Below are 57671 nucleotides of genomic sequence, written 5' to 3' on the forward strand. Positions count from 1 at the left end.
AGGGGTGCCAGGCGCAGCCCCAGCTCCCGGCGCATGGCGTCGCTCTGGGCGTGGTTGACCGCGCCCTTGCGCACCGCCTCGAAGGTTGCACTATTGACTATGATTTTGGCATCGAACAGCAGCGCCGTCTGCAGTCCACCCAGCCCCATCAGCAACAGTGCCGGCAGTGAGACCAGCAACTCTGTCATCGCCGCCCCGCACTGCCCTTTGAACAGTCGGATCAAGTTCCTTTTGATCTGCATCCGGTTCTCCTAATTCAACCGTCGCGCTTTGACCACCACTTCTTTTATCGGTGATATATCCCTTCTTTATCGCTTTATGCTCATAATCAACCGCTGGATCCGTTTTGATTACCCACCCACTATGATCCCGGAAATTTCCAACAGATTCTCAGTTAATAATAATAATTGAGTTTAAGGTACTCTCGACAGCTTCCTCTGCAGCCGCTTCAAGGGTCTGCTGCATCTGATCCGTTATCTGATCCACTACCTCATCTTCAAACTGATCGACTATCTCTTCTCCCCCTTGCTCGGCATACTCTTGCAACATATGTTCGTACTGGCCGACCTGAATTTGGGCCGCTTCACTGACACCCTGAGCCATCTCTTGCTGCAGGCCATCGGTCAGCATCAGGGCATTACCACTGGTTGATTCCAGGTGTGTTATCTGTGAGCCGACAGCAACAAGCTCTGTTTCCAACTCTGCACGACGGGTAACGTCTATTGTATCGTTCAACTGATCCTGAAGTGACTGTTCCAAGCCGCGCAGTCGAGCCAGTTCCTCCTCCCGTTCATGGATATAGTGCTCAACACCGGATGAAATACCTGATGCGCCTTCAGTCAACAGGTTTTCATCCCGCAAGGTCCAGGCCATGAAACGACGTTCCAGAGGCGTATCGGTCAGTCGCACCTCCCAATAGGGACTGAAAAGACTGGCGATTTCATACCGGCCTCTCCTTCTGGCAGGAACATAGTCATCGGGAGGATGAAAGAAGAGTTCGCCACTGGCGATTATTGCCATGCCTTCTCCCGCCATCTGATCCTCAGTGCCAAACATGCCTTCGCCCATGCCGCTCCTCAGCTCATCTTCAGGCACGGAATCAGACCCCAGGCCATCGATCTTCGATGCGGTTCTGACATCACTTTGCGGCAGTTCCACCTCCAAGCGCAATGCAAGGCGGGGATCTCCATTCTGCCGGCTTAAGTTCCTCAAGTCATTGTAGGCACGTATGCCGTTGTACTCAGCGTCCAGCGCTTCCTGACTAAGGTTGGCGATCATTTCCGCCCGTCTGTTCTGCTGCGTATAACGCGGGCAGCCATCATCCGAATATCGCCAAGACCACCATCGGCTACGATCTTGGCCCTCTTCACATTCGAAATCGCCGTTTACATGACGCGAACCCCAGCCCAGGGGTAATTCCCCATGAACCCATCTTGGACCTCTACGTGTAAACTCCAGGTCCTCTCTATGCAGGGAAAACGTATCTTTACCCTTCCACTCCCATTGCATTGAGCCGTCTTGAGCATCTGAAACAAGGTTTGTTCTACCTTCCTTTCTCAGCCATAGTCGAGTTATACCAAGATTCAATACATCCGGTGCATTAGGTATTAGTTGACTAGTCCCAAGATTTCTTGCATTGGTGAATTCATCTTTTGACCGATTGACCACATCCGCTTTACGCAGCAGTCCATCCTCATCGTCATAGCGTCTCACCAAATTTTGCCAGCCTAGCGCATTTTCGCCCAAACCTATCACTGCATAGGCCGTGTTAGTGTTGTAACGCTCATCATTTTCCTCGACCACCTCCCTGACAATGGCCGGGGTTGCTGCAAAACTCGCCACATAGACTGCTTGCTGTGTCCTGCTCAACATTCCATTTATACTGTCTATGATAGGGATGAAGGTCTCAGCGATATTAACTGCAACATCGTCGATCGTCTCCGTTATTATCTCCGCAGCCTCGATAGAGAGTTCATCAATCGGAAAATAATCAAGAATGGAATCGATGTTTCGAGCGAGGATATAAGCGTATTGCGTCCAGGATGTCAGACTCACCAACTGACCGATAGAAACCTGGTTGGCAACCATCGCCCGATTCGTATAGGCCTGGAAATTGAGCGCGCGCGCCTGCCAGACAAGACCACTGTAGACTGCAGCATCTGCTGTATTGATAAGACGTGATCGTTCGGAAGCCGTCTGACCTGTATTGAAAAGCACCAGACCCAATAGGATTGTAGACATAAGAAAGGCTATACCAAGTGGCAGCGCCTGTCCTGACTCCCTGTTAATGGTTTTACTGTTCATCCTGATAACCTTTTATCCTCAGCATCGTTTAATATAGGCAGTTGACACTTCGGACTGATGCGATGACTGAAGAAATAATGCCTGCTCAAGTTATACCTAGCGCAAACTGCGAACTGTTGGATATTTCCTGAACTATGCCATCTATGTCAGATACATACCGAACAGAACACCGGATACGGCGGATAGGGCGAGATCCTCGTTGATGACAGTTTGGGTTTTACTGCCCGTGTAACTGTGCGCAGTATATTCGGCAGTATGGTCTTTGTTGAATTGGTCACCAATATCCGGTGGGTTACCAGAAGAACTGCCATTGTCACCGCATCCTTGAAGTGACAGTGCAAGGATAAATAGCACCGAGTATGCAATGATCGTCGATCTTTTCATGTCCCTGTTACCTTTTTGCTGCTTCCCTTCCTTGGGTGACAAAAGAGTAACGATAATTAGTCTGGTAATGAAACAGGCGATCGATAACTGCCAGCTTTTTTCAGAAAAGGATTACATAAGAGTGTGGCATACATCACATGTTTAACACCGTTATATAATTTACCTAAAGGGCTGTTCCTGAAGAGTGGGTCCGGGTTATGATCTTTCTATCCTCGTCCTTTACAGTGAATGGAGGTGTCTATGTCCGGGATCGTGATTTTCCAGATGGACCTTTGGCCACGGGTCAAGGAGCAGTTCAGGCCCAAGATGTTGACTATCGACAAGATTTTGGTCGAAGTAACCTTCCCCAACAATCCCAAGCTTCAGACGGCCTTCAAACAGGATCCGCTTTTGTACCAGAAGCTGCAGGACAAAATCCGCGCCTATATGACCGGAAACGTTGTCAGGAACCTTGGCAACGTGGTGAATAAATTCGACCCTCAGGCCGTGGCTGCGGCCAAGATCGACGACATGGAGGAGATGCTCAAGATCCTGGATAAGTTTCAGGAGACCGCCAAAGGATACACCCATTCCGCCTCAACCATGGCAGCCCGGCAGGCGGAAAAAGTGTGGATGGAATTGACCCGGACCAAAGCCGAGTACCGAAAATATAAGATCGTTGCAGGCGCAAAGCTCACCGCCGGAACGGCCGGGTTAGCGACCGGTGTCGGCATGACCGTCGGCTCGACGGTGGCAACTGTCGCCTCGGGAGGCGCGGCTGCTGTAGGGACTTGGGCCAGCCTGACTCTAGGCATCATCGGTATCCTGAAATCGTCGGTCGGTCTGGGCAAGGACATTTACAACCTGGCTATTTCGGCCGACACGGTGCAGAAAAAAATCATCAAGTCGCTGGAGAAACTCCAGGCACGCTATCTGGATATTATAAAGGGCAAAAAGGTTGGCCCCGGCAGGTCGAAGGCGACGGTCATGGCGACTGAATTGAACTACGAAGCCGTAAGGACGGTTTTCGGCACAAGCCAGACGACCATTTCAGAGTGCGACCGGATGACCGGACAGTTTCACGACAAGCTCAACGGCATCGATCTCAAGTCTCATGAGCTGTCCAAGAAGCTGGAAAAGGTCTTGACCGAAACAGAAAAGCTCAAAAAGCTGAAACCGAAACGGATAGGAGAGATCGAGAAGCTCGAAAAGACAGTCCACAAGATCATCGAGAAGACCATAGAACTCGCATCGAAGGTCAAAGACGGTCGGAAGGCCCACAAGACTTATACCGCGGCACTCGCCGAATTGAAGGCGCGCAAACCCAATACGGGGTGGCTGGAAAAAGGTTTCGGTTACGGTTGGGAACTTCTGCTGTCAGCGTCGGACCCTAAAGACATCATCGTAGCCGCTGTCGGTATCGCCACCGATCTCTCCATCGATGCGTCCGACAAGGTTGCCAGCAGAGTCATCAAGCAAAAGTATAAAGTGGGCAAGCGCTAGAAAACCGGCCGCTTGCAGCCAGTACTCTGAAAAGGTCGCTCTCCCTGGCGAACGGGTGACTATGCTGATCTGCGATCTGTAGCAGGACGCCCCGGGCATCCTGACCTGTCATTTCGAAAAGACCCCCCACCATATATTTGGTACTTCACGCTCGTTGATGATAGTAATCAGAATACTTAATGGAATACCCGCAATATCGGCATTGTGGTCAGCGACGCTCCGCGAAGGGACCCTAAAGGGGTAAAAAAAAGCGCATGGATCGGCAGTGGGTTGGTCGGTAATACTCAACTTTCTGGTTCGCTCAATAGTTATGAAAATCTGTCAATGATATGCAATTCAATCTAAACACAGCTATTAGTCTTTGGGCAGAAGTGCTTTGTGCTTATGATCAGAATCACTCCGGCCAGTGTTCCCGCAAGATGGGCGGGGGGGAAGGGTGGCCAGGATAGTTGGGTAAGCAGTGAGGTTCCAGACAAGAGTTCAATCATCAATTTGCTCATGCAGACCAGCGCTGCGACGATGACCCAAGCTGATCGGGTTTCCCGCCAATAGTGAAAGAGCGCAACCGCCAGCAGTGTATTGAGTGCACCCGAAAGCCCACAATATCGGGTGATCTGGGACCAATCGGACAAGAGCAAGAGATTGACACTGATCATGCCTGCCAGCATACCCTGAAACCACAGGTATTTTGACTGTTGCTCCAGATAGCTCCCGAGAACCGCAAGTGCTGCGGCATTCCAGAACCAGTGCTCCCAATCTGAATGGATCAGATGACCGGTCAGCAGCCGCCACCACTCTCCTGACATGACAGGTGACAGATCAAAATAGAAGTGTCCATGGTGTTGAGGCATGGCCATCAGAACTGCGGTAATCAGTACTGCACCAACCGTTAGCTTGGGAAATATCATCTTACACTCCCATACCCGGCCAGGCATCAGCCTGGCCGGAGATTGTGACGGTTGTCACTTGGCGTTACGGCGACGTTGGTTGGCTTTCCACAACGGAAACAGGAGTAGCAACAACCACGGCCCGAAGGCTCCACCGCCACTGCTTCCAGAGGAGGGATAGGCGCGAGGCGTGCTGTACATGGGCTGCTGTTTATCCACTCTGTTGTCGACGACGGGTGCTGTGCTTCGTTGTTGCCGGGCTGCTTGTTCTTTCGCAACCCTCACCTGATTGCGGCGCTCGACGCCATAGTGTTGGAACTGTTCTTCGCGTAACACCACCATCGAAGTATAGTCAGTGACCAAGCTGAATTCTTTGGCCACATCGATGATTGCCTGACGACTGTCGGCGTCTTCCCCAAGGTAGTCGATCTGGTTTTGCAGGTCTTCTATCGTGGCGAATGCCCAGAGACGCTCAATTTCCGGATTGCGTGTGCTATGGCCGGGAAATTCAAACCTGGATGAATACTCCGCAGGTTGGCCGGAAACCTTGCCGCTGATGGTGACATCGGCGACACCGTCACCCCAATAGTGACCGAACAGGATCAGTTGCCTGCCTCGATACAGGGAACCGATTCGTGATGGGGTTAGATCCTTGACCTTCACGCCCCGTATCTTCACATCGATATCATGCAGCGCTTCATGAGTGAGTTTGTCTGTGGCCAGCAACAACTGGCCGACGATGTCGTCGCTATTCGAGACACTAATGGAAAAACCGTTGGAGATTTTGGTCATCCCTTCCAGCAGCGGACGGTTGGCGCTGTTGCCCATGACGAAACTGAAGAGTCTCACGTCATAACGTTCTAGAAGTTTGAGGAAATCCTTTTTCTCCGTGATACCCACATTGGCGACCCCGTCGGTGACCAGAATGATGGCGCTTGAACGATCTGAGTCGAGCCCCTTGATACCACGTTCCAAACCGGCATAGAGATTGGTGCTGCCCGATGGGCCGGTGTTTTCAAGCTTGTTTAAAAAACGCCGGGCGTTGTCCGCAGTTGCCTGTACATAACCGGAAGTGAGTTCCCGGGCGTGATTTTTGAACAGCACGATTTTGAAACGATCCCGATCGGAGAGATTTGCCAGCCCCTTGCGGACCCCTTCCACCAGACTTTGGTATTTGCCTTTCATGGAGCCGGAGAGATCAAGGACGAAAACCCAGTCGCGACCTTCGTTGATTGAGGTTAAGTCATCACCCGGGGTTACCGTGAGCATAAAGGTGCCGCGCTCTTTACCAGGCTCTTTATGGGTTACCATGTCGACACTGCCGGGCAGACCCTGTTGGTGACGCCAGTAGACCACGATATCCCTATCCAGTTTTTGGACAACAGCAGATGGGGCTTGTGTCGATTCCTGCTCCGAGCCGGCCTGACCGTTGTGCAGAGAAACAGACCACTCTTGAGGGGATAGAGAACTCGCCGTTGCCTGTGGATGTTGAGGCAGCCGCATCTCATCGATGGGGTAGGATGAACGCAACTTCAGATCGAAACTGAACGCTTCAGTGACAACATCGTTATAGCTCCAGAAGGCGAGACGTTGCTCATCCACACCGCCCTCTTCCAGGGGGTAGACATAGCGTCCAATGCCACTGTCCAGGTGCGCGGGCTGGATGTAGACAAGTCGAATTCTGACATCCTGCTGAGGCTTGACCGGGTAGACGTAACTGTCGAACGTACGGTAACTGTCTTGCTCTGTCAGGGCAGCTTCCCTGCCTTGATCGCGTTCCTGTTGATAGACTTCCTTCGCCCGTTGTTTCTCCAACACCTCTCCTGTAACCGGTTTGCCCTCGATCCAGTAGGTGAACTCTCCTACAGAAGCTTTCTCCGGTACGGGAAAAGAGTAAATCGCCTCGAGTTCAGCGTCGTTGGGATTGTAGAAAACCTGTTCGACAGAGGTCACAGCGTAACCATCCTCGATGGTGACCTCAACATGGTGCTGCCTGATTTCCAATTGAGGGAGATTTCCGGATTTAGGGGTCATCAGGCCTGCCGCAAATGCGCTTTGGGCGGCTAGCAGCGAGATACCTACAACCAAGTATTTAACCTGTTTTATTAGAGTGAACATGACAAAGCTCCATTAATCTAATGTGTTTCTCTCCGTGACGGAGATAAGACAACAGTAGCGATGAGGCTTAGATATTTAAACTGCGTTATGAAAAGCTCTATTTTGATGGTCTATTAGTAGCGTATTTTGATACTTTTTTAGCAGATTCATTTATGAGCTAGGTTGCCGTGTTGTTTAAAACCTTTTCGTATCGCACCCGAGTTCCTGTGTGGAATGTATTTTGATAAGCCAAAGGAGTAGACCGAGATACGGATTCCCACAGAGGACTGTAGGAACTATATAGAACTTGTCCGACAACAGTGCCTTGTTAGCATTGATTGTGGTGGATGACAAAAAAGCATAGAGAGTTGGATGAACGATGCATTCTTAGCATCAGGCTCATTATAGTGTTGCTGTGTTATTTCAGACTTGATCAAGCAATGAGTGTCAGATTAGGGCCCGCTGTACGACCATAGCGGACATCTTGTGCAGAAAGGGGGTCAAAGGCAATTCTAATCAAAGCAGACATTTCCATTCATCCAAGGTATATCTGAAAACTATCAGGAGCAGTCATCTTATTACTAGGTGGAGAAGCTGTTTAGCTATTAGTAGTCGTTTCCTGTACTAACGTGTCGGCTCCCGTATTTTGATTCAGTTATAAAATTAGGCTACTTCATATTGCAATCGGTGTAATTTTTCCGTGTCTACTGATTTACGGGCTTTCCATAAATCATAGTGGTCCTGCAAGGCAAGCCAGCTTTCAGCAGTACGCCCCAGGACAGCCGATAGGCGCACTGCTATTTCAGGAGAAATGTCGGCCTTGCAGTTCACCAAGCGATTAAAGGTACTCTTGTCCACGCCAAGCTCCCTGGCCACACTGGCTATAGAGACACCATCGAAGGGGTCAATGTAGGTTCGCTGAATCAGCTCTCCCGGATGTGGTGGATTGTATGGTCGAATCGTCATCAGTGGTAATCCTCGTAATTGACTACATAAGCGTCACCATCTTCGAATCTGAAAACAATGCGCCAGTTCCGGTTAACGTCTATAGCCCAATGACCCTCAAGCTTCCCAGTAAGAGGGTGCAGGCGGAATCCTGGGATATCCATGTCTTCTATACAAGTGGCAGGGTAAAACTAAAACAAGCCCCACCGCCTTCACTGTTGGAAGCGGTTATGTGACCACCTTGTAGTTCAACCATGCGCTGTGCGATGGCCAGCCCTAATCCGGCATGACCACCCTCTTTGCCTGTCCCGCGTTTTTTGTAGAAGGGATCGAAAATATGAGGTAAATCATCCTCGCTGATACCACTGCCGCTATCGGTGACATTCACCACTGCCTGTCGGTCCTGTTCGGTGATCTGCAGGGTGACCCTACCGCCCTCCTCCACATGATCCGGGGCATTGGCGATGAGGTTGTCGAGGACCCGTTCTGTGAGGGCGAAATCGGCATTCACGAAGGGTGAGGTTTCAGGGATCTGCCAGTCCAGGGTGACCCCCGCCTGCCGGGCGCGGAGTTGAAATTTCTGAATCACATCCTGCACCAGTTCCGCCAGCGGCATCGGTTCGCAGACCGGCTTGGTGTCCCGGGCTTCGAGCTGGGCTAATTCGAACAGCTCCTCCACCATGCGCTTCAGCCGTTCGCTCTGGTTGAGGGCGATGCCCAGGTATTCGTCCCTGCGCGCTTCGTTGAGATCCTCGCCCTTCATGTTGACCGTCTCCAGGTAGCCGTGCAGCGCGGCGAGGGGGGTGCGCAGATCGTGGGAGACCTGGGCCACCAGCTCCCGGCGCAGCCGGTCCTGCTCTTTGAGCTGGCCCCACTGATCGATAATTCGGCTTGCCATTTCATCGAAGGCGGCCCCCAGTCGATCCACTTCGTCACCGCCGGGGCCTGTATCAGTCTTCGTGAACTGTTCGTGCCGGGTGAAGTCGCTTTGCTGAAACGACGACATCACCTGTGAGAGGCGCTGTACGCGCCGGGTGAGCCAGAAAAACAGCAGCAGACCGGAGAGGAGCCCGAATCCCAGACTGACCGCCACGGCACTGGCACTGTAGCGCAGGGCATAGCTCTCCTGCACCGCCTGCTCCGCGTTGTCGTACTCCTCTCCACGCAACACCACATAGAGGTAGCCCGCAGGCATGTCACCGGCAGGCACCGGGGTCACCGAAAAGGCCTTGCGGCGGTCGTGGGAGCGCGGGTCGTCGCCAAGGAGAGGAAAGCCCTCCCCGCGCATGAAGGCCTGGATCGGTTGCAGATCCACCCGCTTACGCTTCACCTTGCCGGGATCGGCGGAAAACGCAAGGATCTTGCCCACCTTGTCGAGCAGGTAGATCTCGATGCTGGGATTGATGTCCATGAAGACGCTGAAGGTCTTTTTCAGCGCCTTGTCATCCATTTCACCATCGATCACCAATCCCCGGTCAGCCACGATTCTCGCGGCAAGGTCGCGGTTGAAGTGCTGGGTGATCTCCTGCAGGTAGCGTTCGGTGGTCGCGGCCGTTATCAAGGCATAGAGCAGCCCGGTCACCAGGAAGAGACCGATCAACGCAAGGGATAGCCGGGAGTATAGAGTTCGAAACATTTAATCGTTATCTGTTGAGTTATGCGTTCATTGAGTGGGTATGCCGGACAACACTCACTCCTGTTCCTCGCTGAATTTGTACCCTACTCCCCATACTGTGAGTACATATCGCGGCGCCGCTGGGTCTGTCTCGATCTTTGAGCGCAATCTGTTGATATGGGAGTTGACGGTATGCTCATATCCGTCGTGATTGTATCCCCACACCTTATCCAGCAGCTGAATCCGGCTGAAGACGCGTCCCGGATTGCGCGCGAAATAGAGCAGCAGATCAAACTCCTTTGCCGTCAGTTCCACCAGTTTGCCGTCGATCTTCACGCTACGTTTGTCCACATCCAGCGACAGGCCGCCCCGCTCTATGATCTCCTGTTTACCGCTTGTCGTACCGCCACTCGGCAGTGCCTCCATGCGGCGAAACAGTGCCTTGATCCGCGCCAGCAATTCCGGAACGCTGAAGGGTTTGGTGAGATAATCGTCCGCCCCCATTTCGAGCCCCACCACCCGGTCGAGCTCGGTGGATTTTGCGGTGAGCATCAGAATCGCCACATAGTCACCCGCAGCACGCATGTTGCGGCACAGGGTGAGGCCATCCGTGTCGGGCAACATCAGGTCGAGCACCACCAGATGATAACCGCCCTTGTTGAACAGATTCATCGCCGCGGCGCCATTGCCGGCGATGTCGGCATCGCAGCCAATATCGTTCAGGTGCGTCTGTACCAGATGAGCGATATCGGGCTCGTCTTCAACGATAAGTACTTTACGGCGCATGAGATCAGCCTTCCCCCCAGCAGTTACTCCAGATTCCATCATACACTGTTGGCGCATTGTTCACGGAATTCTCACAAATGGATCACGATCGATGGAGATCGTCTTTCCAGGCCCGGATTGCGGGAATCAAAAACCCACATCGGGACGTTCATCCGTCAGCCAATAGAACTGGAACGGCGGCACGACCAATTGGTCCTTGAACAGCCTGGGCGATTCACCCGAATAGATGTCTTTCAGGTTGCCATACTCGAACATGCCCCTGTTACCCAATGCGGAGAGTTCCATGTATTGAGGCGAATCGTCGAAGTTGCACACCACCAATACCGATCCCAGCGGGACAAAGGGATCGGTGCGCCAGAACACGAACAGATGGGGATTTTCCACATCGATCAACTCCCGATTGTTGAAGTCGGCAAAGGCGGGGATTCCTTTGCGTGCGGCGATCATCTTCTTCAGGCCATTGAAGATCCGCTGCTCCGGAGTGCCGTGTTGATGACGGCGCTCCGCCCTCTCCCAATCGATCTTCGGCCGTTGCAGCCAGCGATTGTCACCGGCCTTGTTCTCATCGTTGAGGAAACTGCGATCATTGAGCGTACCGATCTCGTCACCGTAATAGAGCAGGGGTATGCCGCCAAAGGAGCAGATCATGCTATGCATGAGCAGGATAACCTTCACCGAGCGCTCGATAGCGATATCGTCATTACTCTCAATTGCGCTTTCCAATCCCACCAGCGAGGCCAGCGAGCCGGATATTCTCGCATCCCCGGTCTTGTGATTGACTCCGAACGGCTGGCCCCGGGCAGGTGAATCGTTATATCGTCCGGTGTAGTAGTCGACCAGGAACTGACGATGGGCGGCCGGCTGATAACCGGCGCGAACGATGTCGGCATCGTCGAAGCCAAGTCCGATGTCGTCATGACAGCGCAGATAGTTGAGCCAGGTGGCGCGGTCCAGTTTGGTCGGCAGGCTTTGAATACCCTGCCGGAGCAGTTGCGTATTCTTGGTGGCAACGGCATCCCACAACAGGGCCATATAGGTGGCGTTATAGGCGATCTCGCACTCTTTGGCGATAACCGCGTCCTCGCCGAAATACTTTGTGATCTCCACCGGCGCGACAATCGCCTCGGCGATGAACAGCACACCCGGCGCGGTAACCTGACAACAATCCTTCATCAACTGAAGTATCAAATGGGCCTCACGCTCATTCTGACAGGTGGTGCCTATCTTCTTCCATAAAAAGGCCACCGCATCCAGGCGCAGGACATCCGCCCCCTGGTTGGCCCAAAACAGATTGTTATCGAGCATTTCGATAAACACCGCAGGATTACTGTAGTTGAGATCCCACTGGTAGTGATTGAAGACGGTCATCACCCACTTCTGCATTGTTTCATCCCAGGTGAAATTTCCCGGTGAGGTTTCGGGAAAGATCTCCGGCATGGTCTCTTCGAACATATCCGGCACATCACGGTTATCGAAGATATAGAAATAGTCCTGATACTTCTTTTCCCCGGCCCGCGCGCGCTGCACCCACTCATGCTCATCCGATGTATGGTTCAGCACCATATCCAGAATCAACAGCATGCCGCGCTTGCGCGCGGATGAGGAGAGGATATTGATGGCATCCAGGTTACCGACTCGTGGATCCACATTTCGAAAATCGCTCACCGCGTAGCCGCCGTCACTGGCCCCCTCCGGACATACCATGACCGGCATGACATGCAGCATGTTGATACCCAGCTCCTGCAGATAGGGCAGCTTTTTCTCGACACCCTGCAGATCATCGGCAAAACCGTCTGCGTAGAGCGCCATGCCGACCCACTCCTGGCTGAGGAACCAGTTATGGTCTCTCTCCCTTTCACTATCGAGCTGCTTGAGTGAGATGTGGCGCTGGATATAACGTGTCGCCATCACCTCCACCAGGTGGATCATCTGCTTCTTGAAGTCTTCCCGCTTGCCGTAGAGATAGTGAAACAGCTGATGTATGACATAGAAATTGGCGCCCAGACGAGTGTAGAAATGGCGCAGGTCACGCTCCCGTATCTCGGGCTTTATCTCGTCGAGTATCTGATTCAACAGAGAATGGGATACCTGTTCATACATGATTGTGAACCTGAAAAATGGACTACACGCTATATCGGCTGCCTGCTGTAGGAGTTTACACCGTTGAGCGAGAGAAGGTAGACATGTGATGGACAAAGATTAGAGAAGAGCGTTACTGCCCTGCTAACTCCCTCTCCCACAGTGAGGGTATAGATAAATCCTGCACAAAATCACACACCGATAGATGCACCTGAAGACTGTTACCTGTTCCTGAACCAGGTCCTATTTCCATAAATTTTTTGTGCTTCAGCCGCAGGCGGCAAATCAATCAAAATATTTCAAATAATGAGATAGAAACCGTTGAGGTCAATATTGATTATATTCAATACTTACAAAAGGTTAGATGTAAAATATGGTGCCGCACAGGTTTTAAATTTGCCATACATCTGCAGCTTACTGGCAATAACTGAAGTAGGTAATTTTCCTGATGACATTGAAAATCAACAAAAGAGATACTGTACTATATCTCTCATGTCTACTCACAAATCACAAACCTTGGTACAAAAGAGCACGACCAACATGACAATCGCATTTAATAGGCCATAGCTTCCAGGCGGTCAAACCAAAATTATTACGCAAGGAAATCGATAGTATGCGAACACGTCGCATCGGACACCTCTCCGCCAGTTTCATTATCGTCATTTCAATCTCGCTTGGGATTGTCGGCTACCTGGTAATGACTGTTGAACAAATGGTGAGCAGGCACACGCCTCAGATCGATGCAGCGATGGAGATCAAGGTCAATGCCACACTCGCTCACCTGAGGTTCGAAGAAATTATCTCCGGAGACAGATACGAGCAGATCGATGATGTCTGGTCATATCTGGATGAATCTGATTGGTATGCCCGAGCCCTGTTGGAAGGAGGCAAGAACGATGAGGGAACGTTTGTACCGCTAAATTCTATAAATATGCGACGACAAATAGAGTCAGTTCGTGTTTCTCTAAGCAAGTTTCGAACAATCGCCGAGCAACGATTCTCCAACTATGAAGCATCTCTGCCCGGATCAGGTATCGATCAGGAGTTCGATCGAATCTTTGCCGGTTTCATTGATCAAGCTGATCAAGTCGAAACGCTGCTACAGGAGTCTATCGCGCTTGAACTAAGCAAATTCAAGCAAACTGCAGTGTTTCTAACGACCATCTTGGCTGCTACGGGTGTCGTACTCGCCATTATCCTTTACCGTCTTGAAATGCAACGCGAACAGCACTTACATAAAATCGAGCAAACTAGCAAGAAAATTGAGGCACAGAATACGAAACTCGATTATCTAGCGTACTTCGATACCGTCAGTGGACTTCCCAACAGATCACTCTTTACTGACAGATTGGATCAGGCCGTCGGCCATGCAAGAAGAAAATCAAACTGTGTTGCAGTATTGTTCATAGACCTGGATCGCTTCAAGAATGTCAACGATAGATTGGGACATGCTCGAGGTGATGAAATATTGAAGCTTACCGCCAAGCGGCTAAAGCAATGTTTACGATCTGATGACACTGTGGCACGCATCGGCGGCGACGAATTTACAGTAATTCTCGCTGACCTGGATGACCATAAAAAAGCTGCTACGGCGGCCGGCTCAGTAGCAGAACATATATCGCTGGAACTCGCCAAACCCTTTGATATTGGTGGTCTGAAAGTAGACCTATCCGCCAGTATAGGTATAGCCATATACCCTATTGACGCAAGCGAGGCTGATGCATTGCTGATAAATTCTGATCATGCCATGTACGAGGCCAAGCAAAACAATCGCGGAAGCTTCTGTTTTTTTTCTCGGGAGATCGAGAACCGAGTGACACAAGAACTTCAGATTGGTCATGATTTGCATAACGCGATTAAAGAGAACCAGTTTACCGTGCACTACCAGCCTCAGTATGAATTGCAAAATGATTCAATTGTAGGCTTCGAGGCCTTGGTGAGGTGGGAACATCCAAAACAGGGGTTGCTGGCTCCAGTTAGCTTTATGCGCGTAGCTGAAGATACAGGATTGATAGAAGAAATTGATTTATACGTTTTAAACTCCATTTGCCGTCAGCAACAGGAATGGAAGCAACAGGGGCTTCCAGCCGGGAAGATAGCCGTAAACTTTTCAGCGGCACTCTTCAGCCGTAAAGACATTACAAATATTATTGCTTCGCATTTGGCAGAATACTGTGTCAGCAATCATGAACTTGAAATCGAGATAACGGAGTCTGCCATGTTGAAGGAGATGAATCACACCCAGCAACTCTTTGAGAAGCTGACGAACATAGGCATTTCAATAGCAATCGATGACTTTGGTACTGGCTATTCGTCGATGTCCTATCTGCAGAATTTTTCTGCCACGGTATTGAAAATTGATCGCAGCTTTGTCCACGATATTGATAAAAGCCGCTCAACACAAGCCATCATGCTCAGCATGCTCGAATTAGCACGTAACTTGAACATGGAGGTTGTCGCGGAAGGAGTGGAAACGCCCCAGGAAAAGGCATTCATTAAATCTACCGGTTGCCGTTTTGGACAAGGTTATCTTCTGGGTAAACCAATGACAGCCCAACAGGCTTATGCCCTTTTGTTATCGGAGCAGGAAAACAATGTCTCTGTGTTATCACCTCGGAAAGTCTGAACTTTCCACAACAGAATAAAAATGCTCCAGTAACCATGAGTAAATCAACCGAATAGATTGTAATTGTCAGTATGCGACAAGCGAAATTAATTATTTTTGTTTTTTACCTCTTTAACGCCAAATCTTTTTTGAAACCGCTCCGCATATATTTACACACTTGGTAGATTTCGATGAGTGATCGAGAAATCGACGTACCCTGCGATATCTATCCAATAATGATCAGGCAAGCTGCCAGGCATCGATATAACTTTGATAAAAGGCAGGATCATCGACAACGGCCCCGCGCCGCCCCACGATAGCCGAAGCGAAGCGTTGGGCGCGTTCCAAGGTCAGTTGAAGCGTCCAATCGAGTTCCAGGCCAAGGATGAGCACGGAGGTCAGGGCATCCCCCGCACCGACTGTATCCACCAGGTTCAGATTAAGCTCTGGTTTGATCTCACAGGTGTGGTCATCGGCAGCCACAGCCAACACACCTCGCTCACCAAGGGTCACCACCAATCCCTCAAGCTTGTACTGATGTCTGAAGCTGGTTGCTGTCGTCAACAGATCATCGCTCTCACTATGGAGTTGCAGCAGTTCGTGCTCATTAAGCTTGACCCAGTCAGCTTCGGTCACCCAATTCAGGACAGACTCCCGCTGCCACCAGGGATCACGCAGATTGACATCCATAAAGATCCGTTGGGGATTGTTGGCCTTCAGCCTGTTCAGCGCTTCCCTTGCAATCGGGTTTCGCAATCCCAGACTGCCATGGTAGAGGGTGGTCGCCTGGACATCCGCCACCCCGGCGGCATCGATGAAGTCATAGGCCACATCGGCCACAATCTCATAACTCGGCTCCCCTGCCTCGAGTGTAATCGTCACTCGCCCTGTGGGATGCCGTTCGTCACGCTGCAGGCACCCGGTCGCCATTCCCCACTGCCCCATCGACCGCAGGATAACGTCACCCTCCTCATCACTGCCGATACGGCTGATAAACAGAGGAGATCGGCCGAATGCCTGAAGGTGCCATGCGACATTGAATGGCGCGCCACCCAATACCCGCTCCCCCTCGGGGAAACAGTCAAACAGCACCTCGCCAAATATCGCGATTGCGCTATTGGCCATGGCCTCACTCATTAATCAGCCGGGAGATCAACTGCGGATGATAGTGAGCTGCACCTTCGAGAATACCGGCGCTGTAGTTACCGTTCATGGCCATGAAGCTACCCTTGGCCATGTAGAGGCTGTCGCCATTGCCTTTTTCGTCCACCAGCTGTTGTGCTTTTTGCCTGACTTCCGGTTGCGCATTCGCCACCAGTATCGCTGGAATCGGACTGATCAGCACCTCCATGTCATTCCCGCTGTCTCCGGAAAAGACCGTCTCATTGAGGGTATAACCCAACGACTCTCTGAGAAAATCGATGGCATGGTACTTGGTTGCCCGTTCAGGCAAGACATCGAGCAATCCCATATTGACTGTCTCATCGACACTCCAAACCAGACTGGCAGCCACCTTTTCCCGCTGCAGGCGTAAACCCATCTCATCGAGTATCGGCTGATGCGCCTGGTCCGGGGAGACGTAGTAACTGAGCTTGAAGCGGTTCTGCTTTGCCTCCTCCTGCAGACGAAGGCCGGTAATATCGACAAACAGCTGTTTCAGATCCTGATGTGACCTGCCCCGCCAGTCTTGACTGATATGCTCATCCCAGTTCGTTTGATGGCTCCAGTCATCCGGGGTATCGACGTGGTAGAGGGAAGTACCCACATCGCCGATCACATAGTCCGGTTGCGGTAACGAATAGTCGGCGATGGCATCTCGCACCAATGACTGATCCCTGCCACTGACATAGGCCAACAGAACGGTCTCGCTGGCACACAGCTGTTTGAATCTCTCACGGGCCCCTTCCGACTCCGGTTGCGGCCCATTGGGAATCAGTGTTCGATCCAGATCGGTACAGATTAATAATCTTTGATTCATTGTTCTTCTGGTACGTTGCAGCGTTTAAAGAAATCGTAGTGATCTATCGCTTCGAGGATACCCAACGCGTGTGCGCGGCTGGCAAAATAGATCCGTTCGTGATCGATCATATGCGACAGCTCTTCATGGTGACGGTTGGCCACCACCACCGCCAGGGTGTTGCCCCGCATCATATCCTCATCGGCACCGGAGCCACCCGCCACCAGGATATGCTCCAGCGGAATATCCAGACGCTGGGCCACATAGCGCAGGGCCTGTCCCTTGGAGGCGCGGGACGGCAGGATATCGAGGAACTGCCCGAAGGCGTGGATCACATTGCAGGTCAGCTCCTCCTTGTGCAGCAGGGTATTGATCTCATCCACCGAGGGCGCCTTGTTGGGGTCGTAGTGATAGGCGATCTTGAAATAACTCTGTTCCTGTTTGGATTGCGGCTTGATTCCCGGCAGGTTCGCCAACACCCGGCGCACACTCTTCGGCTGCCACAGATGATCGATATGCTCGATCCAGAAGTCATCGATGGAGAGCCCCTGGGTATAGTGGATCTTGGTGCCGAGACTGGTGATCAATACATCGGGGATGGGTATTGAGAACTTCTTCATCACCGAGAGGGCGTCATCCAGGCGCCTGCCGGTGGCGATACCGAAGGTCGCGCACTTTCTGTTTTGCCGTACAACCTCGATAAACTGTTTGAGTCCCGAGGGATTGCCGAGAAGATTCTGATCGAGATCGGTAAAGATGGACCGATCCCGGTAGCGATGCTTGACATGCTTCGGCGGTTTGGTGGGCAGCCGATCGTATCCCGATGGCAGTGGTTCGATGCTGGAAAAGTATTTCCTGGCGTGGGCCTTCCATGAATAGTGCTTGCGTACTCCGGTCAAGCCTTTGTGGGAATATTTCTGCCACAGGGTATTGTCATGCAAAATCTTAAGCAGGCTGCTGCGGATCGATTTCTTGTCCAGGGGGTCAACCAACAATCCATTGTTACAATTGCCGATGATATCGACCGGTCCGCCGTTCTCCGTGGCGATCAACGGCAAACCGCTGGCGGCCGCTTCTAGCAGGGTCAGCCCGAAGGGTTCGGTCAGGGCCGGGTTGATGAAGACACCCTTCGTTAACGCCGCCAGACGGTAAATATCGGGCACCTCTTTGGCCAGGTGGCGTTTCGGGAGCGCCACGTTGCCATACAGGTCATAGAGGTCGATCATCATCAACAGTTCGGTCATCACCGATTGCGGGCCGCTCTCCATATCCCGAATATCATCACGATTACCGGCCACGATCACCAGGTTGGCCGCCTTCTGCAGCTGGCTAGATTCACCATACACCTCGAGCAGGGTAAGGATATTCTTACGCTCGTCGGGACGTGACAAGGCGAGGATGATCGGTTTTTCAGGCTGTTGAAGGAAACGTGCCAGGCTCTTGGCAAAGGGGATCTCGTCGGCGGTGATGTCGGGTGGATGAAACTGGGTCAGATCGGTACCCGGTGGAATCACCGCCATATTATCCGGCTGATAGTAGTTGTAGAGACTGTACTGCTCTTCTATCTCGTTATGGGTGCTGGTTATGACCAGATCCGCGTTGGCCAGCAGCTCCTCTTCGGCCTCGATGCGCCGGTCCATGTTGTAGCGCTGGTCGATCTCCCGTCCCGACAGCCCCTTGGCGAGTAATTGATGCCGCTTGTCACGCCCCAGGGAGTGTCCGGTATGCACCAGAGGGACGCCAAGCAGGTGGGAGAGCCTGACACCGACATAGCCGGCATCGGCATAGTGGCTGTGGACGATATCCGGCATGTGTGTTTGTTCATTCAGCCAGCTGAGCAGGTTATCCATGAAGCTGTCGAGATGGTCCCAAAGGGTCTCTTTCATCAGATAGCCGTCGGGGCCCGCATCGACGCGTACGATCCTCGCCTTGGATGAGAGGGGTTCGATGGTCTCGGCATAGTCATCGCTGACATCGGTATCAACCACCCGCCGTGTCACAAGATCTACCTGGGTAACCGCGTCCAACTCCGCCAGCGCCCTGGCGAGATCGACCACATATTTGGTTTGCCCCCCGGTGTCGGCATCGCGCCCGAGTTCAAGATCATGTCCGCGTATCAGGCCGTGCACGCTTATCAAACAGATATACATAGCGTATTACAGATATGAAGCAACCCTTGGATACATCCTTTCAGGTTATTGGTTGTCGTTTGGCCTGGCGCAGATCCGTTAGTGATTAGGTTATTGCCAGGCTCCTGTCTTATTTTACTTTAACCCCATGTTAACAAAATTAGCCGGAGATTGCTGGGCAATGGGGTGAGCTTGCTTCCCTTCACTCAAACTCTTCTGCCAGAAGATTCAATAATACGGCTGCTGCATGCAGGTAACTCGTCAATATCATTGCGCTAATTATCTTGATATTCACGCTATGGATACGACTATTCATACAGATGCCGGTTGAATACCTATGGACATATAATCACAGCTGCAGATGAGTGACACAAAACAGGGGTAATTGATGTCGCGCCTGGTTAGGCGGACAAATTGTGGCTTTATTTGTAACCCTGGTTTAACTATAAAGAAGTTCTGAGCACACCCATCGACGGCTTTGTCGAAACCCCATACGCCATACTATGGAGGTGAGCCACTGCGGGGAGACACAATGCCCGAAAAGAAGCGATACCCTGCCAAGCCTGAGAAGATCTATTTCTTCGCCACCTGCCTGGTGGACCTGCTCTATCCCGAGGCCGGGCTTGCCGGTATGCAGTTGATCCGCAGAGATGGCGTCGAAGTCGTCTTTCCCCAGGATCAGACCTGTTGCGGACAACCGGCCTGGAACAGCGGTTATCGCGACGAAGCACTACAGGTGGCGCAGCGGCAGCTTGCCTGCTTTCCCGAAGACTACCCCATCGTGGTGCCCTCGGGCTCCTGCGCCGGCATGATGCGTCACCACTACCCGAGGATGTTTCAGGAGAGCGGCGATCGTGATCGGGTCAATCAATTCTCCACGCGTGTCTATGAACTCACCGAGTTTCTGGTTCATATACTCAGGATCGACTTGAAGGATCTGGGACCGCCGATCAAGGTCGCCCTCCACACCTCCTGTTCAGCACGCCGGGAGATGGGGGTCGGCGGGGAACATGAGGCACTGCTCGAGCAGTTGTCGAATGTGGAGCTCCTGGAACAGGCGCGCAAACAGGAGTGCTGTGGATTCGGCGGCACCTTTGCGGTCAAGCAACCGGCCATCTCGGCAGAGATGGTCAGCGACAAGGCCAACGCCATCACCGCCACCGGTGCGGATATCCTGGTCAGCGGCGACTGTGGTTGCCTGATGAATATCGGCGGACATCTCGACTACCGGGACGAATCGATCGAGTGCCGCCACATCGCCAGCTTTATCTGGGAGCGCACCGATGCAACCGAGCGCTGATTTCCATACCCGTATCGAGCAGGCCCTGGACAATGCCCAACTCAAGGCGAGCCTGCGCTCCGCCATGGATGGATTGATGGCCAGCCGCAAGGCGTGTTTTCCCGATGCCGATGAATTGGAGACATTGCGCCTGAGGGGGGCGCAGATCCGTGCCAATTCACTGTCAAAACTGCCACAACTGTTGCAACAGCTGGAGCAGCGTTGCATCGACAACGGCATCCAGGTGCATTGGGCGGAAAACGTCGATGCGGCGAACCGGATTGTGCTTCAAATCATGCGGAGCCATCAGGCAGGGCTGCTGATCAAGGGAAAGTCGATGGTCTCCGAGGAGATGGATCTGAACCGCTTTCTGGAATCCCACGGAATCGAGTGCCTGGAATCGGACCTGGGCGAGTACATCCTGCAGCTCGCCGGCGAACCCCCTTCACACATCGTCGCGCCAGCCATTCATAAAACACGTCAGGAGATCGCCCAGCTGTTCAACGAAAAATTCCCTGATATCCCCTACAGCGACGACGTGGACACCCTGACACGCAGCGCCCGTGGCATCCTGCGTGAAAAATTCTATCGCGCGGGTGTGGGCCTCTCCGGCGTCAACTTTGCCGTTGCCGAAAGCGGCACCCTCTGCCTGGTGGAGAACGAGGGCAATGGCCGCATGTGCACAACAGTGCCGCCGGTGCATATCGCGGTGACAGGGATCGAAAAGGTGGTGGAGAAGCTGGAGCATGTCCCCCCCCTGCTCAAACTGCTCACCCGCAGCGCCACCGGACAACCGATCACCACCTATTTCAATATGATCAGCTCCCCGCGCAAGCCGGGGGAGAAGGATGGACCGGAAGAGGTGCATCTGATCCTGCTCGACAATGGCCGATCGCGCATCTATGAAGACAACGAGCTGGTGAACACCCTGCGCTGTATCCGTTGCGGGGCCTGCATGAACCATTGCCCGATCTATACCCGCATCGGCGGCCATGCCTACGGCACAACCATCCCCGGCCCCATCGGGTCCATTCTGGAACCGCAGAAGGCGGGACTGGACAATCTGGGCGAACTGCCTGTCGCCTCCACCCTCTGCGGCGCCTGCGCCGAAGTCTGCCCGGTGCGTATCCCGATACCCACACTCCTCAATCGGCTGCGCTATGAGCGTGTACGAACCGACTATGACGGTACCACCCATGGACAGGGGAGCGGACGTAGATTGATGGAGGCCACAACATGGAAGGGCTGGAGCTGGCTACACCGAAATCCGGCGCTCTATCGCCTGGCCATGACCCTTGTCACGCGCCTGCGGAAAATCCTGCCCCTCGGTTTCGAGCCCTGGACCCGGGTCCGCGCCAGACCCCGCATCGCCGCCAAAACCCTGCATGAACAGGCACGCGAGGAGGGCTTCAATGACCGCTAAAGCCAGAGAGGCCATCCTGCAGCGACTGCGCAACAAGCAACCAAGCTTTGATACTCCGAGCCAGACCGTTGCCGTAGAGAACCCGACATGGCCAATGGAGGCGCGTATCGCCCGCTTCAAATCGATGCTCGAATCGGTGCGCGCCGAAGTCCATATCGTCGCTCCCGACAGCTGGACAGACACCCTGAAAACGGTAGCCACTGAAAAACAGATCGACAACCTGCTGTATGCGAAACAGGGACCGTTGGCGCAAGCCATCGAGATTGCCTGGGGCGATACGCTGTTACCCAAGCTTGTTCATAACGAGCGCCCGATCGATGAATGGAAGGAGCAAATCTTCTATCACACCGATGCGGCAGTCACCTCAGCCAGGGCCGCCATTGCCGAGACCGGCAGCCTTATCCTATGGCCTGATGAACACGAACCCCGCACCTGGTCCCTGGTGCCGCCTGTTCATTTCGTTGTGGTGGATAGCGCGAAGCTCTACAACACCTTTGCCGAAGTGGTCGAGGCTGAACAGTGGGCGCGACAGATGCCGACCAATGCCCTGCTGATATCGGGTCCATCCAAATCCGCCGATATTCAGCAGACCCTGGCGTATGGTGTGCATGGACCGACTGAATTGATCGTGATATTGCGTTCGCCCAAACAACAGGACTGACAGTTACAGGGATTTTGTAAGGTCAGAAAGAGTGACCTACAGTTATTACTGCGGAGTGCATAAACATACCATCCAACACCTGCTTCCAGGGGCCATCTAGAATCATAAAACATAACAGGGAGGCACCAAGATGAAACATCGCAATATAACTGGTTCAGTACTGATCGGCTTAATGATTCTCGTGTTGATGGTCTCGGGGTGTGCCACTACCGATCCCTATCATTCTATGGCATGGACCGACGGTAATTGCCTTGACGCCGACAGCAGCGACTGCAAGCAGAGTTATTACCAGGAGCATTCAAAGTATGATCTGGCATTCGCCGAATTCACCGAACGCGGCAATGCTTTTAATGACGATTGGATAAAACAGGTACTGGCCAAAATAGGCGAGCGCCAGCGGACACAGGGTGTGGTGACGATTGTTTTCATTCATGGCTGGAAGCACAATGCCGACGAAAACGACGAGAATCTCAAAGACTTCAAAAAAACCCTGGAGTTGCTTGCTGAATCCGCGCAGCTTATCAACAGGCGCCTGGTCGGCGTCTACATAGGATGGCGCGGTAGCAGCATCGAGCTGCCCCTGCTCAAGGAACTGACCTTCTGGGATCGCAAGGCCGTCGCTCAAGAGGTCGGCAAGGGTGGCGTAACCCGGCTACTGTTGGAACTGGACAAGATCGACCGTGAAAACAAAAGAAACGTTTTGGCGATCGTGGGACACAGTTTCGGCGGTGCGATTACCGTTAGCGCAACGTCGGAAGTACTGACGGAAATCATAGTCAACGACAGACAGGAGCATGGCGGAAGGATCGGTGATGCGGTCATCGTGCTTAATCCGGCCATAGAAGCCAACCAATCATTGAGTATGGTTGAGGCGGCGGTAGACAATCAAAATACCAGCCTGAGAAATCCACTTTTTTACTCAATCAGCAGCGATGCGGATAGCGCAACCCACTACCTCTTTCCCATTGGCCAAACCATCGGCCTGTTATTTACCTGGCGTCAGAAGGATCTGCAAAGATCCTACTATTACGACCGACTCACCGATGAGAAGCTGGTGTTGCGGGAAGAACATCTCGATGCGGCAACCACCGGCAACTTTGCACCCTACCTGACTCACAGACTGACCATGAACAGGTCGGGCGATACACCTTATCCTTCTTTACTGCCCTGTGATGAGGTACCGGATGATTGCGTGCCTAAAGGACTGACAACGCTTGATGGCCACCCGACAATAGGCCCTCTCCCTGCAGACTATCCGTTGCAGTTTATTAAAACCGATAAAACGGTAATGGCAGGCCATAACGATATTTTCAATCCACGGATCTTGACCTTTATCTACACCCTGATAGACGATGTCGTCCGCTATGCGGTTATTGACGATCCTGACTATAAATATGACGGCATAGCATCCGGCAATATCCTGTCAAGACCTGAAGATCTCAAACAGCGGTTCGGACGATTTTACGATAAGATTCTGAACAAGATGCAGTACACCCCTGCAGATTAATCACATGAAGTTGATTGTTATCATGCATTGCACTGTTGAGGATTATAGAATTCATACACTCATGGGTGTGCGTTCTTATTTTATCTTCTAGACTTAGCCTAACGGGCCAAGTCTAAGGAGAGCGCCGACGATCACATCACCATGGCCCGCAACATCGGGCGATCACATGACCATTCGTGTTGACAAATCCGGCTGCAGTCATGATTACAGGCAGGTAAACCGCCTCTCATATCCTAAGGGTCAAGCCTATGGGTAATCGACTCAACCAACAGAAGGATAACCGCAAGACCGAGATCACCGCTGATGCCCTGCTAAGCGTGATTCAAGGATTGATCGATGAGTCGCCGGACGGCGATCATTTAAAACATGATTTGAACCTGGATTGCCGTCTGGAGCACGACCTGGGGCTGGACAGCCTCGCCCGTACCGAACTGGTGGCGCGCATCAACAAAGCCTTCGCAATCCTGCTGCCGGATGAAGCATTGCTTGCCGAAACACCGCGTGCACTGATGACCCTGCTCACACAAGCAGCCGGGATGCCGGAAGTGGAGACAACAGCGGCACCGAAGGTATTGCCAACAGACAGGTCAATGCTCCCATCGGCGGCCTCGACCCTGATGGAGGTCCTGGCCTGGCATCTCGATCAGCAACCGGAGAGGACACATATCCTACATTACGGCAATGACAGCGAACCCGATGAGATGAGCTACCGGGATCTATGGCAGGGTGCAACCCGGGTGGCAACAGGCTTATGGGAACGATCGGTGCAGCCAGGCGACAGGGTGGCATTGATGCTGCCCACCGGCGTGAGCTATTTCCATAGTTTTTTCGGCGTTCTCCTGGCGGGCGCCGTGCCGGTACCCATCTATCCACCCACACGCCCTTCGCAGCTGGAAGAGCATATGCGCCGCCATGGACGTATATTGCAAAACGCGGGTGTACACATACTGATCACGTTTCAGGAGGCGCACAGGGTAGCCCGCCTGTTCAGAACCCAGGTGCCTTCCCTACAGCACATCGTCGACTGGTCCGAGCTCGACAAAACGGCAGGCACGCCTCCCGCAACCATCAGGAACAGCCAGGATATCGCTTTTCTGCAATACTCATCGGGCAGCACGGGCGATCCCAAAGGCGTGATGCTCAGCCATGCCGACCTGTTGGCCAACATCCGCGCCATGGGGAAGGCGGTGGCGGTCACGCCCGAGGATGTCTTCGTCAGCTGGCTACCCCTCTATCACGATATGGGCCTGATCGGCGCCTGGCTCGGCAGCCTCTATTTCGCGATGCCGCTTGTGATCATGTCACCCCTGCATTTCCTGGCCCAGCCCTCCCGTTGGCTGTGGGCCATTCACCACCACCGGGGAACCCTCTCAGGGTCGCCCAACTTCGGCTACGAGCTCTGTCTCGGCAAGATAGGGGAAGATGAGATCGCGGGACTGGATCTCAGCTCCTGGCGCTTCGCTTTCAACGGCGCTGAACCCGTCAGCGCCACCACGCTGCGGGGATTTACCCGCCGTTACGCGCCATATGGCCTGAACGCCGACGCCCTGGCGCCGGTCTACGGCCTGGCCGAGGTGGCGGTGGGGCTGGCCTTCCCGCCACCACGGCGCGGGCCTGTCATCGACCGGATCAACAGAGACCGTTTCATGCTCAACGGCGAGGCCCTTACCGCCGCGGAGGACGACCCCGATCCCCTCTCCATCGTGGCGTGCGGCAGACCACTGCCCGGTTACCGGGTGCAGGTGGTGGATGAGGCCGATCGGCCACTCCCCGAGCGCAACGAGGGACGGCTCGAATTTCAGGGACCCTCCGCCACCCGCGGTTATTTCAACAATCCCGAAGCCACCAAAGGCCTCTATCGGGACGGCTGGCTGGATACCGGCGACCGTGCCTATCTCGCGGACGGCGACATCTACATTACCGGCCGTATCAAGGAGATGATTATTCGTGCCGGACGCAACATCTACCCTTACGAACTGGAGCAGCTGGTCGGTGAGCTTCCCGGCATCCGCAAGGGTTGCGTGGCGGCATTCCCCAGCATCGATTCCGCCAACGGCAGCGAACAACTGGTCGTCGTGGCGGAGAGCCGGGAGAAGGACCCGCAACGCCTGGAAGCCCTGCGACAGGCAATCCGTGACAAGACCATCGACCTGCTCGGGATGCCGCCGGACGATCTGTTGCTGGCGCCCCCGCATACCGTACTCAAAACCTCCAGCGGTAAACTGCGGCGGGGCGCCATGCGGACACTGTATGAACAGGGACGCCTGGGACGGGGACAGCGCCCGCTGCCGTTACAGGTGATGAATCTGCTGCTGTCGGGCATGGCGCAGCGGCTGCGAACGATCCTTAAAGGTTCAGCAAGCTACCTGTTTGCACTCTATGCCTGGATCATTTTCTATACCCTGGTCCCGCTGGTATGGCTCTCGGTCGTGCTGCTGCCGCGCCTCCCCTGGCGCTGGAGAGTGATCCGTAAGGCGATTCGAATCCTGCGCGGCCTTACCGCCACACCGCTTCGTGTCGAGGGCCTGGAGCACCTTCCAGCAACCGATCGCCCCGTCATCCTGGTCGCTAATCACGCCAGTTATCTCGACACCCTGGCGCTGATCGACGGCATACCCCGGGACTTCATCTATGTCGCCAAGCAGGAACTGGCGGTGAAGTTCTACTCCAGGCTGTTTCTGCAACGCCTCGATACGGTGTTCGTGGAGCGTTTCGATACCTTGCGCAGCGCCACCGCAACCGAGGAGTTCGCCAGACAGCTCGCGGCCGGCCGCTCCCTGGCCATCTATCCCGAAGGCACATTTCGGGCTGAACCGGGCTTGCTGCCGTTCCACATGGGGGCCTTTGTCACGGCAGCCAAAAGCGGCGCGACGGTATTACCGGTCACCCTAAGAGGCACCCGCGCCATCCTGCAATCCGACTCCAACTTCCCACACCATGGCGCCGTGCGGATCATCATCTCACCACCACTGGAACCGCAGGGAGATGATTGGGCGGAGGCCGTTCGCCTTCAGACCGCCGCGAGGGAGGAGATCGCCCGTCATTGCAATGAACAGAGCCTGCGGCATCAGGATCACATACAGACTGATTAACGGTCTGAACGGATGGTTGGATTCTGCCATGCAACACTGTGTGTGATTGCACGATTGGGGCTGACTCCGCCATCTGATTTGCCGTACCGATTTCGGACTAAACTAGAAATCAGGCAAGGATAGTCTCTTGCGGCAGGCAGGAGTGTCTGATGCACAGAAGAACATTTCTCCACATGCTGGGGCTGGGTGCTGTGAGCTTCGGCATCGACACATCGGCCCAGGGTAAAACCGATACATCGGACGACACCATCACCCTGTTCCTGTGTGGCGATGTAATGACCGGGCGCGGCATCGACCAGATACTGCCCTACCCCGGCAAACCGGCTATCTACGAATCCCATCTCAAGAGCGCCAGGGACTATGTGGCGATCGCCGAAAACAAGAGTGGCCATATTCCCCGACAGGTTCCCTTCGATTACATATGGGGCGATGCCTTGACCGAGCTTGAGCAAATCAATCCGGACCTGCGGATCATCAATCTCGAAACAGCCATCACCATCAGCGAGGAGTTTTGGCCACGTAAAGGTATTAATTACCGCATGCACCCCCGAAACACTCCCTGCCTCAACGCGGCACAAATTGATGCCTGCGTGCTCGCCAACAACCATGTATTGGATTGGGGTTATGCAGGCCTGGCTGAAACCCTCACCAGTCTAAAGAACCATAATATTGAATATGCCGGCGCCGGGCATGACCGCGCCAGCGCTGAAGCACCCTTGATCTTCGATCTCCCGGGAAAAGGCAGGATTCTTCTGTATGCCTTTGCCCATCGTTCCAGCGGCGTGCCCACGGCTTGGCGGGCCGAGTTAAACCGGCCAGGTATCGCGCTATTGAAATCGTTCAGCAGTTCCGAGATCACCCGATTGGCGGCTGATATCTCTGCCAGGAAACAGACCGGTGACCTGATTCTGTTCTCCATCCACTGGGGCGGCAATTGGGGCTATGGGATTCCACCCGAACATCGCCGCTTCGCCCATTGGCTGGTGGACAAGGTGGGCGTGGATATCGTTCATGGTCACTCCTCCCACCACCCGAAAGGGATAGAACTCTATCATGGTGCTCCCATCATCTACGGCTGTGGCGACTTTCTCAACGACTATGAGGGGATCGGTAAATACGATCTGTTTCGGGACGATCTGACGCTGGCCTATTTTCTCACCTTTGACCCGCATGCCGCTCGGGTGACGCGTCTGGTGATGACGCCATTCCAGATCAGGAAATTTCGCCTGAACCACCCATCTCAACAAGATCGGATATGGTTACGCCAAACCATGGCGCGAGAGTGTGCGAAGTTCGCGACCGGCGTGACTGAGCTGATCGATGGCAGTATCGAACTTGAGATCAGTTAAGTTTCACGGTCGGCAGTGAGCGCTGTTTCATCTCTTTTTTTGCCTGATTGATGTGCTCCAACCCCTCAAACAGATCGGGCAGCGTCTTTAGGATATGCAGCAACGCAAACAGTAGCACGCCATGGCGCATTCCCATACGAAACTGCTCGATGGTTTGTAATTCGTACCAGGCCTATAAAGCACTGGTATATAAAAGCAGAATGCCGACCAGCAAATTCAGATATGTGTTCGTGGCAATCATGCTAAGCAGTTTCATCTACCCGGTCCCGTCCCTATCCTGACTCGTCGTTTCATAAAACACCTGGATAGTGCAGTTTAGCCGATAGAATTTTTACTGCCTATGTTGTTGGGTGATAACTATCAACTCCCCTCTAAGGCATAGATGACATCACACTTAGTCTTGACTTGGACAGAGAGCCCGGTTAAGAGACAATTCAACCGATGTCCGCAGATCAAAGGTATTCAGGAATGCGTTTTTCAAAGTCGGAACCAACACCGCTTTATGTGTCCCGTACAGATCCTCTTAATCCTCTTTCCAGCTATTCCAAGCATGGGTTTGAACTTGACGGCGATGTCTGGCCTTCTGTTGAACACTACTACCAGGGCATGAAATTCAAACCCGGTTGGCTGCGCACCACCATTCGTGATGCGGATCATCCCGCCAAGGCGAAAAAACTCGCGGCAAAAAACAAAAAATCGGCACGCAATGATTGGGAACAGGTCAAGGAAACCATCATGACGCGCGGTATCTACATAAAATGCCGTACCCATCATGAAGTCGCCGAAGCCCTGCTTGCCACTAACGAGCAGAAGATCATCGAGAACAGTCAATTCGACTACTACTGGGGCTGCGGCCGAGACGGGCGCGGCCACAACACCTTCGGCAAGATATTGATGGCGGTTAGGGAGAAACTCAGAGAGGAGAGATCAGCCGCTGAACGGCCATAACTCTATCCCCAGCCACATAAAGCCGATCGACAGCACGATGCAGCACAGCGTGACGACTGCGATCAGTGGCTTGATACCGACCGACAATATCTGCATGACGCCCAGGTAGGCCCCGACGGCGGTCACGAAAAAAGCGAATTCACTCACCACGAGCAGGGTCAACAACGGTATGGCAGTCGTCCCATCATCACTGGTGACGCTGCCTTTCATCACGATCAGCATCAAAAACAGGCCGATACCCAAGGCGACAAAGGGGAAGTTGTTTTTATTCATGGTACTGCACCCGTATCAAGCAACCAGATCTGCTACGGCCAATATCGAGATGTGTTGTTACGTTGGAATTCTCTCAACGAAACATACCGACATCATTGCCTGTACTGGTATCTGACATCCCAAGTCTCAGTCACACTCAAACTTGCAAGGTTTACCATTGGCGCCACATTCGGCACGCATGACCATCAATGAATTCTTCACACCGGGCACACGGCATACACTGCGGGTACGCATAGAGAGCTTTGCACCACTCTGATAACTGCAAGTAATTTTATACAGGCCGTTTTTTTGTGATATCGCGATACTTGTGGGTTGACCCTTTTTGATCTCCGCTGGGGGTACGGCACAGCTTACGTAGCCCATGAATTCTTTGTCTGAGGATTCCCACAGGGCATTGTACTTGCGACGTTTATACTCTCCGTAGCTGTCGCACAGTTCAGTCTTTTTCTTGGCGTTTGGATCACGCTCAAAGCCGCAATGGATCTTGAACATGCGCTTCATGTCATCTTCCGTGGGGCAATCCCCAATCTTCTGCGCCTGAGATATATCGGGACACTGACTCGAACTGCCGGCCGTGACCGAAGCGGAAATAAGAAGTGCAGTGATACTGATAGCCAGAATAAAAGCGTAACGTTTCATGAATGTCTCCGTAGGTGCAAATCGGAAAGATGCAGGATAGATACTCGGATCTTCGTCATCAATCATTTCAGGGTGATATTTTGTTTTACAGCGAAAGAGATGGCAAAGACATAAGTCAAATTGAGGAGAATTCGCACCTGGGATGACCCTAAAAACAATAACTTATCTATTCATCCAATAAATAACGACAGGATGACGCGACAGATAGACAGGTGCGCAATGCGTGATCTGCCGGTTGATTGGAGCGACAGCCTCGGGGAGGCGTTCGCTCTGTTGACAGGAAGCGGTTACTGGACGCCCGCTTTTATTTTATTGCTTGGCGAGGGCCTCTCTGACGAACTGCTTCCAATGCTCCATTCGTTTCTGCAACAACAGCATGCCGTCGAAGTAAGGCACGACATCATTCTGGCGGATAATCTCCCTGCCCTTGGGCCCTAAGGCAAACTGAATGAAGCGGTCGGACTCCCGACTGTTGGGGGAGTGCCTGTTGTGCACCAGATAGAGTGGGCGGTAGAGCAGATAGTTACCCGTGCGGATTTTCTCGAAGCTCGGCTCCTTGCCTTCCAGTTTGAGAATCTTGAAATCCCGTTTGTGCGCACTTGCAATGCCGGTGACCGCAATCGCATTGGGATTCTTTTCCACCGTTTTCTCCAAAGGACCGGAAGACGGGAATTCATGCTTACTGATGAAACTGGCCTTTGGATCTTCGAACAGATGCTGACGCAGGGTGTAACCGACGCCGGAGATCTTCCCCTTGCGGATGAGCAGTTCCAATGGCTGATCCGCGCCGCCCAGCTGTGACCAATTCGTGATCTTACCCCGGTAGAGCTCACGCAGCTGCACCAGGCTGATCGACTCGATGGGATTGGAGTTGTGCACCACAACCACCAGCGCATCCCAGGCCACGGGAATCATATTGGCGCTGGCTTCCACCCGACTTGAATCCAGCTTGAATCGGCAGGCGCCACCGATATCTGCCTGATTGGCGGTGATTTCGCGGATCCCTTTGGTAGCACCACCGCCGGCGATGGTGATATCTACACCCGTTTCATCCTTGTAGGCAGCTGCGAGATCGGCCATAAACGCGTTGCGGGTTATACCGCAGCCTACCCAGGAGAGCTCCAGCGCTTGTGTCGTGATGGGTAACAGTGTCAGAAACAGCAGTTTGGATATGAATTGATAGCGCAAAATAACCTTCCTTTTTTGTTGGTCTTGAGCGAGTACACTATAGTCATTTCATTCGATTATTCACCCCGTATTAGGATTTTCATTCTCATTCTTAGGAAGAAATTGTCTTAATTTTGACCGGCCGCTCAATCTCCAAATAAGTTCATCCAAAAAAGGCCTCGATCAACCTGCGGTTTTCGACGGTTATGTCGATAACAGAGAAGTAGCCACATATATGGCCAATAATCTGACAGCAACGGCACATTGTGGGAGGATTGGTGTTGGACAAAACTGTTGATTAGTCAGGCAAGGAGCCATGAGGCACGATGTTTCGGATAATCTTTTTCTCTTTTACGCTACTCATCCTATTCTCATCCGCCGCATCGGATGAAATGGCCCAAAAAGACGAGATACTCAGCTCCCGCAGTGAGTCACCCGGCGGAGATTTCGTTCTCTATTCAAGCCAAGGCAAGGTCTCATTGAAACAATTCAGAGGGAAAGTGGTACTGCTCTACTTCGGCTATACCAAATGCCCCGATGTCTGCCCCACCTCCCTTTCCATTATTGCCCAAGCCTTGAATGAGCTCAGCGAGGAAGAGTTGAAATCGGTACATGGCGTGTTTATCAGTGTCGATCCCAAGCGGGATGATGTCCAAGTACTGGATGAGTATGTCAGACACTTCCACCCCAACTTGGTAGGTGTAACCGGCAGTGAAGGTGAAGTTACCGAGGTCGCCAGGCGCTATGGCGCACAATACGAAGAAGTTGCACTTGAAGGATCTGATTTCGGCTATGCGGTCAACCACTCATCGGTTACCTACCTGATCACACCGGAGGGCGATCTGCGGTTTATGTTGCCTCATCAAACTCCCGCATTTGTCATCCTGGAAGCCATCCGATATCTACTGGCAGACACGATGTAAAACCACATGTTGGCTTGTCGCGGCAAAGGGGTCTTCCCTATTGTTTTACATCATCACGTTTTTTTCTTGTTCTAATTCAACAACTCTGCCCCCTTGAACTAAATTATCTCTATCCATGAATAAAATTGATCATCAATTGTCACCGACAATTTTTTAACTTTTGCCATGGCAGATTAATCTGCAAATTCCAGTAACTCTTGTATGGCTTCAATTCCGTCCAGTGCACATTTTTCATCAGATTTACCATCAGGCGCGCCGGCGACACCAACAGCTCCCACCATTGATCCAGAGGCCTGGATTGTGACACCACCGCCTAAAATCAATATACCCGGCAGCTGTTTGATACCCGATGCTTCGATATTGGAATTTACCACCTCCGAGAGTGAAGTTGTTGCAGAACGATAGTTGATGGATGTTTTTGCCTTTAATATTGCCCCATCAGGTGATGAAACCCCCGCCAGATTATCTCTCAGTACCACTTGTAAATTACCTCCACCGTCAACCACAGCTACCGAAACCTGGAATCCAGACGCTCGACAGCTTTCAAGTGCTTTCTTGGCAACCATTAGCGCTGCGTCCGGTGTCAATGTTTTAGAAGTAAAAAGAACATCAATTTCTCTTTCCTCTGCTTGAACAGCAGTGGAAGCAAATATAAAGATGGCAACAAGCGTTAATATATTCAGCAGAGCAGGTGCGATAGTTACTCTATTTCGTGCACCCCAAACCCACTTCTCCCCCGTCCCAGAAGTCCTTTATCAAATATCGATGCCAAGGACGACAATCGGTCGATGAGGGGTTTATGAGGTCTGAAGGAAACTTGGTAAAGCTCTGCTGCTTTCCTGGCATCCAGCAGGTAATCGTCACTGGTGCATAATTTATCGACAAGCTTCAATTCCAGGGCTTTTGTCCCGTACCAGTGCTCCCCGGTCGCTACAGTTTCGATATCAAGTTCGCTGCGCTGGGTCTTTATGAATGCCTTAAACAGACGGTGTGCCTCATCGATCTCCTCACGAAACTTGTCTCTGTCTTTGTCAGTGTTTTCGCCAAAAAGGGTGACCGTTCTTTTATATTCACCGGCAGTGAACTGCTCGAAATCGATATCGTGTCGTTTCAGAAAACGGTTGAAATTTGGCAATTGCGCCAACACACCAATGGAACCGACCACAGCAAATGGTGCAGCAATGATATGATCGGCCACACAGGCCATCAGATATCCACCACTCGCGGCAACCTTGTCCACCGCTATTGTCAGTCGTATGTTCTTGTCCTTGAGTCGCGTAAGCTGGGAAGCCGCCAGGCCGTAGGCATGGACCAGACCGCCACTACTCTCCAAACGCAGCACGACCTCGTCTTCTGGCCTTGCTACGGACAGGATGACCGTGATCTCTTCACGCAAGGAGGCCACCGCAGAAGCACGGATGTCACCATGAAAATTCAGCACGAATACTCTCTTCTTATCTTTTGAGCGGGCATCGGGCCCCAGTTTCCGGGATTTCTTGAGATCATGCTTACGTGTTTTGTGAATCTGCTTAAATGCCTTCTTTGGCAGCATCGCCGCCTTGAGGGCATGGGCCAGGTCATCGTAGTCCCGGTTCAAGTATTTGACTTCAAGACGCTGTTTATTCCGGGGCCTACCTCTACCGGCGAGAGCTATGATCCCCCCAACAACAGCAAGAATGGCCAATACCACGGTGATCGATTTTGCCAGAAACAGGCTATAGTCGGTGACAAATTCCATTCATTGCTCTCCCATACGATGCCTCATTTAATCAGAACCATTTTTGTACCTAGAGTATGTTTCAAGGCCATCTGCCAAAGATTATGACGTATAATAATAATTTGTGACTAATGTCGTTCTTGCGAATTTAATATTATACAAATCCTTTTGGTTACACCTCAAACTTGTTCAGAAAGAACTCGAAATGCCAATAGTTAACCCTTGTCACCGCCCCCCTTTATTCACATTGATTAACATTTATCAGCACGCCTACTGATAGACTATAATTACTGAACAATACTTTATGGGGGTTTAGGGATGACCTATCAAACGACATATTCTGGACCCGAACGACGCATTGAGCAGCGTAGAAAGATTGTTGATCGCCGTGAGTTAATAAGATTCGAACCCGACAAGGAGCCTCGTCGAAAGGGGCATGGACGGCGTAAAGGGGAGATGAATGATCCCTGGAATCGGCTGGATAAATTAGAAAAAGGGGTCTGATCTGACCGTCTAACAAAATGGAAATATGACCCTGTCTCGATAATATTTTTTAGGTTTCATGATCGCCCATAATCTTTCTAATAACGCGATCGCGTTCTTCGCGTTTAACTTCTTCTAATGAATTATAAAATTGCGGTTCAACATTGCATTTACCATCGGCTACGACATAGCAATGAATCGGAGCGCCTTTACCGTTTTTTTCTATCCATTCGCTCGCAAGTTTATGCACATGGGTCATCTGCCCTAGTGATTCAGATATCTCATCTTCGTGATTCAGTAGAAGGCGAATAAGAATCGTTACACCAATGTCGTTGAATGTAACTACATGCTGGTACTCAAGCCGCTTATTCGAAGGAAGCTCCGCCTTTTTAAATGCTTCTCTAAGTAAGCGCAGAAGCGGCTCTCTTAACTTTTCTTGATAGATCTCATCTAACAGCTTGTTGCCAGCCCAACCTCCGACAAACAGACATAGGCCAATAACCAAGCCGGATCCCATGCCAGCATCCATAGTCGGACGAGTATCCAGATGCAAGGCCTTATTGGACTTCATAGGCTCACTCGATTCTTGCCAATCGGTATTGGCTAATACCGGATCAAGCTCCGAGCCTATTGCATCAATCGCGGCACGCATAAACGGATTCTGGCCGGCTACGAAGTAGGTGTATGTGACGCTATCCATTACGACCTCATTTGAAACCTAACAGTTGTCTTAACGAAACCCTCTGTATCGTTATACACTTTTATGTGCTCTCTATATACATAGCATCCAAACCTCGACGAGCCTAGCTCAGCGCATTCCAGCACCCAAGTTGTATCTAAATCTACCACTTATAAGTAATGCCCAATGAAAAAAGCACTAGTATCTTGAAGTAGTTCTCCCCAAGATAATTTCTGCTTAATGTTACAGGACCCGATTTGCAAATTTGTCATATCGCATAACATTTAAGTAGAAGACAATTTATCTTATTACTCGCCTATTTAAGTAAATAGGCGTGCAAGTTGCCTCCTATCACGCGATTCAGCAATTTTTTTTAAAGTCGTATTAGGAATAAAAATACTCCTCATCCTTATGAAGTATTTGAAGCTCAACAGGGTGATGTCAGCCGACAAAGTTGTCCTCTGAACAAAGTCATGAAGTAAAGATATGCTTGCCCTCATGCAGCTATTTGAGAGGCTTCCCCGATAATAAATGTCACGCCAGCCGGATATTACGACTGTTGCCTCGCCACTTCCCTTTTAACCTCCGGCAACCCAAACGAAAGCAGGGCCGCCGCAAGCACAAACCCCGCCGACCACCAGAGGCAGCCGGTGAGCCCGTGGAGTTGATAGATCAGCCCCGAGAGCACCGTACCCAACAGCCGTCCGCCGGCATTGGCCATGTAGTAGAAGCCTACGTTCATCGCCACTTTTTCGTGATCGGAGTAGGCCAGGATCAGGTAGGAGTGGACGGCGGAGTTGACGGCGAAGACCGCGCCGAAGAGGATCAGGCCGATCACCAGCACATAGTCGGCGGGCCAGCCCATGTTCAATCCGGCGGCGATAGCGATGGGGAACAGGGCCAGCAGGAAGGCCCAGAGCCTTGCCGTGCCGCCGCCCGGGCCCTGGCCGTGGTGGCTGCGTTTGACCAGCCTGGGTACGCTGGCCTGGACAATACCGTAGCCGATGATCCAGAGAGCCATGTAACCGCCCACCTGGGTGAACGTCCAGCCGAGCACTTGATAGAGAAAGACCGGCAGGCCCACCACGAACCAGACATCGCGGGAGCCGAAGAGGAAAAAGCGCGCCGCCGAGAGCCAGTTGATGGCGGCGATGTTGGAGAAGACCTGGGTGAATTTCGGCTTCGACTTCATCTTGCCGAGACCGCTGGGTAGGAGAAAGGCGGTGACGATCAGGACCAGTAGCAACATCGCCGCCAGAATCGCCAATGCGCCGCGGAAGCCGACCAGTTCCAGCAGTGCGGCACCGATGAAGTAACCGCCGCCCTTGAGGGCATTCTTGGAGCCGGTGAGCATCGCCACCCATTTGAACAGTTTGGTCTCGCTGCCGTCCTTCACCATGGTCTTCACCGACGCCTTCGCCGACATCTTGTTCAGGTCCTTGGCGATGCCGGAGAGGGCCTGGGCGAACATCACGTAGGGCACCGAGAGCCAGGGATCGGGCACCGAGAGCCAGGGATCGGGCACGGTGAGCAGCAATAGCGCTACAACCTGCAGCCCCATGCCGATGTGCATGGTCAGGTTGAGGCCGATTCGCGCGCCCAGCCAGCCGCCCACCAGGTTGGTGACGATGCCGAAGAACTCGTAGAAGAGAAACAGCATCGCCACCTCGAAGGGGGAGTAGCCCAACAGGTGGAAATAGAGCACCACCAGCATACGGATGGCGCCGTCGGTGACGGTGAAGGCCCAGTAGCCGCCGGTGACGACCAGATAGTTGCGCAGTCCCTGCTCCATCAGAGGAGGCCCACCACCTTGCGTGTCAGGTCGACCAGCCGATTGACATAGCCCCACTCGTTGTCATACCAGGCATAGATCTTCACCAGGGAGCCGTCGACCACCATGGTGGAGGGGGCGTCGACCACGGATGAACGCGCCTCGTTGACATAGTCGACGGAGACGAGTGGCCGCTCCTCGTAACCGAGGATGCCTTTCAGCTCCCCCTCCGCCGCCGCCCTGAAGTAGCCGTTGATCTCCTCCGCCGTGACATCGCGGGCGGCATGGAAGACGAAGTCGGTGAGGGAGCCGTTGAGCAGCGGCACCCTCACCGCATGGCCGTTCAGTTTGCCCTCGAGTTCGGGGAAAATCTTGGTGATGGCCTTCGCCGAACCGGTGGTGGTGGGGATCAAGGACTGGCCGCAGGCGCGGGCGCGGCGCAGGTCCTTGTGCCCTTTGTCGACGATAATCTGGGTGTTGGTGATGTCGTGGATGGTGGTCATGCAGCCCTGCTCGATCCCCACCTTTTCATGCATCACCTTGACCACCGGCGCCAGACAGTTGGTGGTGCAGGACGCGGCGGTGATCAAGTGGTGCCTGTCCGGCTCGTAACGATCATCGTTGATGCCGTAGACAATATTCAGCGCCCCTTCGGTGGGCGCGGCGACGATGACCTTTTTCACACCCTGATCGAAATAGGCCTGCAAAGTCTCGGGGCGCTTGTGGTGTTTGCCGGTGGCCTCGATGACGATGTCGCAATCTGACCAGTCGGTCGTGGCGATATCCGGATTCGAGCTGTAAGCGAGCCGCTCCTCCCCCACGACAACGTCTCCCCCTTGGGCCGTACACGCCACATCCCAAGTGCCATGCACCGAATCGAACTGCAGCAGATGGGCCGAGCAGACCGCATCGCCGGCGATCTCGTTGACGCGTACGAACGCCAGCGAATCCTCATTCCGGCCGGCTCGTAGCGCGAGACGCCCCATACGGCCAAAGCCGTTTATGCCAATCTTCGCTATCAAAAGAAGCCCCCTTGGTAAGATTTGTCAGAGTTTTCCTGGTTACCCACCTTACTCAGCCATCGTATAAGCGAGTTCTAAAAAAAGTTCTGAGTGTTGAGTTATTGGTTTTGGATTGATGGGTTCGCTTTGTTCTCGACTTTTCTAGTTTCTCTAATCCTGGTGTTCTTGTCCGCCATCCCATGGCTGATCATGATTAATATAAGCCCCATCATGCAGGCTATGCAATCAGAATCCCATCACAACGTCAGCAGGAGCGAATCCGCCTTGGCTAACTACCACACCTTCATGACGGCAGTGTGAAATTTAGTGTGAATGGGTGGATGAGCCCTCTTCCAGTCGTGATCCCATCGGTTCTTCCTCTGATCAAGCGGCTATGAACTGGGAAGAAAAGGCCGCGAATGGACGCTAATCACCGCAAATCGACGCCATGAAGATATGGCTTATTTGCTCTCATTGATACATCGCGGCAAGCCGAAATAGAGAGGGATTACAATTTAGGGCCTGTTAACACTAATCCAATACGCCCTGCTGGGGCTGTTTTTGTGCCCAGCAAGGCAGAATGAGTGTAGTGTAGTTATTCTACATGAGCGAATGATAACGCCGCTGGGGGCGAAAACAGCCCCAGCCCTTCGGGTTGTGCCTGAAAAAGCGCCACTCGGCGTTGCTCGTCGTTCATTTGGAATAACCAAACTTCTCTCCTCGCGCCTTGATTGGCGCTTTTTCAGACACAACAGGGCGCATTGGATTAGTGTTAACAGGCCCTAGATGACTATTAAAATTGTCCCGTATAAATTTGCGTAATTTTGCGGTGATTAGCGTCCATTCGCGGCTAAATCAACTCCCCAGTCCCGACGATGGAGTCTTCACTCGGTCAAGAACGCACATCCTTGTCATTACTGTTATTTATCATCTCTTTGACTATTCTTGCGCTGGTCATTCTTTGCCTACTTTCCCTTGCGTTCTTCACGACTGATGGCCCAGGTGCCGTCGCCATCGTCCGCAGCCGAATGCTGTACATTGACATACAAGGTGTCGGGATCTTCGGGGCTGAAGTAGATACCCGTGCCCTCCGCGCCGGGGTCGGTCAGGGAAGCAAACAGGGTGACGGACCGGGATGCACCGAACGCATTGGTCACTTGACTGGCGAACCAGATATCCGAGGGATTATTGTCCTCGATCATCACAAGATCCCCATTCGGCGCTTCAGCAAGGTTGTCCACGCTGTCGAAACCCGACTGGTGCCCCTCCTCACCCGGCTTGCCGATCTCCACCGGCGCATTCACACCCGGCTTGACGAAATTGGTCACCTGCAGGGTGTGAAGATCGATGGCGATAACTCGACCTTCGTAAAGTTCGGAGGTGAAGACGAGCCGACCGCGCCTGTCGACTTTCGTGTCTCTGGGTCCCTCGGTGATGGCGACATAGAGAGTATCCCCGATGATCTCCAGGTCCTCGGGGCGCTGGTAGCTCTGACCACCGGCGGCACTGCCTGATTCCCGGACGTTCAAGGGATCGATGGGACCCACCCATTCGCCCTGGCCGACACCATCCCTGCCGTTCACCTTCAAGGCATAGAGCGCGCCGGCCGAGAGATCACCCGCAACATCGGGTACGAATTTATAGACGCCTCCGCCGCAAGGTACGTCACCGTTACAGCCCGAGGTACGGCCGTGATGCTCGTCTATGACGTATAGATTGCCGTCCGGGTCCAGATCTATGCCTTCATGGGCAATACGCCCGACCGCCGCTCTGTCCACCACTCGCTTGGCCGTCATCCGATCATCTTCCAGGAAGATCTCGAACAGACGGCCATCGGTGATCTCCTCGGCAAACAGGATCGTGCCCCAGGGAGTCCAACGGATACCATCGAGAGCGTCATAGCCCGAATCCTGGACCAGAATCCGAGTCTCGCCGGTCTTCAGATCGACCACACTGACGGAGCCGCCTTCCGGTTGGCTGTTCGGGTTGCGCAGTTCATGGGTTCGGTAGAGGTACCGGCCCTTCTCAGGTCCGGTCTCATTCACCGTATTCATGTCATGCCAGTCATTGCGGCCGCCATCGTAGATATTCAGATCGGTCTCGTCGGAAACCACCCGCTGTTTAAAGCCCTTTGGCACTTTCCAGGGAGAAGCCGGTTTCCAATCGGCGGAATTGGCGGACGCGTCGAGGGGGGTGAAATTGAAGCCATCAATCCCATCCGACTCGGCCAGACCGGAAAACGCCAGGGTGACGAGTGCAACGGCCAACATCTTACATCGATACATATAGGATAACCCTAACCTGATATTGAGGATACCTGGAACAAGTCGTCAGCTTATACAACAGCACCTTGCTCATTTTGAATCCACCTGGATCCGATGAGGCTGCGTTTCACTACACAACTGCTACGATTATATTTTAATGAGCAAAATATACCGGTTTTTATAAAAGCAACAACACATTGAAGACGCTTACAACAAAACAGGTAGCCGGTGAACTATCCGGCGCATTCGCCGATCTTGGCACTTTCCTGCCCATTGTAATCGCCGTACTCACGCTGCACTTGATGGATCCTTCAGGATTATTCATTGGCTTCGGTTTGTTTGCCCTTTCGGTCGCCGTGATCTACCGTCGCCCTATCCCTGTACAACCGATGAAAGCGGCAGCGGCCGTTGTCATCGCCGACAATCTCACAGCCGGCGCCATCGCCGTCACCGGTCTGCTTCTGGGTGCAACGGTTCTCCTGTTGACGCTCACGGGACTTGTCTCGCGTATCGGCAAAAAGATACCTCAATCGGTACTCACCGGGATTCAATTGGGGGTCGGTTTGATCCTTGCCTGGGCCGGGGCCGGGTTGATACTGCAGGAGCCCATGATCGGCCTGATGTCACTGGTTCTTTTACTCCTGCTGCTGCCGACACGGTTCAAACCCGTTGCCGCCATCCTGGTCATTCTAGGCAGCGTCATCTGGAGCGGCATTGACCGACCTGGCCAGATGCCGGAGATTACCATCGGTTTTTATCTGCCCCAATGGGTCAGTATCGACTGGTCCGATGCCTGGACACCGGCTGAAACGATTCTGCTGCCACAACTCGCCCTGACCCTGACCAACGCAATGATCGTAACCGCGGCTATCGCAAGACGTCTTTTTGAGGATCAAGCGCGACCGATTACCCCCCGGCAGCTTGGCATGAGTACCGGGGTGCTTAATCTGCTTCTGGCGCCACTCGGCGCCTTTCCCATGTGCCACGGCGCGGGGGGCCTGGTGGTACAACACAGATTCGGTGCCCGCACCGGCCTGGCGCCGGCAATATTCGGTATCACCTGCCTGTCATTCGGTCTGCTGTTGGGGCCGAACGCCCTGCAACTGCTGTTGTTGATTCCCCTTGCTGCGGTTGGCGCGCTTTTGGTTTTCGCCGGATTGGATCTCGCGATGAGCAAAGAGCTGACACAAGGTTCTCGGGAAAACCTGCCGGTTATTGTTATCACCGGACTTGTCTGCCTGCTGCTGAATGTTGCCCTGGGATTGTTGGTAGGGATTGCGATTGAATATCTACGAAGACGTAACGGGGAAAAGGCTCTGCCTTAAGAGTTGAGCCGCTAATGAACGCGAATCACCGCGAATATGCGCCAATCAAATTTGATGGATTGCTTACATGCAGACTCGCTGGTTCCCAAGGCCCTCTGTGTGAATCCATACCTTGATCTGTTGTTGCAATGAGAAACAGTTGTCCTCGTTCCCACGCTCCAGCGTGGGAATGCAGACATCAGCGTAACAACAGGACATGTTATGGATTCCCACGGAGGACCGTGGGAACCAGAAGAATACCTTTCTATCATTCGCGAATATTCGCGGTGATTCGCGTTCATTTGCGGCTTCTATTTTTTACCGCAAACTGCAAACCCTATTCACTTCACCGTAATGGTGATTTTTTCGGAAAGGATGGGCGGATCGAAGGGGATATGATCCTTGTCGCCCAACACCAACTGCAGGGTATGGCTACCTTTGGCAAGATCGAGGGTGACCTCTGTCTGGCCGCCTCCGAAATGGCGATGGTTCTCATCCGAAGGCAAGGGTTTATCCATGGCCGGCATCGCTTCCACATCGATCAGCAGATGATGATGACCGGTCTTCTCGCGCTCGATACCCGCGGGCGCGACACCCATGCCTTTCAATCCAAAACGTACAGTGACCGGGCTGTTCACCTGCTCACCGTTGGCCGGCGAGATGATATAGAGCATGACGCCGTCTGGCGCCGGAGTGCCGGCATTGATCTGCGGCGCATAGAGTGCAAGCCACAGCATGGCAATAAATAATTTATTCATACGAGAGAACATGATGACCCCCAGGATATTGTTGGATTTTTAACTTATTGACCGGAAGCCCTCGTCGATTTCGCTGCAGACAGCCAAGTGACTCCCTTGTGATGTAAGACAGTTCAAGTACAGCATATGTTGAACATCTATAACCCTTTAAAAAAGGGCAATTCACAAGCGTGGACCGCTGTAGAAGATTGGCTGAAATAGTCTAAAAATGAACGCGAATAAACGCAAATTTAAGGAAATTTTCTAGTTACCGGGGTCTTCCCTGGGAATCCATACCTCGTTCTGTAGTTATATTGATATATGCATTCCCACGCAAGAGCGTGGGAACGAGATAACTTAAATTAGTATTCCCTAGAATTTGCGTTTATTCGCGTTCATTTGCGGACTTTTTATTTTTTCTCGGGCGAAGCCGTCAAATGGTCCGCAACCAATTCGGTCAGGCTGATCACTTCGGTGTCCATATCGTTGTGTTCTATGCCCTCCTCCAGGATGATGCGGCAATTGGCGCATGCCGTGACAATGGTATTTACTCCGGTCTCCCGCAGCTGTTTTTTCTTGCGGTCAAACACATGCAACCGTAACGGCTCGGCACGTTCATTCGCACTCACGCCGCCGCCTCCGCCGCAGCACCAGTTCATTGCCCCATGGTCTTTCATTTCGACGAAATTTTCCGCCACGCTGTTGAGCAATTCACGGGGCTGCTGCACCACACCACCGCGCCGAACGATCTGGCAGGGATCGTGTAGCGTCATCGGTGTGCTGTCCTTGTAATCCAGTTGCAGACGTCCTTCGGTTTTCAGCTGTTCCAGCAATTCCAGTATATGGATCACCTCGAAGGGATAGTGGCGACCGACCAGGTTCGGTCCCTCCCAGCGTATTGCGGTATAGGCATGCCCGCACTCCGGACTGATCACATACTTGACAGCCAGCTCTTCCGCTGCGATCACTACCCGATTGACCAGTTCTGCGGCCGCCTCTTTGTTGCCGATCTGGATACCGCTGTTGGTGGCCTCGAATGCCTTGCTGCTGATGGTCCAGGAGACCCCCGCCGCATCGAAGATACGTGCAATGCTCTCGATATATTCCGGGAAATTGACTATCTCCATCGAGGAGAAAAGGGTCATATAGTCAGCTCCCTTTTTGTCTATCGGAATTTTCAGTCCGGTATCCTTTTCCACATGTGCCAGAGCGGCCTTGAGGGTCTTGATCGTTACGCCCATGGGACTGCCGATCTTCAACGCCCGCCGGGTCGCCTCCTTCATACCGTCGGGCGCATAGCCGGCAACCGAAAAGCCCTCCCGCTGTTTTCTGATCATGTAGGTGATGTCGTTGCCCACCGGACAGACCATGGAGCAACGTCCGCACAAGGTGCAGCTGTCATAGACCAGCGTCTCCCAATCGGCGAAGTCTTTCTCGGTCAGGGATTCAACCCAACCGAAGACAGATCCCAACTTGCCCCAGAAGGTATGCTCCCGCCGCCACAGCTTCTTCATCGGTTCCACCTTGTAGATCGGTGTGTGGCGGGGATCTTGCGTCTCTGTATAGAAGAGGCAGGCCTCGGCACAGAGTCCGCAGTGGACGCAACTGGAGAAATAGGATGAGATCCTTGCGTCTATCTGCTGGCGCAGCGCCTCTACGCCCTGCTCAAACTGTTCATTCATAACCCCCCCTAATCCACATTACTCACACCCGGTCGTAGCGGGAGGATCCTTGGGCGTGAGAAATGCGGGCTATGCGTTGACACCTTTGCGCCCCATGGTTGCGCCGGTATAACCGCGACTCAAGATAAAGGTGAAAGTATGCATCAGCTTGCTGAAGGGAAAGTAGATCAGCAGCAATTCAGCCAGCAGCAGATGGATCAGGCGCAGACTTTCGAATGATTGCGCCAATGCCAGACAGCCGGTCAGCATGACCAAAAAAACCAATAGACTGCCCAAGTGGTCATCCAGGTCGGAGAGCATACGGGTCACCGGACTGAGCAGACGATGTATCCACAGCAACAGCAGACCCAGAAATGCAAGTTCGGCGGAAAGGATGAAGGCCCAATGGGGTATCGCGGTCCAGCTGAGACCGGTGATCCGCTCGGCGATGAAATCGATATGGGGCTGGGCGAAGAAGAGCAACACGAAGAGTCCGATATGGAACAGATAACCGGCGACCAGCAGGAGCCGTCCCCGGGTGGCCGCGCTGCGCTCATATACAGAGCGGGTGAAGACGGTGCGAATGGCGCCTGCGGAAGCACTTCCCCTGGGGGTGGCCAGATCTTTTCTGTTGCCCGCCATGAGTATCGTCACGATACGCCAGGTGACGCCTATCAAAAAGACGCTCAGTGAGAAGATCCACAGGGGACCATCGATGAATTGAGCGATCACTTGTCGGCCTCCCGTAACTCTCTGCCAAGGTATTCGTTGGTATCGGGATCGCTGAATCGATTTACTTCTTCATTCGCTATCGCTTCACCCCGTTTTTCCATCTGTGTCGCCCACAGATCGTGATGCTCCTTGGCCCAGTTAAGATCGCAGTAACCGGTCGTCATACCGTCGATGGCGCCCTCCATGCCGATGCTGCCGATATAGATGTGGCCGAGGATCACACCGATCATGAGGATCGCGCCGATGGCATGACCCACATGGGCCAGCTCCATCCACTCCCGACTCTGACCGAAAACGGGAAATATCAATACCAGTCCGGAGACGACGATCACCGAGCCCACGAGCACCAGCATCCAGAACATGCTCTTCTCGCCCATGTTGAAGAAGTTGGACGGAACATGCTTCTTACCGATGATGCCTCCACCCCGTAACAGCCAGCTCATATCCCCCTTCTGGTAGATATTGCGCCGGACGAATTTCACAAACACCAGGATCAGCGCAACCATAAACAGCGGCCCCATCAGGTTGTGACCCTCCTTACTGGCCGATGCAATGATGGAAAAGATTTCCTTGCCGAAGATGGGTATCAAAAGCGGGCGGCCGAATAATATGATCAGGCCGGTGATGGCGAGAAACAGGAAAATCGATGCCATGAACCAGTGGATCAATCGTTCATAGCTGGTGTAACGGGGCAGCTTCCTGTCCGATTCACCGCCGACGATTTTCACCTTGCCGCGTACCATGTAGAAAACCGCCAGGCCGACAAGGATACCCAGCAGCAGGAAACCGCCGATGGGAATCAACTGCTGCATGCGGAATTTACGCCACTTATCGCCATTCGCATTGATCAGCACACCCGAATCCACTCCCTTCACCTGGGTGGTACCTGATATGGGCATATCCCGCTGACGCACATCCCGCCACAATTCCGCGGCAGGATTGAGCACCATTGTCGATGGCATGCCTTTCGGCTGCTTGGTATCAGCGACAGTTTCCAACGGCAGGAGAAGCAACCATAGCAGCCACAGTAAAACCCCTGTTTTGAGGCCAAGACCGGCCTGAGAAAGGTTGCTTACCCTGTACATGGAACCTCAGCTCTCCCTTTAGCCCGCAATCACTCTTTAGCACTGCTCTTGCTGGCGGCACTGTAAGGTGCGCGGAACGAGGCATCGCGATAGGAGACACCCCGCGCCATCACACTCGCACTGCGATTGATGATGCGCTTGCGATAGATCTCGGAGATGGTATCCGAATCTCCCGCCAGCAACGCTTTGGTGGAGCACATCTCCGCACACAGCGGCAGCTTGCCTTCGGCCAGTCGGTTGGAACCGTACTTGCGATGCTCTTCGGAGCTGTTGTCGGCCTCCGGTCCGCCGGCGCAGAAGGTACATTTATCCATCTTGCCTCGCGTGGCGAAGGCGCCATCCTCGGGAAACTGCGGTGCGCCGAAGGGACAGGCATAGAAACAGTAACCGCAACCGATACAGATATCCTTGTCATGCAGTACAACACCGTCCTGGGTGGTATAGAAACAGTCCACCGGACAGACCGTGGCGCAAGGCGCATCCGAACAGTGCATGCAAGCCACCGAGAGGGAGCGTTCACCCTCGTCGCCGTCATTGATGGTCACCACCCTGCGGCGGTTCACGCCCCATGGAACCTCGTTCTCGTTTTTACAGGCGGTTACGCATGCATTGCACTCGATGCAACGTTCCGGATCACAATAAAATTTCATTCGTGCCATGTTAGTGTCCTCTGTTTAAAACCCGGTTATGCCTTGCTGATGCGACAGAGACTGCATTTTGTCTCCTGCATCTGCGTGACCGAGTCATAGCCATAGGTCATGGCCGTATTACAGGCTTCGCCCAGAACGTATGGATCCGCGCCCTCGGGATATTTACTGCGCAGATCCTTACCCAGAAAGTGGCCGCCGAAGTGGAACGGCATAAAGGCCACACCAGCCGCCACCCGCCGTGTCACCAGCGCCTTGACTTTGATGCGGGCACCCTCGGCGCCCTCGACCCAGACATCTTCGCCATCCCTGACGCCGGCATTGTTGGCATCGCGCGGATGCATCTCGATAAACATATCCTGCTGCAGCTCCGCCAACCAGGGATTGGAGCGGGACTCATCGCCACCGCCTTCATACTCGACCAGACGACCTGAGGTGAGAATGATGGGGAAATCCTTGGAGTAGTCCTTGGCCTGAATCGAGCCATAGCGGGTCGGCAGGCGATAGAAGGATTTGCGATCTTCGTAGGTGGGATACTTCTCCACCAGATCACGCCGGTTGGTATAAAGGGGCTCACGATGGACCGGTACCGGATCGGGGAAGGTCCAGACCACAGCCCTGGCCTTGGCATTGCCGAAGGGCGCGCAGCCATGCTTGATGGCGACACGCTGGATGCCGCCGGAACGGTCTGTCTTCCAGTTCTTGCCCTCGGCCAGTTTTTTCTCCTCCGGGGTCAAGTCATTCCACCAACCCAGTTTTTTCTCCTCCGGGGTCAAGTCATTCCACCAACCCAGTTTTTTCAACAGCTCGGCGGTGAACTCAGGATGACCGTTCTTGATCTCGTTGCCGACCGGATAGGATCCCTCTGCCAACAGATTTTCACCATTGCGCTCGACGCCGAAACGGGCACGGAAGTTGAGGCCGCCCTTGGCCACCGGCTTGCTGGTGTCGTAGAGATTCGGTGTGCCGGGGTGGCCCATCTCCGCGGTACCCCAGCAGGGCCAGGGCAGACCGTAGTATTCACCGTCGCAGGGACCGCCCTCCGCCAACAAGCTGGTGTAGTCGAAGGTTCCCCAGTTCTGTTGCTGCTTTTTCATGCGCTCCGGATTCTGACCGGTATAACCGATAGTCCACATGCCCTTGTTGAATTCGCGGGTGATGTCCTCGATCAAGGGTTCGTCGTTCTCGACCTTGATTTGCTTGAACAACTCGTCAGCGAAACCAAGCTTGCTCGCCAGGCGATACATGATGGTGTGGTCCGGCAGGGATTCGAATATCGGCTCAATGACCTTGTCCCGCCACTGCAGTGAGCGGTTGGATGCGGTCACCGAACCATAGGTCTCGAATTGAGTGGCGGCGGGCAGCAGATAGACACCATCGGTCCTGTCATGCATGACCGCCGAGACGGTCGGATAGGGATCGATGATCACCATCATATCCAGCTTCTCCATGGCCTTCTTCATCTCCTGGCCACGGGTCTGGCTGTTGGGTGCATGTCCCCATAACACCATCACCCGCACATTGTCCTTTTGCGCAATATTCGCCTTCTCTTCCAGCACGCCGTCTATCCAGCGTGATACAGGAATACCTTTGGTGTTCATCACCATTGCATCCTTGCCCTTGGATTGCTCGTAGCTGGCCTGTTCGAAACGGCCGGCGAGCCAGTCGTAATCCACATCCCAGACCTTGGACCAATGTCCCCAGGCCCCCTTAGACAGACCGTAATAGCCCGGCAGTGTGTGGGAAAGAACACCGAAGTCGGTGGCGCCCTGCACGTTGTCGTGGCCACGGAAGATGTTGGTCCCGCCACCTGCGGTGCCCATGTTGCCCAGGGCCAATTGGAAGACGCAGTAGGCCCGGGTGTTGTTGTTGCCGATGGTATGCTGGGTGCCCCCCATGCACCATATGAAAGTGCCGGGGCGATTGTCCGCCATCGTCTTGGCGGCTGCGTAGACCTGGTTCTCAGGTACACCGGAGACACGCTCCACCTCTTCAGGCGTCCATTTGGCGATCTCCTTCTTCACCTCCTCCAGACCGTAAACCCGTTGACGGATGAACTCCTTGTCCTCCCAGCCGTTTTTGAAGATATGCCAGAGCATGCCCCAGACAACGGGTACATCCGTACCGGGACGAAGCCGCAGGTATTGGTTGGCATGGGCTGCCGTACGGGTAAATCGAGGATCGATAACGATCAACTGGGCATTGTTCTGCTCCTTGGCCTTGAACACATGCTGCAGCGAGACAGGATGGGCCTCCGCCGGATTGCCGCCGATGATCAGAATCGACTTGGAGTTATGGATGTCATTATAGGAGTTCGTCATGGCACCGTAGCCCCAGGTGTTGGCGACACCGGCTACTGTGGTGGAGTGACAGATACGGGCCTGGTGGTCCACATTGTTGGTGCCCCAGAATGCGGCGAACTTGCGGAACAGGTAGGCCTGTTCGTTGTTGTGCTTGGCCGATCCCAGCCAATAGACCGAATCGGGGCTCGACTGCTCGCGCACCTCGAGCATCTTGTCGCCGATCTCGTTGATCGCCTGCTCCCAGGAGATGCGCTTCCATTTGCCATCCACCAGCTTGGTGGGATATTTCAGCCGTCTTTCGCCATGCCCGTGTTCACGCACCGAGGCGCCCTTGGCGCAATGGGCGCCCAGATTGAAGGGATGATCGAAGGCGGGCTCCTGACCGGTCCAGACGCCGTTCTGGACCTCGGCGATGATGCCGCAACCGACCGAACAGTGGGTACAGATGGTCTTGATCTGCTCCGCCTGACCCTTTTCGGCTGTTGCCGCTTCGGCCTTTTTCATCATGCCCGGGGCAAATCCGGTGGCCAATGCGGCACCGCCTGCCATCAGGCTTGAGTTACGCAGAAAGTCGCGACGGCTCATGGTCTGACCGGCGGATGATCTTTCGGGTATAACCGACGCTTTACTGCTGTCGTTCACCAGATCGGAGGTTTTATGCAGTTTCATTCAGGTATCCTCGAAAAACTCAACTCACGGTGGACTTGTAATAGGCCGCGATATGGGGTGTCAGGCGATAGCCCTTCTTTGTCTTGGCCGACTCGCTTGAAGCTTCATCCATGGAGGCTGTTGTCAGACCGGGCAGGCTAGCGGCGACGGCGACGCCGACACCGGCACTCGCTGTGCCGCGCAGAAACGCCCTGCGTTTCGGATCCGGTTTCTGCTTAAGCTGTTTTTTCATGAAATCATCCTCCGCTCGGATTCACCGTTCAGTCATGGAATATTCGGTCTGGCCACACACATAAAGCCCTACACGGGCATGCTCAGGTAACGCTTCTCCATCGCGGCGAATGAGGCGCCGAAGCGCCCCACCGCGCGATAGAAAACTGCAGCTTTCGCCTCACTTAAATCAGCGAAAAAATGCTCCAGCCAACCAGCCATATGTGATTCGAAGAAGTGTGATTGCTGATGGAAACCGATACCTTCGCCGATCATCATTGCCATCACTTCGCACAGTGCGGCAACATGATCCTCCGGTTCAGTGACACCGTCCTGGCGTTGAAATCCCAACATCGCCAGATCGTCCCGCAGCCTGCCCAGGGGCTTCTCCATCAGGAACCCCGTGAGATACCAGGAGCCATAGGGCACCAACTCACCGCGACCCATGCCGATGAACAGATCGTGAAACTCCAGCTCCACCGCGTGCGGCCGCGAATCCGATGCGGATAGACCCAACATGGACATCGCCAACGCCAACTCGTCCCTGGTCGGTTCCACGGTCGCAAAACCGCTGACCTTTTCGAGCATCAGTTGATCCGGGGATTTCCGCAACAGTTGAGCCAACATGCCGTAGGCGCCGATTCGATAGTGCTGTTCCCGATCCAGATCGACAGCAGGCACGGTGTCAGCCACCGAACCGGGCAACGGGTTTTCCGCGCACTCATTGTCAGCCTGGAGGCTTGGCTCATTTCGGTCATCACACTCTCCTCAGACAAATACTGTTTGCAAGCACCGGACCAGCTCTCATGGGAAAGAAATGACAAATTGGACTGAAATCGACCAAGTCCTCACTCCCCCCGGATCCAATCGCAGAATCGGCATCTCCCAATGGTTGGTCAAAATGGGGCTCTATTGTCGCAGCCGCCCATCCAGATCCCCGCCCATGGCTTCCGCGTCCTGCACAATATCCACCACCCGGCAGCTATCGCACAGGGTAAGCCGCTTGAGCGCCCTTTCGCTCTGAAACATATAGTGATCTTTAAGTCTGCTTCGCATCTTTTCGATCACCGAGCGGGTTGCGAAGGGTTTACCGCAGGCGGTACAGCGAAAGGGCTCCTCCTCCCGCAGGGTACGGGTCTGATTACGACGCTCCGCATCGAACAGCAAGCGCGGCGTGATCCAGATTGCGTCCTCGGGACAGGTGCGGGTACAGAGTCCGCACTGTAGACAGTTGGCCTCGATGAAACGAAGCTGTGGCATACCCTCGCTGCCACTCTGCAATGCCTTGCCCGGACAGGCGCCGACACAGGAGAGGCAGAGGGTACAGGCCTTTTCCTCCACATAGACGGTCCCAAAGGGAGCGCCCGCGGGAAGGCTGGCCATCGGTTTGGGCCGCTCGGCCTGATCGTAAAGGTGGTCGATGGCAAGATAGATCGATTGCCGCTTGCTGCCGATCCCGGAAAATCCCGCCAGCGGGATCTCAGGCATACCCTCACTGCTATCCCGCAGCAGTTCAGCATGTGCAATCAGCCGGATCGATGATTGGGGATACCCCATCGCACGCAGAATCTCCTCCGCGACGGCGAACTGTTCCTGCATCGCACGCTTCACGGCCGACGGCATACCGCCGTCATCCGCCAACAACACCTGCCTGGCGCCATAAGCCAGTACCGTCAACCAGACATCCATGCCGATGCTGGCCAACTCCTCCACCATGACCGGCAGATAGTGGGCGGGCATCTCGTTCGGCAACGGTTGATCCGAAGCGGCATGAAACACCACCACCGGAGAACTCCCTCCTTGCTCACGATAGGTATGCAACAACTGACGCAGCCGTTGCAAAGTGTCCCTGACCGATGGATAGAGATAGCGCATCGCCCCACTGGGACAGACACTGGCGCAGACGCCGCCTCCCTGGCAGAGATAGCTGTTCACTTCAACAGTCTCAGCCAGGCTGGTGATCGCATCGGCGGGACAGGCATCGATGCAACGGGTGCAGGCATGCTTACCCGAACGGCCATGGGCACAGATCGCCGGATCGTAGTCGAAATAGCGGGGTTTCTCGAAATTACCGGTCATCTGAGCCATTTCATCGAGTACCGGTGAGAGCTGATCCTCTTCGATACTCGAGTGGTAGTAACCGGGAGGATTCATCTCCCGATCCATCAAAGGCACGTGCGAGAGATCCAGGATCAGATCCACCGCAAGGATCTCCGCATTGGCGCGGCCGGCTTCGCCGAGATGTATCTTGAAAGCCCCGAGATACCCCTCTATGCGAAGGTCACGTCCACCCACAGGTACAACCGGAGCGCCCGGCTCTTCCGCACCCCGGGTCAAGACCACGATCGGACTGAGCTTATCGTTCAGCCGCGGCGCGATCTCCAGCGCCGTCTGATCCCCAATTACCGCCACCCGGCCACGGGATTGATAGTTGACCAGACTGGTCGCCTCCACGCCGGTTTCCCGCATCGCCTGCAACGCCAGATCCCGCGCCCGGCGGTTGACCATTGACACGGCCGTGGCGTTCGATTCACTCATGTTTCCGCCTCGTTGGTTGGATCTTCGTTTTGCCCGGTCTGAGCTGTCGCCGACCCATCACTCGCCTCATCCTCTGATGCGTCACTCTCCAGTGCATCGCGCTCGGCCGACTCATCCGCTTCTACTTGCTGTTTATGTGCCTCCTGCTCCAGCCGGTGACGCAGATCCGCTGTCATCAGATCCCCGAGTTTTTCAAAACTCGTGAAATCCTCTGCGTAATCATCCAAGCCGTCGCAGACGTTGAATGCCGCACTGTGGAAGAGCTTTCGCAATGCGACTTGGCGCAGCTGATCGGATACCCGGGGGGAGAGGAAACCGCTGTAGTCGGAGTTTTCATCCAGGCTCTCCAACGTAGGCATATCCTCGTCGCCAGGCTGTTGTTGCTCTTCGTCGGATTCGTCCCGCTCCGCCAGGGGCTGCCGGGAAGCCTGTTTCTTTTCAGACCAGCGACGATAGAAGCCGGCGTCTGGCTGAACGGTTGTTTCCGGGGAATCCTCAGGCTTCATGATCGCCGGGCCCGCGGGCTGCAGATTTCCAGTCGGCACGCTTGCGCTTGGTCCTTTTCTGCGGCGCGTAGTGGTCCAGCACGAAGGCCTCTGTCCAACGATACAACTCGGCAGGTACCGGTACGGTGTAGACGGTATCGTCGCCCTCTAGATAGGCATGGGCCTCGTCATAACTGAGGCTGACAAGAAAAGGGTTCGGCTTGCCCTGGTCGTCCAAATTCGCCACCACATAACAGTGGGGTTGAGATGAGAGCAGATTGTAGTAGTAGCTTTCACACTCATCCTCATGCAGGCGCAGGGTGAATCCCGGATAGAGATAGTGACTGACCGGCCCCTCCTGGTGGATCAGGCTCGGCCCGGCCCTATCGAGCCTCTCCTCTTCCAGGGTGGCAACAACGCCAACGGCCTCCCAGCGGTCTTCCAACCATCGGGAATCACTGGGTGACTGCTGGATGATCACAGAAACATTAAATTGTGAAGGGTTATGGTCCCTTCTATGGTCGCTATTCGTTGCCGTCATGGTTTGATATCCGGTGCTTATCCAAATCATGCGTCGCAAGTTGCATACCAAACGATCATCAGGGCAGTAAAATTCAGAAGAGAGTCGCAATGGGAAAAAAATCCGTAAAACGGATCAGCGGAAAAACAGGGCAAAATGTCCCGTTTAGAATCACTGAAGTGGGACATTTCTTACCATATTGCTACACCGATGTGGCATCACGACAGGTGTAACGGGGGCGTAACCCTATCCGCCTTACCCAGCCATGGGATGAATGCGAGCAGACTGATCCTCCCTTGTCATTGCACCGCAGATGCAGCGCCGCTTGCCGCCAGCCCCCACCAGACAAGGGATTAGCGTCAATATGGCGATCCTTGAGCGGTAACCGTTGAGTGAAACCTGAACTATTCCCGGTCTTTAACAAGCTCATGATCGGTTTCATCGGGTACGGTAATTGCTCATAAGACAGGAGATCCAACCCGAGAGGCCGAGTGTGAACAGAGAGAGCCCCGAACAGCAGACCCGATCATCCCTGGTCGACCGCTTTAATCGCCGCATCAACTATCTGCGGATCTCTGTCACCGACCGTTGCGACCTGCGCTGCATCTACTGCATGTCGGAAGATATGGAATTCGTACCCCGTTCTCAGCTGTTGACCCTGGAAGAACTGTTTCGGGTCGGTAAATCCTTCGTGGAGATGGGGGTGAGAAAAATCCGCATCACCGGCGGCGAGCCTCTGACCAGACGCGGTGTCATGCAGCTGTTCGAGTCCCTCGGCGAGTTGGATGGACTGGACGATCTCACGCTGACCACCAACGGCACCCTGCTTCATCGCTACGCAAAGACGTTGCAGCGCGCGGGCGTGACGCGGGTCAATATCAGCCTCGATTCACTGCAGGAAGCGCGTTTCAGGAAAATAACCAGGATCGGTGACATTCGCCGTACCCTCACCGGAATCGATGCCGCCCTCGAGGCGGGTTTTCAGCGGGTGAAGATCAACTCGGTGATCCTGAAAAACCGCAATCACGACGAAATCCCCGCACTGGTGGCATTCGCCGAAAAACGCGGCATGGATATCAGCTTTATCGAGGAGATGCCCCTGGGAGAGACCGGTGATCACGACCGGGCGGAACTCTACTACTCCAGCCAGCAGGTACTGCAGGATCTGCAACCGCACTACGATCTGATAGCCACCACGGATACGACCGGCGGACCGGCGCGTTACTACCGTATCAACGACAGTAACACCCGGGTCGGCTTCATCTCGCCCCACAGCCACAACTTCTGTGATCACTGCAACCGGGTGCGCCTCACCGCCGAAGGGCGCCTGCTGCTCTGTCTCGGTCAGGAACACTCCATGGACCTGCGCCGGGTGGTGCGGGCCAATCCACTGGACGACGAGCCGTTGCGCCAGGCGATCATCGATGCCATGAAGATCAAGCCCAAGGGCCACGAGTTCGATCTTACGGCCAAACCGGTGCTGTTCCGCCATATGAATGTAACCGGTGGTTAGGTAGGCCCCATGGACGCCCTCTCTAATGCAAAACGGCCCCTGATGACTGATGCGGGACTCAGTGCCGCGGTAGAGGCTGTCGCGATCGATGAGTATGGCGATATCAGAAACGGCCATGTTGCCGCGGAACGCGCCCTGACACTCTATCTCGACAAACAGGAACTGGTCACCCTGATGACCCTGGGCACCCGCCCCGAGATGCTGGTGCTGGGATGGCTGCGCAATCAGAGACTGATCCGGGATATCGAACAGATCAAAGCGATCCAGGTCGATTGGGAGACCGACTCCGCAGCCATCACCACCTTTGAGGGCATACAGGGTGTGAAGGAGAAGATGGCGCGTAAAACGGTGACGACCGGCTGCGGCCAGGGGACAGTGTTTGGCGATCTGATGGATGACCTGGAGAAGATCGAACTGCCCCGGAGGCGTATTCGTCAGTCCGAGATATACAGACTATTGCACACACTCAATGAGTACAACCAAGTCTATCAACGGGCTGGAGCGGTACACGGCTGTGCCCTGTGCAGTGAAGAGCAGATTCATCTCTTCATCGAAGATGTGGGGCGGCATAACGCCGTCGACGCCATCGCCGGTCATATGTGGCTCGAAGAAACCGATGGCAGCGACAAGATCTTCTACACCACCGGCAGGCTCACCTCGGAGATGGTGATCAAAGTCGCACAGATGGGGATACCGGTCCTGCTCTCCCGCTCAGGCATCACGCAAATGGGATTGGAATTGGCCAGAAAGGTCGGTGTCACCCTGATCGCCCGCGCCAAGGGCAGACATTTCCTGGTCTACAACGGAGCGGATCAGATCAGTTTCGATGCCGTGCCGGAGATTCGCCCGCAAAAGTCCGGGGCAAGACAGGCCGGTCAGAGCAAAAGCCGATAACGGGGGGAAGTTATGGTAGCGGTGATGTCCCAGGATCAACATATCTTTATGAACGTCAAACAGGTCGCGGAATATCTTCATCTGAATGAGAAGAAGATCTACGCCCTGGTCAACGAAGAGCGCATTCCCGCCACCAAGATAACCGGCAAGTGGTTGTTTCCGAGAGAGCTGGTCGATCGTTGGATGCTCGACTCCGCCCACGGTGGATTGATGACCAACAGGCTGGTGATCGCCGGCAGCGACGATCCCCTGCTCTATCGGTTGATCATGACCTTTGCCGATGAGACCGGCTCTCATGCCCTGATCAGTTACTCCCCCACCGGCACCCGGCTGGGCCTGGAACTGCTGCAGGCCAATCGTATCGATGCCTGTGGTATCCATTGGGGACCGAATCAGGAGAGCCATACGCGCCACCCGGCGCTGTTGCGTCAATACCCGCAATTTCGCCAGTGGGTGCTGATTCGCCTGTTTCGCCGCGAACAGGGACTGATGGTCAGCCGCCGGATCGAACAACGAAAACTGCAGCCGGAAAATCTTTTCGACCGCGAGTTCCGTTGGACCATGCGTCAGAGCGGCGCCGGCGCTCAACGTTTCCTGATGGAAGTACTCAGCGGTTATGGCACCAGCACGGAAAAGCTGAATTGTGTCGCCACCGCCCTTTCGGAACGTGAGGCCGCCGCCAATATCGCCATGGGCCAGGCGGATGTAGCCCCGGGAGCACGCGCGGCAGCCAATGAATATGGATTGGCATTCATCCCATTCGGCTGGGAATCCTTCGATCTGACACTGCCCCGCAGCATCTGGTTTCGGCGTCTGTTTCAAGATCTCATAGCGCGTCTGCGTTCAACCGAATGCAAGGCCATGGCAAAACAGTTGTCCGGTTATGACCTGCGCGAAGCGGGAGAACTGGTATGGGGGGATGAATAGATAGCCTGTTAAACTAAAGCCATGAAGACCGGCTATCTCACATTGGAAACTCACCCTGAGCATCTGGATTTGGTGCGTGTAATCGTCAAGGATGAACTGCCGAACACCCAGGAAGCCAGTCATGGCTCCCAAATCCGCTATATCGCCCGCTTCAACGACATCGATGCGGGCCAGATGCATCTGCACAACATGCTGCACAACAACCTGGTCGATCTGGACAACCACATCTATCGCATCGATCTGAACCAGGCGATCGCCGCCGTCGAAGCCGATGACCTGAACCATGCCCGGGTTTGGATCGATCCGTCACTGGGCGAGAATGACAGATCCTTTATCGATACGCAGACAGCCAAATTCAAACTGCGCCACAAAAAATGGAACAGGTTTTGGCTCATCGTCGGAGCCGTCTTCGTTATCTATTTTTTTATCATGACCCTGTTCGGCCAGATCTGAAGGTCCCCAGGGTCACCCGCGGGAACCCAGACCCCGACCTGCTGCGCTGTCTGCTGTATGCACGCCCACGCAGGAGCGCGTGAACCAAGTCAAGCACGTAGGGTGCGGCTTGCCGCACCTCAGGTAAAAAAAATGGACATGCTTTTATTAAAATCATGGCTTGGAATGAGGATACCGACCGACACCACCCCGAAGGGCGGTGCTGTCGGTCATGCGGAGGGGTGAGAACAGGTTATCGATGAGGACCAAGGTGTTTCTGTGGCCTATACCTCACATTGCTCAATCACAGGTTGCAGACAAATCCCAATATTTTGGAGAGTGATACAACCGCGCCAGCTGAAGCTCGCGTTCAAGCTCCATTTCGCGGGGAAGGTGGTCACCAAAACGGGTGAACAACTCCTCCTGATCAATGGTTTCGTGGCGCGCCACTTCCCGATCGATATTCATGATTTCAAAAAAGTCAGCCTTGTCGAATTCCAACCCGTCCCAGTTGATGGAACCATGGGAGGGAACCCAGCCCATGGGGCTCTCGACAGCGCGACCACAG

51 protein-coding genes (1 of these 51 running past the window's edge) are annotated in these 57671 nt (G+C 53.8%); 16 read left to right on the forward strand and 35 right to left on the reverse strand.

What is annotated here, in order from left to right; genetic code table 11:
• The 3 genes from CODIS_RS16750 to CODIS_RS16760 form a co-directional block, all read right to left on the reverse strand.
• Positions 1–242: TadE/TadG family type IV pilus assembly protein (locus CODIS_RS16750; RefSeq protein ID WP_201259041.1), on the reverse strand; the 242-nt coding region annotated here is incomplete at its 3' end.
• 148 nt (positions 243–390) lie between these two features.
• Entirely contained in the window at positions 391–2304 is a 1914-nt protein-coding gene (locus CODIS_RS16755) for a Tad domain-containing protein (protein ID WP_069127197.1), read from the reverse strand.
• A gap of 141 nt (positions 2305–2445) precedes the next feature.
• A complete protein-coding gene (locus CODIS_RS16760) occupies positions 2446–2688 on the reverse strand; it encodes a hypothetical protein (RefSeq protein ID WP_069127198.1) in 243 nt (80 codons plus the stop codon).
• A gap of 240 nt (positions 2689–2928) precedes the next feature.
• Between CODIS_RS16760 and CODIS_RS16765 the strand changes: the two genes are divergently transcribed.
• Positions 2929–4170 (forward strand): hypothetical protein, encoded by a 1242-nt coding sequence (locus tag CODIS_RS16765; protein ID WP_069127199.1) that lies wholly within the window; start codon positions 2929–2931, stop codon positions 4168–4170.
• Positions 4171–4511: 341 nt separating this feature from the next.
• Here the strand turns inward: CODIS_RS16765 and rrtA are convergent, their stop codons facing one another.
• The 7 genes from rrtA to CODIS_RS16800 form a co-directional block, all read right to left on the reverse strand.
• The gene (rrtA, locus tag CODIS_RS16770; RefSeq protein ID WP_069127200.1) at positions 4512–5078 is read right to left on the reverse strand and encodes a rhombosortase; all 567 of its coding nucleotides are present in this window, start codon (positions 5076–5078) and stop codon (positions 4512–4514) included.
• Positions 5079–5132: 54 nt separating this feature from the next.
• The gene (locus tag CODIS_RS16775) at positions 5133–7175 is read right to left on the reverse strand and encodes a VIT and vWA domain-containing protein (RefSeq protein WP_069127201.1); all 2043 of its coding nucleotides are present in this window, start codon (positions 7173–7175) and stop codon (positions 5133–5135) included.
• A 642-nt stretch (positions 7176–7817) separates the two neighbouring features.
• Complete coding sequence (locus CODIS_RS16780; RefSeq protein WP_069127202.1) at positions 7818–8120, reverse strand: HigA family addiction module antitoxin; 303 nt, start codon at positions 8118–8120, stop codon at positions 7818–7820.
• Entirely contained in the window at positions 8120–8263 is a 144-nt protein-coding gene (locus CODIS_RS16785; protein WP_083220853.1) for a type II toxin-antitoxin system RelE/ParE family toxin, read from the reverse strand. The genes CODIS_RS16780 and CODIS_RS16785 overlap by 1 nt, the downstream gene beginning before the upstream one ends.
• 5 nt (positions 8264–8268) lie before the next feature.
• Positions 8269–9735 carry a sensor histidine kinase gene (locus CODIS_RS16790; RefSeq protein ID WP_069127203.1) on the reverse strand — a complete coding sequence of 489 codons (1467 nt, stop codon included), beginning with the start codon at positions 9733–9735 and terminating at the stop codon, positions 8269–8271.
• Positions 9736–9789: 54 nt separating this feature from the next.
• Entirely contained in the window at positions 9790–10500 is a 711-nt protein-coding gene (locus tag CODIS_RS16795) for a response regulator transcription factor (RefSeq protein WP_069127204.1), read from the reverse strand.
• A gap of 126 nt (positions 10501–10626) precedes the next feature.
• Positions 10627–12600: an amylosucrase gene (locus tag CODIS_RS16800; RefSeq protein ID WP_069127205.1), complete on the reverse strand. Its 1974-nt coding sequence runs from the start codon at positions 12598–12600 to the stop codon at positions 10627–10629.
• A gap of 592 nt (positions 12601–13192) precedes the next feature.
• On the opposite strand from CODIS_RS16800, the gene CODIS_RS16805 reads away from it, so the two are divergent.
• A complete protein-coding gene (locus CODIS_RS16805) occupies positions 13193–15205 on the forward strand; it encodes a putative bifunctional diguanylate cyclase/phosphodiesterase (protein WP_069127206.1) in 2013 nt (670 codons plus the stop codon).
• A gap of 219 nt (positions 15206–15424) precedes the next feature.
• Here the strand turns inward: CODIS_RS16805 and CODIS_RS16810 are convergent, their stop codons facing one another.
• The 3 genes from CODIS_RS16810 to CODIS_RS16820 are packed head-to-tail and all read right to left on the reverse strand — an operon-like array spanning position 15425 to position 19291.
• Entirely contained in the window at positions 15425–16309 is an 885-nt protein-coding gene (locus CODIS_RS16810) for a carbohydrate kinase family protein (RefSeq protein ID WP_069127251.1), read from the reverse strand.
• A 4-nt stretch (positions 16310–16313) separates the two neighbouring features.
• On the reverse strand, positions 16314–17162 hold the full coding sequence (locus CODIS_RS16815; protein ID WP_069127207.1) for an HAD-IIB family hydrolase: 849 nt from the start codon (positions 17160–17162) through the stop codon (positions 16314–16316).
• The gene (locus CODIS_RS16820) at positions 17159–19291 is read right to left on the reverse strand and encodes an HAD-IIB family hydrolase (RefSeq protein WP_069127208.1); all 2133 of its coding nucleotides are present in this window, start codon (positions 19289–19291) and stop codon (positions 17159–17161) included. The genes CODIS_RS16815 and CODIS_RS16820 overlap by 4 nt, the downstream gene beginning before the upstream one ends.
• A gap of 511 nt (positions 19292–19802) precedes the next feature.
• Here CODIS_RS16820 and CODIS_RS16825 point away from each other — a divergent pair.
• The 6 genes from CODIS_RS16825 to CODIS_RS16850 all read left to right on the forward strand — a co-directional run bounded on the left by CODIS_RS16825 (position 19803) and on the right by CODIS_RS16850 (position 28581).
• Positions 19803–20570 (forward strand): (Fe-S)-binding protein, encoded by a 768-nt coding sequence (locus CODIS_RS16825; RefSeq protein WP_069127209.1) that lies wholly within the window; start codon positions 19803–19805, stop codon positions 20568–20570.
• A complete protein-coding gene (locus CODIS_RS16830) occupies positions 20554–21972 on the forward strand; it encodes a LutB/LldF family L-lactate oxidation iron-sulfur protein (protein ID WP_069127210.1) in 1419 nt (472 codons plus the stop codon). Before CODIS_RS16825 ends, CODIS_RS16830 begins: the two co-directional genes overlap by 17 nt.
• Positions 21962–22633, forward strand: a complete 672-nt coding sequence (locus CODIS_RS16835; RefSeq protein ID WP_069127211.1) for a LutC/YkgG family protein — start codon at positions 21962–21964, stop codon at positions 22631–22633. The genes CODIS_RS16830 and CODIS_RS16835 overlap by 11 nt, the downstream gene beginning before the upstream one ends.
• A gap of 130 nt (positions 22634–22763) precedes the next feature.
• Entirely contained in the window at positions 22764–24140 is a 1377-nt protein-coding gene (locus tag CODIS_RS16840; RefSeq protein WP_069127212.1) for a hypothetical protein, read from the forward strand.
• A 248-nt stretch (positions 24141–24388) separates the two neighbouring features.
• A complete protein-coding gene (locus tag CODIS_RS16845) occupies positions 24389–27232 on the forward strand; it encodes an AMP-binding protein (protein ID WP_069127213.1) in 2844 nt (947 codons plus the stop codon).
• Between the two features lie 149 nt (positions 27233–27381).
• Positions 27382–28581, forward strand: coding sequence for a CapA family protein (locus CODIS_RS16850; protein ID WP_235615264.1), 1200 nt, complete (start codon positions 27382–27384; stop codon positions 28579–28581).
• Here the strand turns inward: CODIS_RS16850 and CODIS_RS21035 are convergent.
• Positions 28574–28717: a hypothetical protein gene (locus tag CODIS_RS21035; protein WP_154723177.1), complete on the reverse strand. Its 144-nt coding sequence runs from the start codon at positions 28715–28717 to the stop codon at positions 28574–28576. The two genes, CODIS_RS16850 and CODIS_RS21035, sit on opposite strands and share 8 nt — an antisense overlap.
• Before the next feature lie 332 nt (positions 28718–29049).
• Here CODIS_RS21035 and CODIS_RS16855 point away from each other — a divergent pair, with 332 nt between their 5' ends.
• Positions 29050–29529 (forward strand): NADAR family protein, encoded by a 480-nt coding sequence (locus CODIS_RS16855; protein WP_069127214.1) that lies wholly within the window; start codon positions 29050–29052, stop codon positions 29527–29529.
• Here CODIS_RS16855 and CODIS_RS16860 read toward each other — a convergent pair.
• From CODIS_RS16860 to CODIS_RS16870, 3 genes are all read right to left on the reverse strand, one after another.
• Positions 29509–29802 carry a hypothetical protein gene (locus CODIS_RS16860; RefSeq protein ID WP_069127215.1) on the reverse strand — a complete coding sequence of 98 codons (294 nt, stop codon included), beginning with the start codon at positions 29800–29802 and terminating at the stop codon, positions 29509–29511. The genes CODIS_RS16855 and CODIS_RS16860 overlap by 21 nt on opposite strands.
• 126 nt (positions 29803–29928) lie before the next feature.
• A complete protein-coding gene (locus CODIS_RS16865; RefSeq protein ID WP_154723178.1) occupies positions 29929–30441 on the reverse strand; it encodes a hypothetical protein in 513 nt (170 codons plus the stop codon).
• A 309-nt stretch (positions 30442–30750) separates the two neighbouring features.
• The gene (locus CODIS_RS16870) at positions 30751–31629 is read right to left on the reverse strand and encodes a phosphate ABC transporter substrate-binding protein (protein WP_235615265.1); all 879 of its coding nucleotides are present in this window, start codon (positions 31627–31629) and stop codon (positions 30751–30753) included.
• A 305-nt stretch (positions 31630–31934) separates the two neighbouring features.
• On the opposite strand from CODIS_RS16870, the gene CODIS_RS16875 reads away from it, so the two are divergent.
• Entirely contained in the window at positions 31935–32531 is a 597-nt protein-coding gene (locus CODIS_RS16875; protein ID WP_069127217.1) for an SCO family protein, read from the forward strand.
• 173 nt (positions 32532–32704) lie between these two features.
• Here CODIS_RS16875 and CODIS_RS16880 read toward each other — a convergent pair whose 3' ends face one another.
• Both CODIS_RS16880 and sohB read right to left on the reverse strand, forming a co-directional pair.
• The gene (locus CODIS_RS16880; RefSeq protein WP_268805719.1) at positions 32705–33118 is read right to left on the reverse strand and encodes a GlcG/HbpS family heme-binding protein; all 414 of its coding nucleotides are present in this window, start codon (positions 33116–33118) and stop codon (positions 32705–32707) included.
• Positions 33119–33231: 113 nt separating this feature from the next.
• Complete coding sequence (gene sohB, locus CODIS_RS16885; protein WP_069127219.1) at positions 33232–34269, reverse strand: protease SohB; 1038 nt, start codon at positions 34267–34269, stop codon at positions 33232–33234.
• Between the two features lie 297 nt (positions 34270–34566).
• Between sohB and CODIS_RS20630 the strand changes: the two genes are divergently transcribed.
• Positions 34567–34752: a hypothetical protein gene (locus CODIS_RS20630; protein ID WP_083220856.1), complete on the forward strand. Its 186-nt coding sequence runs from the start codon at positions 34567–34569 to the stop codon at positions 34750–34752.
• A 49-nt stretch (positions 34753–34801) separates the two neighbouring features.
• On the opposite strand, the gene CODIS_RS16890 is transcribed toward CODIS_RS20630, so the two are convergent.
• From CODIS_RS16890 to CODIS_RS16905, 4 genes are all read right to left on the reverse strand, one after another.
• Positions 34802–35431, reverse strand: coding sequence for a hypothetical protein (locus tag CODIS_RS16890; RefSeq protein WP_069127220.1), 630 nt, complete (start codon positions 35429–35431; stop codon positions 34802–34804).
• A 529-nt stretch (positions 35432–35960) separates the two neighbouring features.
• Positions 35961–37202, reverse strand: a complete 1242-nt coding sequence (arsJ, locus tag CODIS_RS16895) for an organoarsenical effux MFS transporter ArsJ (protein WP_069127221.1) — start codon at positions 37200–37202, stop codon at positions 35961–35963.
• Positions 37202–38203, reverse strand: coding sequence for an ArsJ-associated glyceraldehyde-3-phosphate dehydrogenase (locus CODIS_RS16900; protein ID WP_154723179.1), 1002 nt, complete (start codon positions 38201–38203; stop codon positions 37202–37204). Before CODIS_RS16900 ends, arsJ begins: the two co-directional genes overlap by 1 nt.
• A gap of 944 nt (positions 38204–39147) precedes the next feature.
• Positions 39148–40467 (reverse strand): alkaline phosphatase PhoX, encoded by a 1320-nt coding sequence (locus tag CODIS_RS16905; RefSeq protein ID WP_069127223.1) that lies wholly within the window; start codon positions 40465–40467, stop codon positions 39148–39150.
• A gap of 176 nt (positions 40468–40643) precedes the next feature.
• Between CODIS_RS16905 and CODIS_RS16910 the strand changes: the two genes are divergently transcribed.
• The gene (locus CODIS_RS16910) at positions 40644–41771 is read left to right on the forward strand and encodes a putative sulfate/molybdate transporter (protein ID WP_069127224.1); all 1128 of its coding nucleotides are present in this window, start codon (positions 40644–40646) and stop codon (positions 41769–41771) included.
• A gap of 320 nt (positions 41772–42091) precedes the next feature.
• On the opposite strand, the gene CODIS_RS16915 is transcribed toward CODIS_RS16910, so the two are convergent.
• The 11 genes from CODIS_RS16915 to CODIS_RS16965 form a co-directional block, all read right to left on the reverse strand.
• A complete protein-coding gene (locus CODIS_RS16915) occupies positions 42092–42487 on the reverse strand; it encodes a DUF4399 domain-containing protein (RefSeq protein WP_235615267.1) in 396 nt (131 codons plus the stop codon).
• A gap of 410 nt (positions 42488–42897) precedes the next feature.
• Complete coding sequence (locus CODIS_RS16920) at positions 42898–44169, reverse strand: (Fe-S)-binding protein (protein ID WP_069127226.1); 1272 nt, start codon at positions 44167–44169, stop codon at positions 42898–42900.
• Between the two features lie 69 nt (positions 44170–44238).
• Complete coding sequence (locus tag CODIS_RS16925; RefSeq protein WP_069127227.1) at positions 44239–44880, reverse strand: hypothetical protein; 642 nt, start codon at positions 44878–44880, stop codon at positions 44239–44241.
• The gene (locus tag CODIS_RS16930; RefSeq protein ID WP_069127228.1) at positions 44877–45965 is read right to left on the reverse strand and encodes a formate dehydrogenase subunit gamma; all 1089 of its coding nucleotides are present in this window, start codon (positions 45963–45965) and stop codon (positions 44877–44879) included. The genes CODIS_RS16925 and CODIS_RS16930 overlap by 4 nt, the downstream gene beginning before the upstream one ends.
• 29 nt (positions 45966–45994) lie before the next feature.
• Positions 45995–46624: a formate dehydrogenase FDH3 subunit beta gene (fdh3B, locus tag CODIS_RS16935; RefSeq protein WP_069127229.1), complete on the reverse strand. Its 630-nt coding sequence runs from the start codon at positions 46622–46624 to the stop codon at positions 45995–45997.
• 26 nt (positions 46625–46650) lie between these two features.
• The gene (locus tag CODIS_RS16940) at positions 46651–49584 is read right to left on the reverse strand and encodes a formate dehydrogenase subunit alpha (protein ID WP_069127230.1); all 2934 of its coding nucleotides are present in this window, start codon (positions 49582–49584) and stop codon (positions 46651–46653) included.
• A 19-nt stretch (positions 49585–49603) separates the two neighbouring features.
• Positions 49604–49816, reverse strand: coding sequence for a hypothetical protein (locus CODIS_RS16945; RefSeq protein ID WP_069127231.1), 213 nt, complete (start codon positions 49814–49816; stop codon positions 49604–49606).
• A gap of 68 nt (positions 49817–49884) precedes the next feature.
• Positions 49885–50499, reverse strand: a complete 615-nt coding sequence (locus CODIS_RS16950; protein ID WP_069127232.1) for a TorD/DmsD family molecular chaperone — start codon at positions 50497–50499, stop codon at positions 49885–49887.
• 204 nt (positions 50500–50703) lie between these two features.
• Entirely contained in the window at positions 50704–52332 is a 1629-nt protein-coding gene (locus CODIS_RS16955) for a 4Fe-4S binding protein (RefSeq protein ID WP_069127233.1), read from the reverse strand.
• Entirely contained in the window at positions 52329–52838 is a 510-nt protein-coding gene (locus tag CODIS_RS16960) for a DUF3306 domain-containing protein (protein ID WP_069127234.1), read from the reverse strand. The genes CODIS_RS16955 and CODIS_RS16960 overlap by 4 nt, the downstream gene beginning before the upstream one ends.
• Positions 52828–53358, reverse strand: a complete 531-nt coding sequence (locus CODIS_RS16965; protein WP_162420268.1) for a DUF3305 domain-containing protein — start codon at positions 53356–53358, stop codon at positions 52828–52830. The genes CODIS_RS16960 and CODIS_RS16965 overlap by 11 nt, the downstream gene beginning before the upstream one ends.
• Before the next feature lie 472 nt (positions 53359–53830).
• Here CODIS_RS16965 and moaA point away from each other — a divergent pair, with 472 nt between their 5' ends.
• Genes moaA through CODIS_RS16985 form a run of 4 tightly spaced genes read left to right on the forward strand, consistent with a single transcriptional unit; the run spans position 53831 to position 57124 of the window.
• Positions 53831–54850 (forward strand): GTP 3',8-cyclase MoaA, encoded by a 1020-nt coding sequence (gene moaA / locus CODIS_RS16970; RefSeq protein ID WP_069127236.1) that lies wholly within the window; start codon positions 53831–53833, stop codon positions 54848–54850.
• Positions 54851–54859: 9 nt separating this feature from the next.
• Positions 54860–55744, forward strand: a complete 885-nt coding sequence (locus CODIS_RS16975; protein ID WP_069127237.1) for a formate dehydrogenase accessory sulfurtransferase FdhD — start codon at positions 54860–54862, stop codon at positions 55742–55744.
• A 24-nt stretch (positions 55745–55768) separates the two neighbouring features.
• Positions 55769–56671 (forward strand): helix-turn-helix transcriptional regulator, encoded by a 903-nt coding sequence (locus CODIS_RS16980; RefSeq protein WP_069127254.1) that lies wholly within the window; start codon positions 55769–55771, stop codon positions 56669–56671.
• Positions 56672–56692: 21 nt separating this feature from the next.
• Positions 56693–57124 carry a hypothetical protein gene (locus CODIS_RS16985; protein WP_069127238.1) on the forward strand — a complete coding sequence of 144 codons (432 nt, stop codon included), beginning with the start codon at positions 56693–56695 and terminating at the stop codon, positions 57122–57124.
• Between the two features lie 279 nt (positions 57125–57403).
• Here the strand turns inward: CODIS_RS16985 and CODIS_RS16990 are convergent, their stop codons facing one another.
• On the reverse strand, positions 57404–57671 hold the final stretch of the coding sequence (locus CODIS_RS16990; RefSeq protein WP_069127239.1) for a phosphoenolpyruvate carboxykinase (GTP). The gene runs 1592 nt beyond the window's last position; 268 of the gene's 1860 nt are visible here — the last part of the coding sequence; its start codon lies beyond the right edge, outside the window — the gene reads right to left on this strand; its stop codon occupies positions 57404–57406.

The organism is Candidatus Thiodiazotropha endolucinida (assembly GCF_001715975.1).
Taxonomy (GTDB): domain Bacteria; phylum Pseudomonadota; class Gammaproteobacteria; order Chromatiales; family Chromatiaceae; genus Thiodiazotropha; species Thiodiazotropha endolucinida.

Excerpts from the sequence above, each read along its gene's own strand:
- CODIS_RS16940 (WP_069127230.1), bottom strand. The coding sequence starts at position 49,584 with ATGAAACTGCATAAAACCTCCGATCTGGTGAACGACAGCAGTAAAGCG.
- CODIS_RS16980 (WP_069127254.1), top strand. The coding sequence starts at position 55,769 with ATGTCCCAGGATCAACATATCTTTATGAACGTCAAACAGGTCGCGGAA.
- CODIS_RS16760 (WP_069127198.1), bottom strand. The coding sequence starts at position 2,688 with ATGAAAAGATCGACGATCATTGCATACTCGGTGCTATTTATCCTTGCA.
- CODIS_RS16805 (WP_069127206.1), top strand. The coding sequence starts at position 13,193 with ATGCGAACACGTCGCATCGGACACCTCTCCGCCAGTTTCATTATCGTC.
- CODIS_RS16860 (WP_069127215.1), bottom strand. The coding sequence starts at position 29,802 with ATGAATAAAAACAACTTCCCCTTTGTCGCCTTGGGTATCGGCCTGTTT.
- CODIS_RS16850 (WP_235615264.1), top strand. The coding sequence starts at position 27,382 with ATGCACAGAAGAACATTTCTCCACATGCTGGGGCTGGGTGCTGTGAGC.
- CODIS_RS16945 (WP_069127231.1), bottom strand. The coding sequence starts at position 49,816 with ATGAAAAAACAGCTTAAGCAGAAACCGGATCCGAAACGCAGGGCGTTT.
- CODIS_RS21035 (WP_154723177.1), bottom strand. The coding sequence starts at position 28,717 with ATGGGAATGCGCCATGGCGTGCTACTGTTTGCGTTGCTGCATATCCTA.
- CODIS_RS16985 (WP_069127238.1), top strand. The coding sequence starts at position 56,693 with ATGAAGACCGGCTATCTCACATTGGAAACTCACCCTGAGCATCTGGAT.
- CODIS_RS16755 (WP_069127197.1), bottom strand. The coding sequence starts at position 2,304 with ATGAACAGTAAAACCATTAACAGGGAGTCAGGACAGGCGCTGCCACTT.
- CODIS_RS16930 (WP_069127228.1), bottom strand. The coding sequence starts at position 45,965 with ATGTACAGGGTAAGCAACCTTTCTCAGGCCGGTCTTGGCCTCAAAACA.
- CODIS_RS16790 (WP_069127203.1), bottom strand. The coding sequence starts at position 9,735 with ATGTTTCGAACTCTATACTCCCGGCTATCCCTTGCGTTGATCGGTCTC.
- arsJ (WP_069127221.1), bottom strand. The coding sequence starts at position 37,202 with ATGGAGCAGGGACTGCGCAACTATCTGGTCGTCACCGGCGGCTACTGG.
- CODIS_RS16890 (WP_069127220.1), bottom strand. The coding sequence starts at position 35,431 with ATGGATAGCGTCACATACACCTACTTCGTAGCCGGCCAGAATCCGTTT.
- CODIS_RS16835 (WP_069127211.1), top strand. The coding sequence starts at position 21,962 with ATGACCGCTAAAGCCAGAGAGGCCATCCTGCAGCGACTGCGCAACAAG.
- CODIS_RS16965 (WP_162420268.1), bottom strand. The coding sequence starts at position 53,358 with ATGACGGCAACGAATAGCGACCATAGAAGGGACCATAACCCTTCACAA.
- rrtA (WP_069127200.1), bottom strand. The coding sequence starts at position 5,078 with ATGATATTTCCCAAGCTAACGGTTGGTGCAGTACTGATTACCGCAGTT.
- CODIS_RS16765 (WP_069127199.1), top strand. The coding sequence starts at position 2,929 with ATGTCCGGGATCGTGATTTTCCAGATGGACCTTTGGCCACGGGTCAAG.
- CODIS_RS16920 (WP_069127226.1), bottom strand. The coding sequence starts at position 44,169 with ATGAATGAACAGTTTGAGCAGGGCGTAGAGGCGCTGCGCCAGCAGATA.
- CODIS_RS16825 (WP_069127209.1), top strand. The coding sequence starts at position 19,803 with ATGCCCGAAAAGAAGCGATACCCTGCCAAGCCTGAGAAGATCTATTTC.
- CODIS_RS16875 (WP_069127217.1), top strand. The coding sequence starts at position 31,935 with ATGTTTCGGATAATCTTTTTCTCTTTTACGCTACTCATCCTATTCTCA.
- CODIS_RS16810 (WP_069127251.1), bottom strand. The coding sequence starts at position 16,309 with ATGGCCAATAGCGCAATCGCGATATTTGGCGAGGTGCTGTTTGACTGT.
- CODIS_RS16845 (WP_069127213.1), top strand. The coding sequence starts at position 24,389 with ATGGGTAATCGACTCAACCAACAGAAGGATAACCGCAAGACCGAGATC.
- CODIS_RS16785 (WP_083220853.1), bottom strand. The coding sequence starts at position 8,263 with ATGGATATCCCAGGATTCCGCCTGCACCCTCTTACTGGGAAGCTTGAG.
- CODIS_RS16815 (WP_069127207.1), bottom strand. The coding sequence starts at position 17,162 with ATGAATCAAAGATTATTAATCTGTACCGATCTGGATCGAACACTGATT.
- CODIS_RS16955 (WP_069127233.1), bottom strand. The coding sequence starts at position 52,332 with ATGAGTGAATCGAACGCCACGGCCGTGTCAATGGTCAACCGCCGGGCG.
- CODIS_RS16840 (WP_069127212.1), top strand. The coding sequence starts at position 22,764 with ATGAAACATCGCAATATAACTGGTTCAGTACTGATCGGCTTAATGATT.
- CODIS_RS16960 (WP_069127234.1), bottom strand. The coding sequence starts at position 52,838 with ATGAAGCCTGAGGATTCCCCGGAAACAACCGTTCAGCCAGACGCCGGC.
- CODIS_RS16775 (WP_069127201.1), bottom strand. The coding sequence starts at position 7,175 with ATGTTCACTCTAATAAAACAGGTTAAATACTTGGTTGTAGGTATCTCG.
- fdh3B (WP_069127229.1), bottom strand. The coding sequence starts at position 46,624 with ATGGCACGAATGAAATTTTATTGTGATCCGGAACGTTGCATCGAGTGC.
- CODIS_RS16855 (WP_069127214.1), top strand. The coding sequence starts at position 29,050 with ATGCGTTTTTCAAAGTCGGAACCAACACCGCTTTATGTGTCCCGTACA.
- CODIS_RS16865 (WP_154723178.1), bottom strand. The coding sequence starts at position 30,441 with ATGAAACGTTACGCTTTTATTCTGGCTATCAGTATCACTGCACTTCTT.
- CODIS_RS16915 (WP_235615267.1), bottom strand. The coding sequence starts at position 42,487 with ATGCTGTGGCTTGCACTCTATGCGCCGCAGATCAATGCCGGCACTCCG.
- CODIS_RS20630 (WP_083220856.1), top strand. The coding sequence starts at position 34,567 with ATGACCTATCAAACGACATATTCTGGACCCGAACGACGCATTGAGCAG.
- CODIS_RS16830 (WP_069127210.1), top strand. The coding sequence starts at position 20,554 with ATGCAACCGAGCGCTGATTTCCATACCCGTATCGAGCAGGCCCTGGAC.
- CODIS_RS16820 (WP_069127208.1), bottom strand. The coding sequence starts at position 19,291 with ATGTATATCTGTTTGATAAGCGTGCACGGCCTGATACGCGGACATGAT.
- CODIS_RS16780 (WP_069127202.1), bottom strand. The coding sequence starts at position 8,120 with ATGACGATTCGACCATACAATCCACCACATCCGGGAGAGCTGATTCAG.
- CODIS_RS16975 (WP_069127237.1), top strand. The coding sequence starts at position 54,860 with ATGGACGCCCTCTCTAATGCAAAACGGCCCCTGATGACTGATGCGGGA.
- CODIS_RS16800 (WP_069127205.1), bottom strand. The coding sequence starts at position 12,600 with ATGTATGAACAGGTATCCCATTCTCTGTTGAATCAGATACTCGACGAG.
- sohB (WP_069127219.1), bottom strand. The coding sequence starts at position 34,269 with ATGGAATTTGTCACCGACTATAGCCTGTTTCTGGCAAAATCGATCACC.
- CODIS_RS16795 (WP_069127204.1), bottom strand. The coding sequence starts at position 10,500 with ATGCGCCGTAAAGTACTTATCGTTGAAGACGAGCCCGATATCGCTCAT.
- CODIS_RS16905 (WP_069127223.1), bottom strand. The coding sequence starts at position 40,467 with ATGTATCGATGTAAGATGTTGGCCGTTGCACTCGTCACCCTGGCGTTT.